Source organism: Novosphingobium sp. BL-S-34 (assembly GCF_056857015.1).
Genome location: NZ_CM166472.1, coordinates 115,343 through 171,615, shown reverse-complemented (window position 1 = coordinate 171,615; position 56,273 = coordinate 115,343). Strand labels below are relative to the sequence as shown.

General features: G+C 65.8%; 53 protein-coding genes and 2 tRNA genes (2 of these 55 running past the window's edge). 19 read left to right on the top strand and 36 right to left on the bottom strand.

Annotated elements, in window-relative coordinates; all coding sequences use genetic code 11:
• On the bottom strand, positions 1 to 1,233 hold the 5' portion of the coding sequence (locus AC1VV3_RS00770; protein ID WP_465128065.1) for an MFS transporter. It extends 159 nt beyond the left edge of the window; 1,233 of the gene's 1,392 nt are visible here — the first part of the coding sequence; the start codon lies at positions 1,231 to 1,233; its stop codon lies off the left edge, out of view.
• Between the two features lie 194 nt (positions 1,234 to 1,427).
• Here AC1VV3_RS00770 and AC1VV3_RS00765 point away from each other — a divergent pair, with 194 nt between their 5' ends.
• Positions 1,428 to 2,942 (top strand): hypothetical protein, encoded by a 1,515-nt coding sequence (locus AC1VV3_RS00765; RefSeq protein ID WP_431567991.1) that lies wholly within the window; start codon positions 1,428 to 1,430, stop codon positions 2,940 to 2,942.
• A gap of 39 nt (positions 2,943 to 2,981) precedes the next feature.
• On the opposite strand, the gene AC1VV3_RS00760 is transcribed toward AC1VV3_RS00765, so the two are convergent.
• The 4 genes from AC1VV3_RS00760 to plsY form a co-directional block, all read right to left on the bottom strand.
• A complete protein-coding gene (locus AC1VV3_RS00760) occupies positions 2,982 to 3,161 on the bottom strand; it encodes a hypothetical protein (RefSeq protein ID WP_132262204.1) in 180 nt (59 codons plus the stop codon).
• Complete coding sequence (gene topA / locus AC1VV3_RS00755) at positions 3,158 to 5,797, bottom strand: type I DNA topoisomerase (RefSeq protein ID WP_314463379.1); 2,640 nt, start codon at positions 5,795 to 5,797, stop codon at positions 3,158 to 3,160. Before topA ends, AC1VV3_RS00760 begins: the two co-directional genes overlap by 4 nt.
• Positions 5,798 to 5,993: 196 nt before the next feature.
• On the bottom strand, positions 5,994 to 7,148 hold the full coding sequence (gene dprA / locus AC1VV3_RS00750; RefSeq protein ID WP_431567990.1) for a DNA-processing protein DprA: 1,155 nt from the start codon (positions 7,146 to 7,148) through the stop codon (positions 5,994 to 5,996).
• Positions 7,145 to 7,732, bottom strand: a complete 588-nt coding sequence (gene plsY, locus AC1VV3_RS00745) for a glycerol-3-phosphate 1-O-acyltransferase PlsY (RefSeq protein ID WP_134092695.1) — start codon at positions 7,730 to 7,732, stop codon at positions 7,145 to 7,147. Before plsY ends, dprA begins: the two co-directional genes overlap by 4 nt.
• A gap of 182 nt (positions 7,733 to 7,914) precedes the next feature.
• Here plsY and murI point away from each other — a divergent pair, with 182 nt between their 5' ends.
• From murI to AC1VV3_RS00725, 4 genes are all read left to right on the top strand, one after another.
• Positions 7,915 to 8,790: a glutamate racemase gene (gene murI / locus AC1VV3_RS00740; RefSeq protein ID WP_431567989.1), complete on the top strand. Its 876-nt coding sequence runs from the start codon at positions 7,915 to 7,917 to the stop codon at positions 8,788 to 8,790.
• On the top strand, positions 8,787 to 9,671 hold the full coding sequence (locus tag AC1VV3_RS00735) for a hypothetical protein (protein ID WP_207912792.1): 885 nt from the start codon (positions 8,787 to 8,789) through the stop codon (positions 9,669 to 9,671). The genes murI and AC1VV3_RS00735 overlap by 4 nt, the downstream gene beginning before the upstream one ends.
• Before the next feature lie 49 nt (positions 9,672 to 9,720).
• Positions 9,721 to 10,935, top strand: a complete 1,215-nt coding sequence (hemA, locus tag AC1VV3_RS00730; protein WP_132262196.1) for a 5-aminolevulinate synthase — start codon at positions 9,721 to 9,723, stop codon at positions 10,933 to 10,935.
• A gap of 163 nt (positions 10,936 to 11,098) precedes the next feature.
• Entirely contained in the window at positions 11,099 to 12,199 is a 1,101-nt protein-coding gene (locus tag AC1VV3_RS00725; RefSeq protein WP_431568021.1) for an NADH:flavin oxidoreductase/NADH oxidase, read from the top strand.
• Between the two features lie 104 nt (positions 12,200 to 12,303).
• On the opposite strand, the gene AC1VV3_RS00720 is transcribed toward AC1VV3_RS00725, so the two are convergent.
• The 5 genes from AC1VV3_RS00720 to AC1VV3_RS00700 form a co-directional block, all read right to left on the bottom strand.
• Positions 12,304 to 13,527: a type III PLP-dependent enzyme gene (locus AC1VV3_RS00720; RefSeq protein WP_431567988.1), complete on the bottom strand. Its 1,224-nt coding sequence runs from the start codon at positions 13,525 to 13,527 to the stop codon at positions 12,304 to 12,306.
• A 382-nt stretch (positions 13,528 to 13,909) separates the two neighbouring features.
• Positions 13,910 to 15,088 carry a carboxynorspermidine decarboxylase gene (locus AC1VV3_RS00715; protein ID WP_132262190.1) on the bottom strand — a complete coding sequence of 393 codons (1,179 nt, stop codon included), beginning with the start codon at positions 15,086 to 15,088 and terminating at the stop codon, positions 13,910 to 13,912.
• A gap of 88 nt (positions 15,089 to 15,176) precedes the next feature.
• Entirely contained in the window at positions 15,177 to 15,527 is a 351-nt protein-coding gene (locus AC1VV3_RS00710) for a DMT family protein (RefSeq protein ID WP_132262188.1), read from the bottom strand.
• A 7-nt stretch (positions 15,528 to 15,534) separates the two neighbouring features.
• Positions 15,535 to 15,975 carry a hypothetical protein gene (locus AC1VV3_RS00705; protein ID WP_431567987.1) on the bottom strand — a complete coding sequence of 147 codons (441 nt, stop codon included), beginning with the start codon at positions 15,973 to 15,975 and terminating at the stop codon, positions 15,535 to 15,537.
• Entirely contained in the window at positions 15,975 to 17,186 is a 1,212-nt protein-coding gene (locus tag AC1VV3_RS00700; protein ID WP_431567986.1) for a saccharopine dehydrogenase family protein, read from the bottom strand. The genes AC1VV3_RS00705 and AC1VV3_RS00700 overlap by 1 nt, the downstream gene beginning before the upstream one ends.
• Before the next feature lie 232 nt (positions 17,187 to 17,418).
• On the opposite strand from AC1VV3_RS00700, the gene AC1VV3_RS00695 reads away from it, so the two are divergent.
• The 5 genes from AC1VV3_RS00695 to AC1VV3_RS00675 all read left to right on the top strand — a co-directional run bounded on the left by AC1VV3_RS00695 (position 17,419) and on the right by AC1VV3_RS00675 (position 20,953).
• Positions 17,419 to 18,642, top strand: a complete 1,224-nt coding sequence (locus tag AC1VV3_RS00695) for a BtaA family protein (RefSeq protein ID WP_431567985.1) — start codon at positions 17,419 to 17,421, stop codon at positions 18,640 to 18,642.
• A gap of 10 nt (positions 18,643 to 18,652) precedes the next feature.
• Positions 18,653 to 19,297 (top strand): class I SAM-dependent methyltransferase, encoded by a 645-nt coding sequence (locus AC1VV3_RS00690; protein WP_132262181.1) that lies wholly within the window; start codon positions 18,653 to 18,655, stop codon positions 19,295 to 19,297.
• 16 nt (positions 19,298 to 19,313) lie between these two features.
• A complete protein-coding gene (locus AC1VV3_RS00685; protein ID WP_431567984.1) occupies positions 19,314 to 20,291 on the top strand; it encodes a threonine ammonia-lyase in 978 nt (325 codons plus the stop codon).
• A 126-nt stretch (positions 20,292 to 20,417) separates the two neighbouring features.
• Positions 20,418 to 20,648, top strand: a complete 231-nt coding sequence (locus AC1VV3_RS00680; RefSeq protein ID WP_431567983.1) for a hypothetical protein — start codon at positions 20,418 to 20,420, stop codon at positions 20,646 to 20,648.
• Between the two features lie 41 nt (positions 20,649 to 20,689).
• Positions 20,690 to 20,953, top strand: a complete 264-nt coding sequence (locus AC1VV3_RS00675) for a hypothetical protein (protein ID WP_134092689.1) — start codon at positions 20,690 to 20,692, stop codon at positions 20,951 to 20,953.
• Positions 20,954 to 21,007: 54 nt separating this feature from the next.
• On the opposite strand, the gene AC1VV3_RS00670 is transcribed toward AC1VV3_RS00675, so the two are convergent.
• From AC1VV3_RS00670 to AC1VV3_RS00635, 8 genes are all read right to left on the bottom strand, one after another.
• Positions 21,008 to 22,270, bottom strand: a complete 1,263-nt coding sequence (locus tag AC1VV3_RS00670; protein ID WP_431567982.1) for a class I SAM-dependent RNA methyltransferase — start codon at positions 22,268 to 22,270, stop codon at positions 21,008 to 21,010.
• Positions 22,267 to 23,685 (bottom strand): NAD(P)H-hydrate epimerase, encoded by a 1,419-nt coding sequence (locus AC1VV3_RS00665; protein ID WP_431567981.1) that lies wholly within the window; start codon positions 23,683 to 23,685, stop codon positions 22,267 to 22,269. The genes AC1VV3_RS00670 and AC1VV3_RS00665 overlap by 4 nt, the downstream gene beginning before the upstream one ends.
• Positions 23,657 to 24,031, bottom strand: a complete 375-nt coding sequence (locus AC1VV3_RS00660) for a hypothetical protein (protein WP_243654038.1) — start codon at positions 24,029 to 24,031, stop codon at positions 23,657 to 23,659. Before AC1VV3_RS00660 ends, AC1VV3_RS00665 begins: the two co-directional genes overlap by 29 nt.
• Before the next feature lie 113 nt (positions 24,032 to 24,144).
• Positions 24,145 to 26,001 carry a dihydroxy-acid dehydratase gene (ilvD, locus tag AC1VV3_RS00655; protein WP_132262170.1) on the bottom strand — a complete coding sequence of 619 codons (1,857 nt, stop codon included), beginning with the start codon at positions 25,999 to 26,001 and terminating at the stop codon, positions 24,145 to 24,147.
• Positions 26,002 to 26,138: 137 nt separating this feature from the next.
• A complete protein-coding gene (locus AC1VV3_RS00650; protein ID WP_132262169.1) occupies positions 26,139 to 26,705 on the bottom strand; it encodes a DUF805 domain-containing protein in 567 nt (188 codons plus the stop codon).
• A 63-nt stretch (positions 26,706 to 26,768) separates the two neighbouring features.
• Entirely contained in the window at positions 26,769 to 27,521 is a 753-nt protein-coding gene (locus AC1VV3_RS00645) for an N-formylglutamate amidohydrolase (RefSeq protein WP_431567980.1), read from the bottom strand.
• Positions 27,518 to 28,351 (bottom strand): 4-(cytidine 5'-diphospho)-2-C-methyl-D-erythritol kinase, encoded by an 834-nt coding sequence (locus AC1VV3_RS00640; RefSeq protein WP_465128062.1) that lies wholly within the window; start codon positions 28,349 to 28,351, stop codon positions 27,518 to 27,520. The genes AC1VV3_RS00645 and AC1VV3_RS00640 overlap by 4 nt, the downstream gene beginning before the upstream one ends.
• A gap of 138 nt (positions 28,352 to 28,489) precedes the next feature.
• Entirely contained in the window at positions 28,490 to 30,139 is a 1,650-nt protein-coding gene (locus AC1VV3_RS00635; RefSeq protein ID WP_465128061.1) for an electron transfer flavoprotein-ubiquinone oxidoreductase, read from the bottom strand.
• Positions 30,140 to 30,231: 92 nt separating this feature from the next.
• On the opposite strand from AC1VV3_RS00635, the gene AC1VV3_RS00630 reads away from it, so the two are divergent.
• The 3 genes from AC1VV3_RS00630 (at position 30,232) to moaB (ending at position 33,422) form a co-directional block, all read left to right on the top strand.
• A complete protein-coding gene (locus AC1VV3_RS00630; RefSeq protein ID WP_134092684.1) occupies positions 30,232 to 31,032 on the top strand; it encodes a uracil-DNA glycosylase family protein in 801 nt (266 codons plus the stop codon).
• A gap of 64 nt (positions 31,033 to 31,096) precedes the next feature.
• A complete protein-coding gene (locus AC1VV3_RS00625; RefSeq protein WP_132262162.1) occupies positions 31,097 to 32,905 on the top strand; it encodes a lytic transglycosylase domain-containing protein in 1,809 nt (602 codons plus the stop codon).
• Complete coding sequence (gene moaB, locus AC1VV3_RS00620) at positions 32,895 to 33,422, top strand: molybdenum cofactor biosynthesis protein B (protein WP_134092682.1); 528 nt, start codon at positions 32,895 to 32,897, stop codon at positions 33,420 to 33,422. The genes AC1VV3_RS00625 and moaB overlap by 11 nt, the downstream gene beginning before the upstream one ends.
• Before the next feature lie 74 nt (positions 33,423 to 33,496).
• Here the strand turns inward: moaB and AC1VV3_RS00615 are convergent, their stop codons facing one another.
• Positions 33,497 to 34,339, bottom strand: a complete 843-nt coding sequence (locus tag AC1VV3_RS00615) for an arylamine N-acetyltransferase family protein (protein WP_431568437.1) — start codon at positions 34,337 to 34,339, stop codon at positions 33,497 to 33,499.
• A gap of 142 nt (positions 34,340 to 34,481) precedes the next feature.
• On the bottom strand, positions 34,482 to 35,117 hold the full coding sequence (thiE, locus tag AC1VV3_RS00610; protein WP_134092680.1) for a thiamine phosphate synthase: 636 nt from the start codon (positions 35,115 to 35,117) through the stop codon (positions 34,482 to 34,484).
• A gap of 325 nt (positions 35,118 to 35,442) precedes the next feature.
• On the opposite strand from thiE, the gene AC1VV3_RS00605 reads away from it, so the two are divergent.
• Entirely contained in the window at positions 35,443 to 35,847 is a 405-nt protein-coding gene (locus AC1VV3_RS00605) for a hypothetical protein (protein ID WP_207912790.1), read from the top strand.
• 99 nt (positions 35,848 to 35,946) lie between these two features.
• On the opposite strand, the gene AC1VV3_RS00600 is transcribed toward AC1VV3_RS00605, so the two are convergent.
• The 6 genes from AC1VV3_RS00600 to tkt all read right to left on the bottom strand — a co-directional run bounded on the left by AC1VV3_RS00600 (position 35,947) and on the right by tkt (position 42,894).
• Complete coding sequence (locus AC1VV3_RS00600; RefSeq protein ID WP_431568436.1) at positions 35,947 to 36,858, bottom strand: fructose bisphosphate aldolase; 912 nt, start codon at positions 36,856 to 36,858, stop codon at positions 35,947 to 35,949.
• Between the two features lie 79 nt (positions 36,859 to 36,937).
• Positions 36,938 to 38,029, bottom strand: coding sequence for an acyltransferase family protein (locus AC1VV3_RS00595; protein ID WP_431568435.1), 1,092 nt, complete (start codon positions 38,027 to 38,029; stop codon positions 36,938 to 36,940).
• A gap of 146 nt (positions 38,030 to 38,175) precedes the next feature.
• On the bottom strand, positions 38,176 to 39,375 hold the full coding sequence (locus AC1VV3_RS00590) for a phosphoglycerate kinase (protein ID WP_132262152.1): 1,200 nt from the start codon (positions 39,373 to 39,375) through the stop codon (positions 38,176 to 38,178).
• The gene (locus AC1VV3_RS00585; RefSeq protein WP_132264040.1) at positions 39,372 to 39,806 is read right to left on the bottom strand and encodes an MOSC domain-containing protein; all 435 of its coding nucleotides are present in this window, start codon (positions 39,804 to 39,806) and stop codon (positions 39,372 to 39,374) included. Before AC1VV3_RS00585 ends, AC1VV3_RS00590 begins: the two co-directional genes overlap by 4 nt.
• A 75-nt stretch (positions 39,807 to 39,881) precedes the next feature.
• The gene (gene gap / locus AC1VV3_RS00580; RefSeq protein ID WP_132262150.1) at positions 39,882 to 40,889 is read right to left on the bottom strand and encodes a type I glyceraldehyde-3-phosphate dehydrogenase; all 1,008 of its coding nucleotides are present in this window, start codon (positions 40,887 to 40,889) and stop codon (positions 39,882 to 39,884) included.
• 16 nt (positions 40,890 to 40,905) lie between these two features.
• Entirely contained in the window at positions 40,906 to 42,894 is a 1,989-nt protein-coding gene (gene tkt, locus AC1VV3_RS00575; protein ID WP_132262148.1) for a transketolase, read from the bottom strand.
• Between the two features lie 236 nt (positions 42,895 to 43,130).
• Between tkt and AC1VV3_RS00570 the strand changes: the two genes are divergently transcribed.
• The 4 genes from AC1VV3_RS00570 to AC1VV3_RS00555 all read left to right on the top strand — a co-directional run bounded on the left by AC1VV3_RS00570 (position 43,131) and on the right by AC1VV3_RS00555 (position 44,837).
• Entirely contained in the window at positions 43,131 to 43,346 is a 216-nt protein-coding gene (locus AC1VV3_RS00570) for a hypothetical protein (RefSeq protein WP_132262146.1), read from the top strand.
• Between the two features lie 4 nt (positions 43,347 to 43,350).
• Positions 43,351 to 43,701 carry a cell division protein ZapA gene (locus tag AC1VV3_RS00565; RefSeq protein WP_431568434.1) on the top strand — a complete coding sequence of 117 codons (351 nt, stop codon included), beginning with the start codon at positions 43,351 to 43,353 and terminating at the stop codon, positions 43,699 to 43,701.
• Positions 43,702 to 44,017: 316 nt separating this feature from the next.
• The gene (locus AC1VV3_RS00560) at positions 44,018 to 44,620 is read left to right on the top strand and encodes a 5-formyltetrahydrofolate cyclo-ligase (RefSeq protein WP_465128060.1); all 603 of its coding nucleotides are present in this window, start codon (positions 44,018 to 44,020) and stop codon (positions 44,618 to 44,620) included.
• Position 44,621: 1 nt separating this feature from the next.
• Positions 44,622 to 44,837, top strand: coding sequence for a DUF2842 domain-containing protein (locus AC1VV3_RS00555; RefSeq protein ID WP_132262141.1), 216 nt, complete (start codon positions 44,622 to 44,624; stop codon positions 44,835 to 44,837).
• Between the two features lie 119 nt (positions 44,838 to 44,956).
• Here AC1VV3_RS00555 and AC1VV3_RS00550 read toward each other — a convergent pair.
• The 7 genes from AC1VV3_RS00550 to thyA all read right to left on the bottom strand — a co-directional run bounded on the left by AC1VV3_RS00550 (position 44,957) and on the right by thyA (position 50,948).
• Positions 44,957 to 45,033 (bottom strand) — tRNA-Asp (locus AC1VV3_RS00550).
• 88 nt (positions 45,034 to 45,121) lie between these two features.
• Positions 45,122 to 45,198, bottom strand: a tRNA-Asp gene (locus tag AC1VV3_RS00545).
• 392 nt (positions 45,199 to 45,590) lie between these two features.
• Positions 45,591 to 46,175 (bottom strand): YdeI/OmpD-associated family protein, encoded by a 585-nt coding sequence (locus AC1VV3_RS00540; protein WP_431568432.1) that lies wholly within the window; start codon positions 46,173 to 46,175, stop codon positions 45,591 to 45,593.
• A gap of 23 nt (positions 46,176 to 46,198) precedes the next feature.
• Positions 46,199 to 47,542 carry a dihydrolipoamide acetyltransferase family protein gene (locus AC1VV3_RS00535; protein ID WP_482961930.1) on the bottom strand — a complete coding sequence of 448 codons (1,344 nt, stop codon included), beginning with the start codon at positions 47,540 to 47,542 and terminating at the stop codon, positions 46,199 to 46,201.
• Positions 47,543 to 47,546: 4 nt separating this feature from the next.
• On the bottom strand, positions 47,547 to 48,599 hold the full coding sequence (locus AC1VV3_RS00530) for an alpha-ketoacid dehydrogenase subunit beta (RefSeq protein WP_134094932.1): 1,053 nt from the start codon (positions 48,597 to 48,599) through the stop codon (positions 47,547 to 47,549).
• 5 nt (positions 48,600 to 48,604) lie between these two features.
• Positions 48,605 to 49,903 carry a thiamine pyrophosphate-dependent enzyme gene (locus tag AC1VV3_RS00525; protein WP_314463425.1) on the bottom strand — a complete coding sequence of 433 codons (1,299 nt, stop codon included), beginning with the start codon at positions 49,901 to 49,903 and terminating at the stop codon, positions 48,605 to 48,607.
• Between the two features lie 154 nt (positions 49,904 to 50,057).
• Entirely contained in the window at positions 50,058 to 50,948 is an 891-nt protein-coding gene (thyA, locus tag AC1VV3_RS00520) for a thymidylate synthase (protein ID WP_465128241.1), read from the bottom strand.
• 313 nt (positions 50,949 to 51,261) lie between these two features.
• Here thyA and AC1VV3_RS00515 point away from each other — a divergent pair, with 313 nt between their 5' ends.
• A complete protein-coding gene (locus AC1VV3_RS00515; protein WP_132262132.1) occupies positions 51,262 to 53,394 on the top strand; it encodes a TonB-dependent siderophore receptor in 2,133 nt (710 codons plus the stop codon).
• Positions 53,395 to 53,537: 143 nt separating this feature from the next.
• On the opposite strand, the gene AC1VV3_RS00510 is transcribed toward AC1VV3_RS00515, so the two are convergent.
• The 3 genes from AC1VV3_RS00510 to AC1VV3_RS00500 all read right to left on the bottom strand — a co-directional run.
• Complete coding sequence (locus AC1VV3_RS00510; RefSeq protein WP_431568429.1) at positions 53,538 to 54,425, bottom strand: OmpA family protein; 888 nt, start codon at positions 54,423 to 54,425, stop codon at positions 53,538 to 53,540.
• 591 nt (positions 54,426 to 55,016) lie between these two features.
• Positions 55,017 to 55,796, bottom strand: a complete 780-nt coding sequence (locus AC1VV3_RS00505) for a hypothetical protein (RefSeq protein ID WP_431568428.1) — start codon at positions 55,794 to 55,796, stop codon at positions 55,017 to 55,019.
• A gap of 97 nt (positions 55,797 to 55,893) precedes the next feature.
• Positions 55,894 to 56,273 carry the 3' portion of a TonB-dependent receptor gene (locus AC1VV3_RS00500; RefSeq protein ID WP_431568427.1) on the bottom strand. Its footprint extends 1,909 nt past the window's final position, so 380 of the gene's 2,289 nt are visible here — the last part of the coding sequence; its start codon lies beyond the right edge, outside the window; its stop codon occupies positions 55,894 to 55,896.

Sequence of the window (56,273 nt, the reverse complement as noted above, 5' to 3'; positions counted from 1 at the left end):
GGTGGCGAGCAATCCGCCTGCCGCTGCCGACCGCGCGCGCGGGGCGTTGCCCACGACCATGCGGGCATTGGGCGAGAAGAACAGACTGAACCCGAAAGCTGCGACGACCAGCCGCCAGGCGATCGCAAAGGCGCCCGGCTGCGCGGGCAGGAACGCCAGCAGCACCAGCCCGGCGACGGCAATGCCCATTCCGACCAGCCCCATGATCGAGGGCGAGACATGGTCCGAGAGCCACCCCGCCACGGGCGCCACCACCAGCATCGTCAACGGGAACGGCAGGACCAGCAGGCCCACTTGCTGGGCGCTATAGCCCATGCCCTGCTCCAGCCGGAACGGCAGTGCCACGATCAGCGCCGCCGAACCGATGAAGGCGGCCACGGCGGCGATCGTGGAGAGGCCGATGGCCGGCCGGGCCATGAGGTCTACCGGGAAAACCGGATTGGCTTTGCCCCGCTCCCGCCGTGCCAGCAGCAGGGCCGAGCCCAGACCGCCCAGCGCCACGACGATGCCCAGTTCCACCATGCCGCCATGTGCCGCGAGTTCCAGGCCGCCGATCAGCATAGCGAAGCTGGCCGCACTCCACAGCCCGGCGGCCCAGTCAAACGGGGTTTCTCCCCGCTGCGGCTCAGGCAGGAAACGCCCGATGACGAGCGAGATCAGCGCGAACGGCACTGCCGCCACGAAGACCCAGCGCCAGTCCGCATGGGCCACGATGAAGCCTCCCAGCACCGGCGCTAGCGCGTTCGACGACGCCACGATCACCGAGTTGATGCCCAGCCCGCTGCCGAGCTTTGCCTTGGGGTAGATCTGCCGGATCAACGCGGTGCCCACGCTCATGGCCATGCCGGCACCCAGCGCCTGGCCGGCACGGATCACCAGCAGCATCGGCAGCGAATTGGCGAGGAACGCCAGCGCCGAAGCGGCCATGAAGATCACCTGCCCGGTCTGGTAGACCCGTCGCAGCCCCAGGCGCTCGCCCAGGTTGGCGAAAGGCAGGAGCGCCATGACCATGACGAGCTGGTAGACCGTCACCACGTTGACGACGACGCCCTCTTCCACCGAAAGCTCGCCCGCAATCGTCGGCAGGGCGACATTGGCGATCGTCCCGTCCAGCACGAACAGCGCCGTGCCGAACGAGATGGCCACGATCGCCCATATGCGGCGCGGCATCGGCAGGCCGCTATCGCCCTCGTCCTTCAAGGCGGCCGGGGTCACGCCTTCATCGTCTCGCATTCGCAGCATGATCTTCCAACGCCTGAGTTCCGCTCCGGTCGCAAGGTGGCTCGGGTAAGAAATTGTCGCAAGCCATCCGAAGGGTGGGTGGCGCCGGTGTCTCCATACCGCAACCTTGCCCCGGCATGACACGGCCGCGCCATCGCCTGCCCGCCGTATCGGGGCACGAGGGCGGGTGAAAAAGGGTCGAAGCAATGATCGGAATCGCGCGGCTGACGGCGGCGAGGATCGCCCGCGCGGGCAATGTCGCACCGGCACGGCCGGCGGTCGCCTCGCCCCTGCTCTACCTGGGCGCGGGACTGATCCTCCGGCTGATGATGTTCGGCAAGCCGGCTTTCCAATCGGATGAGCAATTCTACCTGCTGGTCGGCCAGCGCATGGCGCAGGGCGCCTTGCCTTTCGTCGATATCTGGGACCGCAAGCCTTACGGCCTGTTCCTGTTCTATCGCAGCCTGTTCGCCCTGCCCATCGACCCGGTGCTGGCATATCAGCTCGCCGGCCTGGTCTTTTCGGTTCTCACGGCGCTGGTGATCGAACGCATGGCCCGCGCCATCGCGCCTGCCCGGGCAGCACAGGCCGCGGGCCTTGCCTACCTGCTCTACCAGCCGGTGTTCAACGTGGCACTGGGACAGGCGCCTGTATTCTACAATCTCCCCGTTGCGCTGGCCGCCCTGATCGTGCTTCGGGCCATGCCGCGAAACCGGGATGCAAGGCTGGTCCTGCGGGGATGCGCCGCCATGCTGCTGCTCGGCCTGGCCCTGCAGATCAAGTATAGCGTCGTTTTCGAGGGCATGGGTTTCGGCATGATGCTGCTGCTTCGCGGGCGGCGGGACGGCTGGGGCCTGCCGCGGCTGGCTCTGACCGGCACGGTCTGGGCCGGAACCGCCCTCGCCCCCACTCTCGCCGTCTGGGCCGGCTATGCCGCGGCAGGGCACGGCGCGGCATTCGTCCAGGCCAACTTCCTCTCGATATTCGGCCGCGCCGTCGATCAGGCAGACGCTTTCGCGCAACTGGCGAAAGAGGGCCTGGCGATGACGCCCTTCGCGCTCGCCATCCTGCTCGCGCCGCGACGTCATGCGCTTCCAGGCGGAACTTGTCCCGCCATGCTTCCGGCCATGCGCGTCTGGGCGCTCGTCGCCGTGCTGGGATTCCTGGCTTTCGGCACCTGGTACGACCATTATCTCGGGCCGGTCCTCGTGCCCCTTTGCCTGCTGTCGGCCCCTGCCCTCGCCCGCGAGGCTCGCGGCGAGCGTTGGTACGGACGGCTCCTGCTGGGCTTCGGCCTGCTGGGCGCTCTGGTGGTTCCCGCCCTGCAAGTGCGCGAACGCGGCACGGCGGCGGACTTTGCCGCCGCCAGCCAGGCGGTCGCCCGCGAACTGCGGGGCCGCTGCCTCTATGTCTACGAAGGCGACAGCGCCCTCTACCGCACCACCAATGCCTGCATTCCCACGCGCTTCGCCTACCCAAGCCATCTCAATGCGATGAACGAGGCCGGCGCTCTGGGAGTCGATCCCGAGGCGGAAGTCGGCCGAATCCTGCAGAGCCGCCCCGGCGTGATCGTGGTCTCGGAATCGAGCCGTCCCAACCTGCCCAATCTGCGGACCCGCGCGCAGATACGAAAAGCCCTCGCGCACTCATATGAGCGCTACGAGGGCGTCATCGTCGGCACCCGGAAATTCGGGCTCTACCGGCTGAAACCGGCCTTCTGAACCAGGCCCGCTGCTTCAACGGCGAGCCCGGCTGGCGGGTCAGCGCGCCTTGGCGACCGCAAAGCCGTGCTGGCGCGCGGCATCCTTGGTCGATTCCTCGGTGCGGTTGAGCGCCTTGGCGATTTCCTTCAGACCCTTGCCCTTACCGGCCAGGGTCTGAAGCTTCTGCAGTTCCTCCGGCTTCCAGGGCTGCTTGTGCTTGGCGATCTTGTCGCTCATTCGGCTGCTTCCTTCTTGGGCTTTGCCGGAGCCTTGGCGGTGGCTTTCTTTGCGGCAGGCTTCTTGGCTGCGGGCTTCTTGGCTGCAGCAGGCTTGTCCCCGGCGTCCTTTGCGGCCGCTTTCTTTGCAGGCGCTTTCTTGGCCGAGGCCTTCTTGGGCGCCGCCTTCTTCTTGCCCTTCGCCGGGCCCTTGGCAGCCTTCTCGTCGATCAGCGTGATCGCCTGCTCGGCCGTCAGGTCCTCCGGCTTCTGGTCGCGCGGCAGGGTGGCATTGGTCGCGCCGTCAGTGACGTAAGGCCCGTAGCGACCCGCCAGCACCTTGATCTCGCCGCCCGATGTCGGGTGAGCGCCCAGAACCTTGATCGGCTCGGCTGCCGCACGCGAACCACGCCCGCCCGCGCCCGCCGCCGCTTCGGCAAGCTTGGTCACGGCCATGTTCATGCCCGTCTCGAACACTTCGGCGGTCGAGCGCAGGCGGGCATATTTGCCGTTATGCGCAAGATAGGGGCCGTAACGGCCGATGCTCGCGGTGATGTCGTTGCCGGTTTCCGGGTGCGGCCCGATGGTGCGCGGCAGGCTGAGCAGCTTGATCCCCCATTCCAGCGTGAGTTCATCGATATCCTTGGGTATCGACGCGCGCTTGGCTTCCTTGCCTTCGCCGAGCTGGATGTAGGGACCGAAACGTCCCGAACGACGCATGATCTCAAGGCCGGTTTCGGGGTCCTTGCCCAGGCCTTCGTCATCGCCGCCATCCGCGGCGCCGCCGGGCTGTGCGAACTTGCGGGTGAACTTGCACTCCGGGTAGTTCGAGCAGGCAACGAAAGCGCCGTAGCGACCGCCGCGCAGCGACAGGCGGCCCTCGCCGCACTTCGGGCAAAGACGCGGATCGGTACCGTCCGCCTTGGGCGGGAACAGGTAGTCGGACAGGAATTCGTCCAGCGCCTCGGTCACTTCCGAGGGCTTCTTTTCCATGACTTCGTCCGACTTCGGCTTGAAGTCGCGCCAGAAGGCTTCGAGCAGCGCCTTCCATTCCTGGCGACCGCCCGAAACGTCGTCCAGCTCGTCTTCCATGCCCGCCGTGAATTCGTAGGCGACGTAGCGCTGGAAGAAGCGTTCGAGGAACGAGGTGAGAAGTCGGCCCGATTCCTCTGCGAAGAAACGGTTCTTCTCGGTGCGGACGTAGTTGCGATCCTTGATGACCTGGATCGTCGCCGCATATGTCGACGGACGGCCGATGCCGAGTTCTTCGAGGCGCTTGACCAGGCTGGCTTCCGAGAAACGCGGCGGCGGCTGGGTGAAGTGCTGCTCGGCCGTGACGCCCTTTTTCGCCGGCATGTCGCCCGACTTCATGAACGGCAGCAAGCCGCCGTCGTCATCTTCGGACTTGTTGTCCTGACCTTCCTCGTAGACGGCAAGGAAGCCCGGGAACTTCACCACCTGGCCCGAAGCGCGCAACTCGTGCTGGCCGGTGCCGTCCCGGAGAGTGACCGTGGTGCGTTCGAGCGCGGCCGAGGCCATCTGGCTGGCCATGGCGCGCTTGAAGATCAGGTCGTAGAGGCGCGCCTCGTCGCCCGAGCCGAAACGGTCGCGGGTGAACTCGGTCGGCCGGATCGCCTCGTGCGCTTCCTGCGCATTCTTCGCCTTGGTCTGGTAGATGCGCGGCTGCTCGGGCAGGTAATGGCCCGAAAACCGGTCCGTGATCGCGGCACGGGCGGCCGAGATGGCGCTGGGGTCCATCTGCACGCCATCGGTACGCATGTAAGTGATCGCGCCGGCTTCATAGAGCGTCTGCGCCACGCGCATGGTCTGGCTGGCCGAGAAGCCGAGCTTGCGCGCCGCCTCCTGCTGCAGGGTAGACGTGGTGAACGGCGGCTGCGGGTTGCGCTTGTGCGGCTTGGTCTCGACCGATTCGACGGTAAAGGCACCGTTTTCGACAGCGGCCTTGGCGCGCATCGCCGTGCCTTCTTCGCCGATGCTGAGGCGATCGAGCTTCTTGCCCTCGAAAGCGACCAGCTTGGCGGCGAACTCGGTGCCGTCATGCGCCATCTGTGCCGCTACGGACCAGTATTCCTGCGGCTTGAAAGCCTCGATCTCGCGCTCGCGGTCGACGATCAGGCGCAGGGCCACCGACTGCACGCGGCCGGCCGACTTCGCACCCGGCAGCTTGCGCCAGAGCACCGGCGAAAGCGTGAAGCCGAACAGATAGTCCAGCGCGCGTCGGGCGAGATAGGCGTCGATCAGATCCTGATCCAGCTCGCGCGGCTGGGTCATCGCCTTGGTGACGGTATCCTTGGTGATGGCGTTGAAGGTCACGCGCTGCACGTCCTTGGGCAGCGCCTTGCGCTTGGCCAGAAGCTCGCGCACGTGCCAGGAAATCGCTTCACCTTCGCGATCAGGGTCAGTCGCGAGGATCAGGCGGTCTGCCCCCTTCGCGGCGTCGGTGATCGCCTTCACCTGCTTCTGCTTGTCCCCGTAAAGCTCCCAGTCCATCTCGAAGCCCTCGTCGGGACGGACGGAGCCATCCTTCGGCGGAAGGTCGCGGACGTGGCCGTAGCTGGCGAGAACCTTGTAGTCCTTGCCGAGGTACTTCTCGATGGTTTTCGCCTTTGCCGGCGATTCTACGATGACTAGCTGCATTCTTTCAGACTCTGTGTGCCCCTGGGCGACATGCGCCTTACGTGCGCATATACGTGTACGCATAGGGTGGGAAGCGATTGGGGCACTCGTCAAGCGCCCAGATATGGCATCTTCATTTCAAACCAAAATTCAGGTCAGGTTTCTGCCCTGGCTGCGGGAAACCCGCCTTTCCCGCCGCTCACCGCGACCAGGACGCTCAGGACAGACTGACCCTGCCCCCCGCATGACGCTGCAGACGGCCACCGATTTCGAGTTCGAGCAGCGCCATCTGCACCGATGGCGCGCCCGCGCCCGACTGGCGAATCAATTCGTCGACCGCTACCGGCGCGCTCGTCAGCAGGTCCGCCACACAGATTTCGGGCGGCGCCACAAGCGGCCGATCCTCGTCCTGCCACTGCGACTGGGCTTCCTGTAAGCTGGCGGTCATCCGCGATCCGGGTATGCCATCGAAACCGGAAAGCAGTTCGATGACGTCCTCCACCGATTGCACCAGCACGGCCCCGTCGCGAATGAGCTGGTTGCAACCATGCGAGCGCGGATCGAGCGGCGAGCCCGGCACTGCCATGACCTCGCGCCCCATCTCTCCGGCGAGCCGCGCGGTAATGAGCGACCCGGACTTCGGCGCCGCCTCCACCACCAGGGTCCCCGTTGCCAGCCCGGCAATGATGCGGTTGCGAGTGGGAAAGTGACGGGCCAGCGGCTCCGTCCCCGGCGGCTGCTCTGCAAGCAGCAGGCCCTCGCTGGCGACACGTGCCTGCAAGTCGGCATGTTCGGGCGGATAGGCGATGTCGATCCCGCTGGCGATCACGCCTATGGTCGAGCCGCCCGCCAGAGCGCCGGCATGCGCCGCGCCGTCTATGCCCCGCGCCAGACCGGAAACTACTGTGAAACCCGCCTCGGCAAGGCCATGCGCGAAGTCCCGCGCCAGACGCACGGCACCTGCCGAAGCGTTGCGCGCGCCCACGACAGCCACGGCCGGGCGGCCCAGAACGGCAAGATCGCCGCGATAGGTCAGGATCGGCGGCGCGCCGTCGCTATGGGCGAGAAGCTGCGGATAATCCGGCGAATCGTGAAAAAGATAACGCGCACCGGCCTTTCGCGTCGCCGCGATTTCCGCCTGGACCCGGTGTTCGGACGCCGCTTCGTATGGCCGTCCTGCCCGTCCGGCGAGATCCGGAAGCGCGCCGAGCGCCGCGCGCGCCTCTCCAAACCGGCCGAGAAGCTGCCTGTACGTAATCGGGCCGATATTCGGCGAGCGCAGCAGGCGAATGCGGGCGAAGGCTTCCTCCTGCGAGAGCGCAGCGGCCTCCCCCGGCGGTACGCCCTGCTCCGCGCGCCCCGCCCCGGTCACGGCTTCTTGCCGCTCCCGATCCTGGGTTCCGTTCCGGCGCGCAGGCGGGCGAGGTTCTCGCGGTGCTGGAACACCACGATAGCGGCGATCACGGCGAGCACGCCGGCCGCCTCACCATGACCCAGCAACAGGGCCGCAATCGGCGCGACGACGGCGGCCGTCATTCCCGCAACAGAGGAAATCCGCAAGGTCAGCAGCAGTCCGATCCAGGTCACGGCATAGGCAAGCCCCACCGGCCAAGCGAGCCCGAAGGCGATGCCGGCGGTGGTGGCGACCCCCTTGCCGCCCTTGAAGCCCAGCCAGACCGGGAAACAGTGGCCGAGAAACGCGCCGAGCGCGGCCAGCCAGGTCCATTCCGGCAGGAAATGAGCAGCGATCAGGACCGCGGCCAGGCCCTTCAGCAGGTCCAGCAGCAGGGTGGCGGCCGCCAGCCCCTTGCGGCCCGTGCGCAGGACATTCGTGGCCCCGATGTTGCCCGAACCGATCGAGCGCAAGTCGCCGGCCCCGGCCATGCGCGTAATCAACAGGCCGAAGGGCACCGAACCGAGGGCATAACCCATAAAAAGGGCGAGAATCCAATCCATGAACGCCTCTTAAGAGCCTGCGTGAAAATCCGCCAGAGGTGCATTCGCCGCGCCGCTGTTCGATGGCTCCATTTCGGCGCAGTCTTACCCGGTTACGCGCAAATCGCGAGCGGACTTGCAGCTTTGAACATTGCTCTTTCCCGTGCCGAGCGATTAACAGGGTACAAGGTCCAGGAAAAACGATGTCCCCAATGCCCCATGCGCTGCCCGCGACGTCCGTCGCTCCCGCTTCCGCCGATCCCACTTCCGTCGAACCCATTTCCGTCGAACGGGGCGCGCCGATCCTGCTTTTCGATTCGGGCGTGGGCGGGCTCACCGTTCTGGGCGAATTGCGCAAGATCCTGCCGCAGGCGCCGGTGATCTATGCCGCCGACATGGCCGGCCTGCCCTATGGCACCAAGAGCGAGGCGCAAGTCACCGCGCGCGTCGCCGGGCTGCTCGGCCGCATGACGGAGCGCTTTGCGCCGCGTCTGGTCTGCATCGCCTGCAATACCGCCTCCACGATCGCGCTCGGCATGGTGCGCGAAGTGCTGGAAGTGCCGGTTGTCGGCACGGTCCCGGCCATCAAGCCTGCCGCCGCGATGACCCGAACCGGCGTCATCGGCCTCCTGGGCACCCAGGCAACCGTCCGGCAGGCCTATGTCGACAGGCTGGAGCAGGAATTTGCGCCGGGCAAGCGCCTGCTGCGCTATGGCGGCCCCGGCCTGGTCGAAGCCGCCGAAGCCAAGCTGCGCGGCGAGCCGGTCGACCTCTCCGCGATCGTCCGGGCCGCAGAGGCTCTGCGCGCCATGCCCGGCGGCGAGGATATCGACACGCTGGTGCTGGCCTGCACTCATTTCCCTCTGCTCGAAGAGGAACTGGCGCAGGCTTTCGGCTCCGGCGTCCGCTTCATCCACGGCGCCGCGGGTATCGCCCGGCGCATCGCCCAGCTTACCGAGGGCCAGGAATACGCTCGCCAGCAGCCGGACCGCGCGTTATTCACCGGATCGGGAGAATTTCCCGGAGCGTATGGCGATGCGCTGGCTCGCTACGGGTTGCCGGAGGGTGGACGGTTTTGACGCCGCGACTGAACCTGTTGCTGCTCATCCTGGTGCTCCTGCTGGGCGTGCCGCTCTACTGGTTCCAGTTCGACGCCAGCGCCCCCGGCGCCAAACCGCTGCCGATCACCATGTCGCGCCTGCGCGAACTGGCCGAGGGCATCCCCGGGCCTGCCCCTGTCGCCTTGCGGCAGGAAGTCCTGGGCTACCATTCCGAACTCTACAACCGCATCGCCGCCGGCAGCGGCCTGCGGCCGGTGAGGCTGGCCCTGCGCGCTTTCGAGCTGGTCGTTCCGGGCCGTGCCCCGATCCTGATCGATGCCGGCACCACGCCCGTCGATGCCAGGAAACGGGACGTGGAGGATTTCGACTTCTCCGCCCAGAGGCGCGTCGACGAAGCGGCCGAAATCGCCACGATGAAGCTGGTTCTGCTGGATCGGCCGCTCCACCGGGGCAATCCGGCGCTGGCCTCGCCCGATGCCGTGCCGCTTCCCGATCTCGGTGACGGGGAGCCGCGCGCGGTGGCGCCCGGCGTGGTCGCCATTCCGCTGAAGGGCCTGCCCGACCGCGCGATGATGGTCTACATCCGGCTTGAAGACGGCCGCGAATATCTCTTCACCGGCGATGTCGCCAAGATCGATGCCAACTGGATGGAGGGCCGCCCGCCGGCCCGCACTTTCGCGACGATGCGAAACGGCGATGAGCGCCGCCTGACCGTCTCCTGGCTCATGACCATCAAGGCCCTGAAGCGGGCCGCCCCGGCGATGATCGTGGTTTCCGGGCACGAACCGCGAGACGTGGCGGGGATTGCAAGCGGATTTGCAAAAGATCGATCACAGTCCGCAGGACAAGCTTCTGGCCATGTCCCGATCGATCATGTATTTGCCCGCAGCAACGGGTAATAGCCCTTGGGTAACAGCCCCTTCAAGGCGAACGCAGGATAGAGCCTAGGTGAACTACGAAAACATCTTCGATCAAGCGATCGAGCGCCTCCATTCGGAAGGCCGCTATCGCGTTTTCATCGACATCCTGCGCAACAAGGGTGCCTACCCGAATGCCCGCTGCTTCGCCGGTCACAATGGACCGAAGCCGATCACGGTCTGGTGCTCGAACGACTATCTCGCGATGGGCCAGCACCCCAAGGTGATCGAGGCCATGGAAGAGGCGCTGCACGATGTGGGCGCCGGTTCCGGCGGCACCCGCAATATCGGCGGCAACACGCACTATCACATCGAACTTGAAAGTGAGCTGGCCGACCTTCACGGCAAGGAAGGCGCGCTGCTGTTCACTTCGGGCTATGTCTCGAACGACGCGACGCTCTCCACCCTGGCGAAATTGCTGCCGGGTTGCGTGATCTTTTCGGACGAACTCAACCACGCCTCGATGATCGCCGGCATTCGCAATTCGGGTTGCGAAAAGAAGGTGTTCCGCCACAACGACCTTGAACATCTCGAGGAACTGCTGGCCGCCACCGACCCCGCGCTGCCCAAGCTGGTCGCTTTCGAGTCGGTCTATTCGATGGATGGAGACGTCGCCCCGATCCACGCGATCTGCGACCTGGCCGAGAAGTACAACGCCCTCACTTATATCGACGAAGTCCACGCGGTCGGCATGTACGGCCCGCGAGGCGGCGGGATCACCGATCGTGACGAAGCGGCCCACCGCATCGACATCATCGAAGGCACGCTGGGCAAGGCGTTCGGCGTGATGGGCGGCTATATCGCCACCAACCAGAAGATCATCGACTGCATCCGCTCCTACGCACCGGGCTTCATCTTCACCACCTCGCTTTCGCCGGTGCTCGTTGCGGGCGTGCTCGCCTCGGTGAAACACCTCAAGGGCTCCAGCGCCGAGCGCGAAGGGCAGCAGCGGTCGGCCGCCCTGATGAAGCAGATGTTCCGCGATGCGGGCCTGCCGGTCATGGATTCGACCACGCATATCGTGCCGCTGATGGTCGGGGATCCGGTGAAAGCCAAGAAGATCAGCGACATCCTGCTCGCGGAATATGGCGCCTATGTGCAGCCGATCAACTTCCCGACCGTGCCGCGCGGCACCGAACGCCTGCGCTTCACGCCCGGCCCGGCGCATACCGAGGCGATGATGCAGAGCCTCACCGAAGCCCTCGTCGAAATCTGGGAACGGCTGGAAATGCGCCTGGCGGCCTGACCGCCGCGCGCTTTCGCAGTCGCAACATTTTCTTTTGCAAAGGGCTCCCCGTTCCGACGGCGGAGCCCTTTTCATTTGCGCATCGGCCCCCAAGTTCCTCCCGTCGCCTCCGCGCGTCTCTCCCGACGCTTTCCCCCGCGACGACGTGACCAGAAGGACTTCCATGGCCAAGCTGTTCGAGCCGATCACCATCGGCAACCTCACTCTCGACAACCGCATCGTCATCGCGCCGATGTGCCAATATTCCGCCGAAAATGGCCGGGTGACGGACTGGCACACCATTCACCTCGGCAATCTGGCGCAGTCCGGCGCGGGCATCCTGACGATCGAGGCCAGCGCCGTCAGCCCCGAGGGCCGCATTTCCTACGCTGATGTCGGGCTGTGGGACGATGCCACCGAACAGGCGATGGGCCAGGTGCTGGAAAGCGTGCGCCGCTGGTCCGACATGCCGATTGCCATCCAGCTTGCCCATGCCGGACGCAAGGCCAGCACGGCCAAGCCCTGGGACGGCGGCGCGCAGATCGCGCCCGATCACGAGAACGGCTGGCAGACCGTCTCGGCGTCGGACCTGCCGTTCCTGCCCGACGAGAACCCGCCCGAAGCGCTCGACCGCGAAGGGCTGGCCCGCATTCGCGACGCCTTCGCCGACGCCGCCCGCCGCGCTGCCCGCCTCGGCATCGATGCCGTGCAGATCCACGGCGCTCACGGCTATCTGCTTCACCAGTTCCTCTCGCCGCTCTCCAACAAGCGCGAGGACGAATATGGCGGCAGCCTGGAAAACCGCATGCGCTTCCCCCTCGAAGTCTACGATGCCGTTCGCGCCGCTTTCCCGGCCGACAAGCCGGTGACGATGCGCGTTTCCGGTACCGACTGGGTCGAGGGTGGATGGGACGTGGAACAGTCCATCGCATTCGCCAAGGCGCTGGAAGCGCGCGGCTGCGCCGCCTACCACGTTTCCAGCGGCGGACTGGACGCGGCGCAGACGATCCCGGTCGGCCCGAACTATCAGGTTCCGCTTGCCCGCAAGGTCAAGGACGCGGTGTCGATGCCGGTGATCGCCGTCGGCCTCATCACCGAGCCCGAGCAGGCCGAAGCCATCATTGCGACGGGCGAGGCGGACATGATCGCGCTGGCCCGCACCGTGCTCTACGATCCGCGCTGGCCCTGGCATGCGGCTGCGGCCCTGGGCGCCAAGGTCAAGGCGGCCCCGCAGTTCATGCGCAGCCAGCCGCGCGCCTACAAGGACCTGTTCGTCCAGGCCTGAGGCAGCGCTGCCGTCCCGGACGCGATCCGGGACGGCAGCAGCACTCACGAAAAAGCCCGCCGGAATTGCTCCCGGCGGGCTTTTCTGTAATCGGATGGCTCAGATCAGCGCAGCGACACCACATTGTCGGAGACGCGCGGATCCTTGCGCTCGCCCGTGTAGAGGCTCGCCATCGGCTCGTCGGCGACGTTCAGCACTTCGCCCGTGCCGAAGCCGTTGAAGGCCGTGCGCATGGCCGCGCCGTAAGCGCCGAGCATGCCCACTTCGATCCAGTCGCCCGCCTTGATGTCGGCCGGGAGCATGAACGGGCCTTCCATGAAGTCCGCGTCGTCGCAGGTCGGGCCGTAGAACGAGAAGCCCTCGAGATCGTCCGAACGCTCGCCACCGACGGCGGCCTCACGCGAGATGCACTTCACCGGGAAGCGCCAGGCGACGTGGGCGGCATCGTAGAGCGCGCCATAGGCACCCTCGTTGATGTAAAGCTCATCACCGCGGCGCTTCTCGACCTTGACGATCATCGAGCTGTACTCGGCCGAGAGCGCACGACCGGGCTCGCACCACAGTTCCGCGTTGTAGGCGATCGGCAGGGCTTCGAAGTGACGGTGGATGACCTGGAAATAGTCTTCCAGCGGCGGCGGCTCCATGCCCGGATAGACCGAGGGGAAACCTCCACCAACGTCGATCATGTCGATGACGACACCGGCGTCGGCAATCGCGGCGCGTGCGCGCTCGAGGGCCTGGACGTAGGCGAAAGGCGTCATCGCCTGCGAACCGACGTGGAAGCATACGCCCAGCCAGTCAGCAACCTGACGGGTGGCCTGGAGCAGCTCTCCAGCATCGGCAAGATCGACACCGAACTTCGAGGCGAGGCTCAGTTCCGAATATTCGGAAGAGACGCGCAGACGCACGCAGAGGCGCAGGTCCGTCGCGCGGCTGCCTTCCGCGTCGGTGGTCGCTTCGAGGATCTTCTCGACTTCCTCGATCGTGTCGAGGCTGAAGGTGCGGACGCCGTGTTCGAAGTAGGCTTCGCGGATCGCGCTGGCCGTCTTCACCGGATGCATGAAGCACAGGGTCGCGTCGGGCAGTGCCCCGCGAACCATGCGCACTTCACCGATGGAAGCGACGTCGTAATGCGTGATGCCATTCGCCCAGAGGATCTTGATAAGATCCGGCGACGGGTTCGCCTTCACGGCATAGAGCGCCTTGCCCGGAAACTTCGTTGCGAAGAAACGGGCCGCGCGCGCAGCAGCATGCTGGCGGTTGAGAATAACGGGTTCGTCGGGCGCGATTGCGCGCGCTACAGCCGGTGCGTCAAGAAATTCGAGCAACTCAAGGGACCCCCAAACGGAATTGTTAATGACAAGAGCTGCCTTGCGGTTTGGAAGTCCCCATGGGGCAGCGAGGGGCGGGATATAGGGCTCTCAAGCTGAATCGCAAGTGAAAAAAGGTCCGTTTCACAGAAACGTCATAATCGGAAATCGGGCGTGAAATCATGCCGCCTCTCCACTTGGTTTTTCTGCGACTTTACAGAGCGTTAGCTCGCGCAACCCTAACCGGTCATCCGTCATGAAAGGGACACCTGGATATGCCGGTTTCACAGCTACAATGCAGGAGGGACCGGACGAGTTCTTTCGAGTCGACCAGGAGGGGACCGAGTGGGGGAATCGCGGGACGGATCGAGCCGTCCCGCGTTGATTTCAGGGGGTTCCCTTAGCTGAGACGGTCGCGGAAATCCTCGTAGCCGAAGCGGCGGATGCATTCGAGCGAGTCGGTCTCGGAATCCCAGAGCCAGATCGAGGGAAGCGGAACGCCGTTGAAGGTCGTGGTCTTCACCATCGAATAGTGCGCCTGATCGAGGAACGCGAAACGTGCTCCGGGCTCGGCGGCGACGGGCAGGACGTAATCGCCGATCACGTCGCCGGCCAGGCACGAAGGCCCGCCAAGCCGCACCGGCTCGCCTTCGCCCTCTTCCTTTTCCCCGAGCATCGCGGGCCGATAGGGCGCTTCGATCACGTCCGGCATGTGGCAGGTCGCGGAAATGTCGACGATCGCCACGGGCATGCCGTTATGCGCCACGTCGAGCACGGACCCCACCAGGATACCCGCATCGAGCGCAACGGCCTCACCCGGCTCGATATAGACTTCGGCGCCGGTGTCCTCCTGAAGGTCGATCAGGAATTCCACCAGCTCGTCGCGCTGATAGTCGGCGCGGGTGATGTGGTGGCCGCCGCCCAGGTTGATCCACTTGAACTGGCCGAAGAACGGTTCGAGGTAATCGAAGGCCTTGTCCCAGGTCCGCCGCAGCGGCTCGAAGTCCTGTTCGCACAAAGTGTGCATGTGGATGCCGTCGATCATCTCGACATGCTCTTCGGTGAGCTGGTCGATCGGGAAGCCCAGGCGCGAATGCGGTGCGCAGGGGTCGTACTTCGGCACTTCGCCTTCGGCATGCATCGGATTGACGCGCAGACCGATGTCGAAGTCCTCTCCGCGCGCGCGCGCCGCCTCGATCTGCGCCCAGAAGCGCTCGATCTGCATCGGTGAATTGAAGATCACATGGTCCGACAGGCGCAGGATCTCGTCGAGATCCTGTTCCTTGTAGGCCGCGCAATACGTCGCGATCTCACCATCGTAGAATTCCGAGGCGAGACGGGCTTCCCACAGGCCCGAGGTGCAGACACCGTCGAGATATTCGCCGACGATCTGCGAAGTCGACCACATCGAGAAGGCCTTGAGCGCGGACAGGACCTTGGCGCCCGATCGTTCGCCGACATCGGCCAGCACGCGCAGGTTGCTGCGCAGCCGGGCCGCATCGACCACGAAACTGGGGCTGTCGACGCGCGACAGGTCGAAATGGGCGAAAGCTCCCGGATCACCGGCGCGGGTTTCCATGTTCGTTCAGTCCTTTTCGGATGGCCCCCGCGAAGGGAGCCGAATTTGCAACCAGATGGCCCTGCCTGCGCACGGCTTCAAGAACACGTCAGCCGAACGGGCCCTTGAAGATGAACCAGGCCCCTGCCCCGACCAGCGCGAAGCCGACGATCTCGTTCAACCCCGGCTTCTGACCGAACAGCGCCCAGGCCACCAGGACGAAAGCCATGAGCGACATGGCCTCCTGCAGCACCTTGAGCTGGCCCAGCGAATAGACCTGGCTGCCGATCCGGTTGGCAGGCACGGCCAGGCAATATTCGAAGAAGGCAATGCCCCAGCTCATCGCCACGGCCACCCACAAGGCTTTGCCAGGCATCTTGAGATGGAGGTACCAGGCGGTGTTCATGAAGATATTGGAGCCCGCCAGCATGGCCACGGGCGCAACGAAGGTCCAGTTCACGGCCGCCTCAGTCGACGCAGATGGCGTTGACCGCCTTGCCCTGCTTGACCTCGGCATAGCAGCCATAGAGCTTGTCGTCGGCCTGGCAGGTCCCGCTCGCGGCCTTGTCCGGAGACACGGCGCCCGCACTGCCGACGCACTTGCCCTGGCACTGCGCGGAATCGGTGCAAGGCTTGCCCGCATCGGCGTAGGGATGGACGCATTGCTCCATGCCCAGCATGCCGCGGCGCTGCACGGTGCCGCCTGCGGACTGGCAGGCTGCGCGATCGTCCGCGCTCATGTCGCGGTTATAGTCCTGCCCCTCGCCCTTGTGTCCGGCCGGCTGGGTCGGCGGTGTCGGGCTGGCGGGTGCCGGGGTGGAAGGCGGCTGCGGACCGTCCTGCGGCGCGCAGCCGACCAGCGCGAGAGCGCCGAAGGCAGCGACGAGGACGGTCCGCAGCCCTGCCATCAGAACGCCAGCGGTCCGTCGAGTTCCTCGACCGTCCACGGCAGGCCATGCTGGTTGAGCATGTCCATGTAGGGATCGGGATCGAACTGCTCCATGTTGAACACGCCTGCACCGCTCCACTTGCCGGTCAGCAGCATGGCCGCGCCGATCATCGCCGGAACGCCGGTGGTGTAGCTGACGGCCTGGTTGCCGGTTTCGGCATAGGCGTCTTCATGGTCGCAGATGTTCTTGATGTAGAACGTCTTCTCGCCCGAACCATCGAGCGCTTCGCCGGTCGCGATGTCGCCGATATTGGTCTTGCCCTTGGTCGTGGGGCCGAGCGAGGCCGGCTCGGGCAGCACGGCCTTGAGGAACTGGAGCGGGATGATCTCGACGCCGTTGTAGATCACCGGGTCGATGCGGGTCATGCCCACGTTCTGCAGTACGGTAAGGTGCTGGATATAGGCATCGCCGAAGGTCATCCAGAAGCGCGCGCGCTCCATCTCGGGGATGAACTTCGCGAGGCTTTCCAGTTCCTCGTGATACATCATGTACATGTTCTTGGGACCGACGGCCTCGAAGTCGAAGCTCTGCTTCACGCCCATCGCCGGGGTCTCGACGAATTCGCCGTTCTCCCAGTGGCGGGCCGGCGCGGTCACTTCGCGGATGTTGATTTCCGGGTTGAAGTTGGTCGCGAAAGCCTGGCCGTGGTCGCCGCCGTTGCAATCGAGAATGTCGAGCGTGCGGATGGTCTTGAGCTTGTGCTTCTTCAGCCACATGGCGAAGACCGAGGTCACGCCCGGATCGAAGCCCGAGCCGAGCAGCGCGGTGAGGCCCGCTTCCTTGAACTTGTCCTGGTAGGCCCACTGCCAGTGATATTCGAACTTGGCCACGTCCTTGGGCTCGTAGTTCGCGGTATCCATGTAGTTCACGCCGGTCGCCAGGCAGGCGTCCATGATCGCGAGATCCTGATAAGGCAGCGCGAGGTTGACGACGAGTTCCGGCCCGATCGAGCGGATCAGCGCGCTCGTCGCGGCCACGTCATCAGCGTCGATCGCATAAGTGCTGATCGAGACGCCGGTGCGCGCCTTGACCGACTCGGCAATCGCCTCGCACTTGGAGACCGTGCGGCTCGCGAGGTGAATGTCCGAGAAGATGTCGGGATTCATCGCCATCTTGTGGACCGCGACCGAACCGACGCCGCCTGCGCCGATCACCAGAACCTTGCTCACCAATCTGTCTCCTTAACGCGATGCTCGCGAACAGCCGCATATAGAGGCCCTGTGTGACAACTCAACTGTGAGAGTTTTTGCCCGACCTGACGGGCGGGGCAAAAACGACGGAGGTCGAAGGCGTACCAAACAAAAGACTGTCATAATCCGCCATCGTCCCGTCATCGCGCGGTCACGCCGCGGAGGCATTGGAGCCGCACAAGCTTCTTACGGCCCGGGGGTCCGCCGAACGATGTCCAATGCCCATCCCGCATCCAACCTCATCGAAGGCGCCGTTGTCCGCCAGGAAACCAGGCGCGGTGCGCGCCTGCTCGACAAGGCCTTCGCGCTCGCCTTCAAGGGCCTGGTCTACGCGCAGATCTGGGAAGACCCGGTCGCCGACATGGAAGCCCTGCAGATCGGGCCGGATAGCCGGGTCATCACGATCTCCAGCGGCAGCTGCAACGCACTGTCCTATCTCACGGCAGACCCGGCCGCGATCACCAGCGTGGACCTCAACACCGCGCACATCGCGCTCGGCCGCCTCAAGATCGCTGCGATCCGCAACCTAACGGACTATGCGGACTTGCGCCGCTTCATCGGCGAGGCCGACCATCCCGGCAATTTCGCGACTTATCGCGAGCGTCTTGCGCCCCATCTCGACGAGGCCACCCGCCGCTACTGGGAAGGCCGCGACCTGGTGGGCCGCCGGCGCATCAAGGGCTTTACGCGCGGCATCTACAAGCAGGGCCTACTCGGCCACTTCATCGGCGCCGCCCACGTCCTTGCCAAGCTCTACAAGATCGACCCGAGCGAGATCCTCGGCGCGGAAACGCTGGAGGAACAGCGCCGGGTGTTCGACGAACGCTTCGCGCCGATTTTCGAACGCAAGCTCGTGCGCTGGCTGACCGACCAGCCCGCCTCGCTCTTCGGCCTCGGCATTCCCCCTGCGCAATACGACGCGCTGGCCGGCGGCAACCGCATGGCCGACGTGCTGCGCGCGCGGCTGGAGAAGCTGGCCTGCCACTTCCCGCTCGACGACAACTACTTCGCCTGGCAAGCCTTCGGCCGCGGCTATGGCCGTGAGGCCAAGGCGCCGCTGCCCCCCTATCTGCAGGAAGCCAATGTCGAGCTGGTACGCGAACGGCTGGGCCGGCTCACCTTGCGCCACGCAAACTTCACCCAGGTGCTGAAGGAAAGCGCCGAAGCCTCGCTCGACCGCTATATCCTGCTCGACGCGCAGGACTGGATGAGCGACGCGCAGCTGACCGAACTCTGGAGCGAAATCACCCGCACCGCCCGCCCCGGCTCGCGCGTGCTGTTCCGCACGGCCGCGGAGCCGACGCTCCTGCCGGGCCGAGTGCCCGAGGAAATCCTATCGCGCTGGGACTATCGCGAGGAGGAATCGCGGGCGGCAACCCAGGCGGATCGCTCGTCGATCTATGGCGGCGTCCACCTCTACGTGCTGCGCGGCTGAGCGCCGGACGATGACCGGAACCGCCGTTTCGCAGGATCATGCGGCCCTGATGGACAAAGTCTATCGCGGCCAGCGCCACATCTACGACTTCACGCGCAAATACTACCTGTTCGGCCGGGATCGCCTGATCCGCGAACTCGATGCGCGGCCCGGAATGGCCGTGCTCGAAGTGGGTTGCGGCACGGGCCGCAATCTCGAACTGATCGCAGCGGCATGGCCGGACGTGCAGTGCCACGGCTTCGACATCTCCAGCGAGATGCTGAAAAGCGCGAGCGCCCGGCTCGGCCCGCAGGCGCAGCTGGCGCTGGGCGATGCAACGCGGTTCGATTCGCAGGCCCTCTTCGGCCGAACCGGCTTCGACCGGGTCGTGCTCTCCTACACCCTCTCGATGATCCCCGGCTGGCAGGCGGCGCTGACGCAGGCCGCCGCAGCGCTGGCGCCCGGCGGTGTCCTCCATGCGGTCGATTTCGGCGATCTTTCCGGCCTGCCCTCTCCCTTGCGCGCGGCGCTCAGGGCCTGGCTGGGGAAATTCCACGTATCCCCGCGCCTGGACCTGCCGATGGTCGCTGCGCGCCTCGCGGGGGAGCATGGCCTGCGGATCGAGGTCCAGCGCGGACCGCTTGGCTATTATCAGATGGTGCGCCTGATCCGCTGAGGCTATGCCCCCGGGCATGACGCACTCGCCCGACTATCGCCCCACTGCCGCAGGCGTGGCCCTGGCTGCCCGCAAAGTCGCGGAAATCCTGCCGCGCACGCCCCTGCTTCCGCTAGAGTTCGAGGGCCGCACCATCTGGTGCAAGGCCGAGAGCCTCCAACCCGTAGGCGCCTTCAAGATCCGCGGCGCCTGGCACCGGCTCACCGCATTGAGCGAAACGGAGCGGGCGCGCGGCGTCGTCGGCGTCTCCAGCGGCAACCATGCGCAAGGCGTGGCCTGGGCCGCGCGCCGCCTGGGCATTGCCGCTGCCATCGTCATGCCCATCGACGCGCCCGCCGTGAAGCTGGACAACACCCGCGCCCTGGGCGCCGAAGTAATCCTCTACGATCGCCCCGGCGGCGAGGACCGCGATGCGGTGGCCGGTCGGATCTGCGCCGCCCGCGGCGCCACGCTCGTCCATGCTTTCGGCGACCCCTGGGTGATCGAGGGACAGGGCAGCACCGGCACTGAAATCGCCGCGCAAATGGCGGAACTGGGCCTTGAAGCCCCCGATCAGGTGGTGGCGCCCTGCGGCGGCGGTGGCCTCACGGCCGGCCTCGCCCTCGCCTTGCCGGACGCCCGGATCGTCCCGGTCGAGCCGGAAGGCTGGGACGATGTCTGCCGCAGTCTGGCGGCAGGAGAGATCCAGCGCGTGGCCGCCGATGCCCCTCCCACCGCCTGCGACGCTCTGCAGACGCCGGCGACATGGCCCGTCAATTTCGAGATCATGAAAGCCCGCTGTCCCTTCGGCCTCGTGGCGACACCGGCAGAAATCCGCGCTGCCCAGCGCCTGGCCTTCGCCAAACTGCGTCTCGTGATCGAACCGGGCGGCGCCGCGGCGCTGGCGGCCGTGCTGGCAGGCAAAGTCGACCTGACCGATCGCACCGCCGTGATCCTCTCGGGCGGCAATACCGATGCCGAAGCCTTCGCACGCGTCCTTCGGGAAGACGCCTGAACCCAGCGCTCCGCTTTTGGCGAAATCCCGTTTCGAGATGCTTTCATCTGAACGTATTTTCTGGACGAGGCCCCTGCTCCGTATTATTCTTGCCTCAAAGGGATAACTTTGGGTTGGGAGACGGGCGTGAGCACACGCAGCGAGTCATATTCGGTCGTCTCCATCCGCTGGGGTTTCGCAACTCTGGAAACGCTTCTGGTGCTGGTCACGCTGGCTGCGCTCACCAATAATCTGCTGGACGCGGACTGGGGCCTTAGCTGGTCGACTTTCTTCGTGGGCATGATCGGCAGCACCTGGGCTCTGGTGATCTACCAGCTCGTCGCAGCCCAGATGGCCGAAAAGGACGGCGATTCCTGACGGGTCTTCGCGATCCGATCTTCCGGTGCTAGGGCCGGGGCATGGATTTCGACGATCAGCTCCGCCGCTATTTCGGCACCGACGACCTTTCGACCATCGCACCCACCACGCTGGAAACCGGCATCGATCGCATGCGCGTCGATCTGGGCATGGAGAAGGACCGGAGCCGCCGGTTCGCGCTGTGGTCCCTGCTCTATCTGTTCAACGCCTCGCCGGACCTCGACGTCGCTTTCGACAATGATGAGGACCGCAACGCCGCGCGGGATTTCATGGACATGATGGCGAAAGCGCAACAGGCTGACTGATCCGGCGCCGCCGGTTCAGTCAGCACACATCCGCGCTTCAGGTAACCCGCAGCTTCAGGCGCGCTCGAAATAGCTCGCGAGTTCGACGTGGGTGGACCAGCGGAACTGGCCCACGGGGCGCAGTTCCACCAATCTGAAGCCCGCCTCGATCAGCCGCGCGGCATCGCGCGACCAGCTCGACGGATTGCACGAGATATAGACGACGCGGTTCACCGTGGACCCGGCGATGCACTCCACCTGCTCGCGCGCGCCGGCGCGCGGCGGGTCGAGCAGCACGGCCTCGAACTTGCTCAGTTCGTCGGGCTGGAGCGGGTTGCGGAACAAGTCGCGGTGCGCGCTGAACACCGGCAGTTGGGCGCTGTCCGCGGCGGACTTGCAGGCCAGATGCGCATCGCGCGCGGCTTCGGCTGCCAGCACTTTAGTCTGCGGTCCGGCCAATGCCAGCGCGAAAGTGCCAAGCCCGGAAAAGAGATCGGCAACCGTCGCCGCGCCCTGAAGCCAGCCACGCGCCGCTTCGACCAGCGCTTCCTCGCCGTCCACCGTCGCCTGCAGGAACGAGCCCGGCGGAAACGGCACATGCACGCCGCCGAGTTTCACGGTGACCGGCACCGGCTCCCACACGGTTTCGAAGCCGTAGCCGCCGTCCATGGTAAGGCGCGCGAGGCCATGTTCGCGCGAGAAGTCGAGCATCGCTTCGGTCGCGGCCAACCCCTCGGCAGTGAGTCCCTTCACGCCAAGGTCCACGCCCTGGTCAGTCAGGGTCATCTCGATATCGGCGGCCATGCGCGCCTGCTGGTGCCGGGCCGACTTTCCGGGCTTGCCGCCCTTCTTCGCCGGTGCCGCCTTGCCCATCATGATGAGCAGCTTGCGCAGCGGACCGAGCACCGCAAAAAGCTCCGGCGCCATGACCGGGCACTCGTCGAGCTCTACCAGCCGGTGGGACTTTGCCTCGCGGAAGCCGATGACGATGCGCCCGCCCGAGCTTTCGGCGCGCAGCGACACGCGGCGGCGCGCGCCCGGCGGGGACAAGTACGGAGCGGAGATCGTCTCCGCGCCCAGTTCCTGCGAGGCCGAGGCATTGGCGACGCGCCCTTCGACGAAGGCGGCCAGGCTTTCCTCGTCCAGCTGCTGGAGCTGGCAGCCGCCGCAGCGGCCGAAATGGGTGCACGCGGCCTGGATATGGTGCGGCCCCCATTCCAGGGTGCCGTCTTCGCGCAGCAGGTCGCCCGGCGCGGCGCCCCAGGCGAAGCGCCCGCTCGCGGTTACGCCGTCGCCCTTGGAGGCGATTCTCAGGATTTCTTCGGTTTCGGTAGTCACAGGCAGGCCGCTAGCGCAGCCGGGACCATTTGTCCAAGCTGACCGGCAGTAAAGGCAGGCGGACACCGCCGCGCGGCCTCTCCGTGGAGCCAGACGCCCTCGCAAGCGGCGGCAAAGCCATCCGCTCCGGCGGCGAGGCGGCTGGCGATGCAGCCGGCCAGCACATCGCCGGTTCCGGCCGTGGAGAGCCACGACGTCGCGCGGGGGGCGCAGGCCAGTCGGCCATCGGGCGCGGCGATCACCGTATCCGGCCCCTTGGCGACGACGATCAGCCCCGCCGCTTCCGCCAGCGCCAGCGCCCGGCGCGGCTTGCTGCCCGTGCCGTCGAGACCGAAAGCACGTTCGAGCGCCAGCAGTTCACCCTCGTGCGGCGTCGCCACGGTCGCCGCCTTGCGCTCGGCCAGATGGCGCGGGCCCAGCAGCACCAGTGCATCGGCATCCACCAGGGCCGCAGCCGAATCGGCCAGGGCGATCGCCAGTCGCTCGCGCGCGGCAGTGTCGCGGCCGAGGCCCGGTCCCACGAGAATGGCCGTGTTGCGATCATCGGCCAGTACGTCGATCAACTTGCCCTGGTCGACCACGAGGTCCGCGGGAACATTGCGCTTGCTGTTTGCGAACAGCTTCACATAGCCCGCTCCTGCTCCCTGCGCGGCCAGGCTCGCCAGTACCGCCGCGCCGGGCATTGCGCCGCCGACCACGGCCAGCAAGCCGCGCCGATATTTGTGCGCGTCAGGCCCGGGCGCCGAAATCCGCGGCTTGCTCACGGCCGTTGCCGCGCCCGACACCGGTTCCACACCGATCGGCACCAGGCGCAAAGCCCCCATTCTGGCGGTCGCCGGCATCAGGAAATGGGCGAACTTCCATGCCCCAAGCGCCAGGGTGAGGTCATAGCGCGGCAGCACTTCGTTCAGCACCATGCCGGTATCGGATTGTACGCCGCTGGGCAGATCGACGGCGATCCGGTGGTGATGCGCCTCGGCCAGACGGTTCAGCAGCGTGAATTGTTCCGCCGAGAGCGGCCGCGTCAGCCCGCTACCGTAGAGGCAGTCGACGAAGACATCGCCTTCGGCTGCGCCCGCCTGTCCGGCGTCCAGCACCCGGCCCTGATAGAGCGCGCGCGCATGCCGCGCGGCATCGGACTTCGGCTCGCCCGCGGCCACCACGGCGACCTGGCCCCCGCGCTCGCGGATGGCCTCGGCCATGACATATCCGTCGCCGCCGTTGTTCCCCGGGCCGCACAGCACCGTGACCCGCCGCCCGGCGCATATCCGCCAGATCCACTCGGCCGCGCCGCGCCCCGCCAGTTGCATCAGCGCATCGACGGAAGAACCCGCCGCCATCAGCGCCTCCTCCGCGCCGCGCATCTGCGACACGGTGAGGATCTGGCTATCGTGCGGGCTTGGACTCTGCGGCATGGGGCTTCCTCGTGACCGGAAACAGGTAACGGTCCGCCCCGAGGCTGACGTCGAGCCGATCACCGTCCAGCCTTGTTACCGCCACTTGCGCCCCATCGGCAACCGCCAGCCCGCTGCCGTCGGTCATGACCGTGAAGCGCCGGAACCCGCCGTCCGGATGATGGACCACCAGCACCAACCGGTCCTGCTCGCGCACGCGCTCTACCGCGCAGACCGGTTTAAGTTCCGCCGAACCGGCGACGGCGCAGGGAATGCGCTCTCCGCCTTCGGCCTGCTCCGGCACCTCATGCCCGGCAGAGCATGCCGCAAGAGCAAGGGAAAGCGGCAGGACGGTGAGGAATTTCATGGCCATGCGCCTTGCTACAGGCGCGAGCAGCGCGGCGCCAACGCCATGTGCAAGGCAGACCAAAATGGGACACCGCCTCCCCGGATCGCATCCGGGGAGGCGGCATGCATGCCTTAGCGACGCTTGAGCTGGGTCACGTCGCGCACCGCGCCCTTGGCGGCGCTGGTGGTCATCGCGGCATAGGCCTGGAGCGCGGCCGAAACCTTGCGCGGGCGCGGATGCACCGGCGACCAGGCATCGGCCCCGCGTGCTTCCTGCTGGGCGCGGCGATGGGCCAGAATCTCGTCCGAAACCATCAGGTTGATGGTGCGGCCGGGGATGTCGATCTCGATCGTGTCGCCGTTCTCGACCAGCCCGATAGCCCCGCCCTCGGCGGCTTCCGGCGAAGCATGTCCGATCGACAGGCCCGAGGTGCCGCCCGAGAAACGGCCGTCAGTCAGCAGCGCGCAGGCTTTGCCCAGGCCCTTCGACTTCAGGTAGCTGGTGGGATAGAGCATTTCCTGCATGCCCGGCCCGCCGCGCGGCCCTTCGTAGCGGATGACGACCACGTCGCCCGCGCCGACTTGCGCGCCAAGGATGCCCGCGACCGCCGCATCCTGCGATTCGTAGACGCGCGCGGTGCCGGTGAACTTCAGGATGCTGTCATCCACGCCCGCCGTCTTCACGATGCAGCCGTCCTGCGCGATATTGCCGTAGAGCACCGCAAGACCGCCGTCCTGGCTGAACGCGTGCTCCTTGCTGCGGATCACGCCGTTCTCGCGGTCGAGATCGAGTTCTTCCCAGCGGCGGCTCTGGCTGAACGCGGTCTGCGTCGGCACGCCGCCCGGCGCCGCCTTGAAGAATTCCTGCACCGAAGGCGCATTGGTGCGCGAGATGTCCCAGTGGTTCAGCGCATCGCCCAGGGTGCGCGCATGAACGGTCGGCAGGTCGGTGTGCAGCAGGCCCGCGCGGTCAAGCTGACCGAGGATCGCCATGATGCCGCCGGCGCGGTGGACGTCTTCCATGTGGACGTCGTTCTTCGCCGGCGCGACCTTGGACAGGCACGGCACCTTGCGGCTGAGGCGGTCGATGTCCTCCATCGTGAAGTCCACGCCCGCCTCCACGGCGGCGGCGAGCAGGTGGAGCACGGTGTTGGTCGATCCGCCCATGGCGATGTCCAGGCTCATGGCGTTCTCGAACGCGCCGAAGCTGGCGATATTGCGCGGCAGGGCGGTCTCGTCGTCCTGCTCGTAATAGCGGCGGCACAAGTCCACGGCGAGGCGACCGGCCTCCAGGAACAGGCGCTGGCGATCGGAGTGGGTGGCCAGGGTGGAGCCATTGCCCGGCAGCGAGAGACCCAGCGCTTCGGTCAGGCAGTTCATCGAATTGGCGGTGAACATGCCCGAGCACGAACCGCAGGTCGGGCACGCCGAACGCTCGATCGCCTGGACTTCCTCGTCGGTATAGCTCTCGTCGGCGGCGGCGACCATGGCGTCGACCAGGTCGAGCGCCTGCTCCTTGCCGCGCAGCACGACCTTGCCCGCTTCCATCGGTCCGCCGGAAACGAAGACCACCGGAATGTTGATGCGCAGCGCCGCCATCAGCATGCCCGGCGTGATCTTGTCGCAGTTGGAGATGCAGACCATGGCGTCCGCGCAGTGGGCGTTGACCATGTATTCCACGCTGTCGGCGATCAGGTCGCGGCTGGGCAGCGAATAGAGCATGCCGTCGTGGCCCATGGCGATGCCGTCATCCACCGCGATGGTGTTGAATTCCTTGGCGACGCCGCCGGCCGCCTCGATCTCGCGCGCGACCATCTGGCCCAGGTCCTTCAGGTGGACGTGGCCGGGCACGAACTGCGTGAACGAGTTCACCACCGCGATGATCGGCTTGCCGAAGTCCCCATCCTTCATCCCCGTCGCGCGCCAGAGGCCACGCGCGCCCGCCATGTTGCGGCCGTGAGTGGAAGTGCGTGAACGATAGGCGGGCATTGTGCGAACTCCGGGATTTTTCATGGGCACGGCGCGGGACAGCTACCGTCTCGACCGCGCCCCTACGACAAGTGCCTGGCTTTTGCGAGGCATAAAATTTCCAAAAACGCGCTTTTCGCTTTTCGGATCGTGCGGAACTAGCCTCGGGGCTCCGGGCCGAAACGGTTTTCACCGGGCTTGCCGGACCGGGCGAGCAGCAGGATTAGCGCGCCAAGGGCTGCAAGATAGCAGAGATTGTTGAGGAACAGCAGTCCGAACAGCCGGGTGTCGAACACCGGATCGGCAAAGAGCACGGGCATCCTGGAGAAACCGAAAAACAGGAACGGCAAGGGCAGCAGCGCCCAGGCGCCCGAACGCCCCGTGTCATGCAGGCGGCGCACCGCAGCGGCGGCGATCAGCACGATCAACACGGCCATCGTACCCTCCAGCGCCAGCACGAACGGGCCCATGTCCGGCATCAGTTCCGGATGATGGCCTTCTATGCTGATCTCATAATGGCCCGGCCCCGAAGTGATCGTCGCCTGATCGGGATGCTCCAGCGCGAACTTGCGCATCTTCGCCATGGACGCGAGCACTTGCGGCGTCATCGCGGCAACGCCGCCGAGCAGGACCAGCCCGACCACCACGGCCGCCCATGGCCAGAATGCCGCGCGGGTTTCACGACCGGAGAATTTCGCCAGTCGTACAAGGTGATAGCCGATCATGTTGCCCCCGGATCAATCTCCGGCAGCCTATCCGCGCCGCGCCTTCGCGACAACCCGGACGAATCAGCGAAGCCCGTCGGCGACCGCGCTGCAGATACGGGTCATCCGTTCCGCCCAGACCGCCTGTCCTGCCGCATCGGCGATCTGGTCCTGCCGGATCTCGATGGAGAGGTAGGGGCGGCCATGCCTTTCGGCGTGACGGTTCATCGAGGCGTTGAGCACTCGGCCCGAGTAAGGCTCCTGGTCGCCCACTGTCAGGCCTTCGGCTTCCAGCAGCGGAATGGCGAGACGGGCGGCGCGATCGTCCTCGTTGTAGAGAATGCCGATTTCCCAAGGGCGCGGCTTGTCGCAAGTCGCCAGGCCGGGAGTGAAGCTGTGAAGCGAGACGATCAAGGCGGGAGCGGCTTGCTCCAGCGCCTGTTCGAGCGCCGTGTGATAGGGATCGAAATAGGCCGCGACGCGCGCTGCCCGGCCTTCATCGCCGATCATGTTGCCGGGGATCGCATAGCCGTCCGAAACCTCGGGAAACATGCCGGGCATGCCGATATCGCGGTTGAGGTCGCAGACCAGGCGGCTGATCCCGGCGAGCCAGCCCCACACGCCCGGAGCCACCATGCGCTGCGCCACCCCCGCCACGCCGATGTCGATGGCGATGTGCTGGTTCATCAACTCGGCGGGAATACCTAGGTCGATCCCCTCCGGCACATGGTTCGAAGCATGATCCGCCACGACGAGAATGCCGCCCGCGGCCGGCGTGCCGAGCACCCGGTAGACTTTACCCGCCGCTTCGGGGTCTGAAATATCGGAAGTTTTCAACGCAGCTTCCCGGATAATTGCCACCAATCGGCATGGTCTGCCGCGATCCTTGCCGCGGCCTGGCTTAAGGCTTCCTGACTCTCGTAGAGGGCGAAGCACGTCGCGCCGGAGCCGGACATGCGCGCCAGGAACGGCGCGGTGTCCCGCAAGGCCGCGAGCACTTCGGCTATCACCGGGCATAGGGCGATCGCCGGGTCTTCCAGGTCGTTACGACCGGCCAGGGCGATCTGCCGCAAGGTTCCGCTCGGCATCGGCCCGCGGTCGCGCTGGTCCCAGGCCTTGAACACCGGCCCGGTCGGCACGGGCGCGCGCGGGTTGACCAGAAGGACAGAGCAGCCTTCGAGGTCGTTCTCCGCCACTTCGGCAAGATCGGTGCCCGTGCCGGTGCCGATGCAGGGCCGCGACAGCACGCAGGCGGGCACGTCCGCGCCCAGTCTTGCCGCCCGCGCATGCCAGTCCTCGGGCAGGCCATGGGCACGCTCGACCATGCGGAACACCGCGCCGGCATCGGCCGATCCGCCGCCCAGCCCCGCCGCAACCGGCAAGCGCTTTTCGAGATCGACCGCCCAGCCCTGCTTCCCCTCGCCATGCGGCAGCGCCAGCAGCGCCTTGGCGACGATATTGCCGAAAGGATCGTCGATCTTCCCGGCAAATTCGCCGTGCGTGGTCAGCCGGTCCGCCTCTGCTGGAGTCGCAGCCAAGGCGTCCCCCGCATCGACGAACGCGAACAGGGTTTCCAGCTCGTGATAGCCGTCCTCGCGTCGCCTGCGGACATGAAGCGCGAGGTTGATCTTGGCGTAGGCGATTTCGGTCAGCATCGCACCGTCCATGCCGCGCCGCGCGCGGAGAGGCAAGTTGAGCTTCGCCGGCCCGGTACTCCGCCGCTATTCGTCCGTACGCACTTAGAGACTGCTTCCGTCACCCGACCGGCAACGAAAAAGGGGAAGGCCTGGCCCTCCCCTTCTCGATCACATATTCGGATAGTTCGGGCCGCCGCCGCCTTCCGGCGTCACCCATTCGATGTTCTGGGTGGGGTCCTTGATGTCGCAGGTCTTGCAGTGGACGCAGTTCTGCGCGTTGATCTGGAGCTTGGCGCCCGCACCGTCCGGATCGACGAATTCGTAGACGCCGGCCGGGCAATAGCGCGCTTCCGGCCCGGCATAGAGCGGTAGGTTGATCGCGGTCGGGACGCTGGCATCCTTGAGCTTCAGGTGGACCGGCTGGTCTTCCTCGTGATTGGTGAACGAGTAGGACACGCTGGTCAGGCGGTCGAAGCTGATGACACCGTCGGGCTTGGGATAGGCGATCGGCTGGTAGAGATCGGCGCGCTGGAGCGTCGAGGCGTCGGTGTGATGCTTCATCGGCTTGGCCAGGCCGAAGCCGAACAGCGTGCGCAGCCACATGTCCGCGCCGGCCAGCACCGTGCCGATCTCGCCGCCCCACTTGGCGACCATCGGCTCGGCATTCTGGACGAGCTTCAGTTCCTTGGCGATCCAGCTTTCGCGCACCGCCGTATCGTATTCGCCCAGCGTGTCCTGCGCGCGGCCCGCGTTGATCGCCGCGGCCATCGCCTCGGCCGCCAGCATGCCGCTCTTCATCGCGGTATGCGTGCCCTTGATGCGCGGCACGTTGACGAAACCGGCCGAGCAACCCGCCAGCACGCCGCCCGGGAAGGCCAGCATCGGCACCGACTGCCAGCCGCCCTCGTTGATCGCGCGCGCGCCGTAGGCAACGCGCTTGCCGCCTTCCAGGATCGCGCGGATTTCCGGGTGCTGCTTCCAGCGCTGGAATTCCTCGAACGGGTAGACGTAGGGATTCTTGTAATCGAGCGCGGTCACGAAGCCGAGCGCCACCTGGTTGTTGGCCTGGTGGTAGAGGAACCCGCCGCCCCAAGAATCGGTCTCGCTCATCGGCCAGCCCTGGGTGTGGATGACTCGGCCGGGAACGTGCTTGTCGGCCGGAATGTCCCAGAGTTCCTTGATGCCGATGCCGTAGATCTGCGGCTGGCAATCCGCTTCAAGGTCGTACCTGGCCTTGAGCCGCTTGGTCAGGTGGCCGCGCGCGCCTTCGCAGAACACGGTGTACTTGCCCAGCAGGTTCATGCCCGGCTGGAAGTCGGCCTTGGGATTGCCCTCGCGGTCGACGCCCATGTCGCCGGTCTGCACGCCGATCACGGCGCCGCTCTCGTCATAGAGGATCTCGGCGGCCGGGAAGCCCGGGAAGATCTCGATCTCCAGCGCCTCGGCCTGTTCGGCCAGCCAGCGGCAGAGATTGCCCAGCGAGCCGGTGTAATTGCCCTCGTTCGACATGAACGGCGGCATGACCAGGTGCGGCAGACCGAACTTCTTCTTCTTCGTGAGATGCCAGTGCCAGTTGTCGGTCACCGGCGTTTCCGCCAGCGGGCAGCCGTCCTCGCGCCAGGTGGGCAGCAGTTCGTCGAGCGCCCTGGGATCGATCGTCGCGCCCGAAAGAATGTGCGCGCCGATCTCCGAGCCCTTCTCCAGCACGCAGACCGACAGCGCCGGATCGACCTGCTTCAGCCGGATCGCCGTGGCAAGGCCGGCAGGCCCACCGCCGACGATGACGACGTCATACGGCATCTCTTCGCGTTCAATCATTGCGTCCACTGAGCCTGCCCCTAATTTAGTCGCTCGATTAATTTTCTCGAAATGCCTTGATTGGTGGAAGCCAAGAGGTCAAGACCCAGCCGATGGATCAGGCCTCAAATCGGCAATTTCTGGACGATATCACAGGTGCGCTGGACTGGTGGCGCGAGGCCGGGGTCGATTTCGACTTCCTGGACACGCCGCGCCAGTGGATCGTGCCCGAGGAAGAACGCGACGAAAACGGCGGCCGGATTCCCCCGCGGCGGCGCCCCCCGGTGCAAGTCGACGCGCCGCCGGCCCTGCCTTCGCGGATCGATCCGGCGCTGCTGCCGGCCGACCTTCCGGCCTTCCGCGACTGGTGGATGCGCGAATCGCTGCTGGACGACGGCGGATCCGCCGGGCGCATCCTGCCCTCGGGGCAAAGCGGCGCGCCGCTCATGATCGTCGTCGAGACTCCCGAGCCGCAGGACCGCGAAACGCTGCTGACCGGCCCCCAGGGCAAGCTGCTGGACGCGATGCTGGCCGCCTTCGGCACCCGGCGCGAGGAAGTTTACCTCGCCAGCGCCCTGCCCCGCCACGACGCCCTGCCCGACTGGCGCGCCGCGGAGACTCGCGGCCTTGGCGATGCGCTGGCGCGGCACGTTAACCTTGTGGCCCCGCAGCGACTCATGGTGCTGGGCGGAAACGTCCTGTCGCTCATTGGCCACGAATCGCCGCAACGCGCTGCCGTTTTAAGACAATTTCATCATGAAGGATGTGTTATACCGCTTCTGGCCGGGTGGGGGCTCGCCGCGCTGATGCAACAACCGCGCGCGAAGGCGAGCTTCTGGAGCGCCTGGCTAGAGTGGTCAAAGTCTGAAACTGACAAGTCGGTATCAACCGCGCCGGAGGATCAGAAGTCCTGAAAGGACCGATTTCCGCCGGCGATTAGGTCGCACGATGCGGGGAATGAATTTGAAAAGATCCGGCATGGAGAGAAACCGCAAGGGACCCTGGCGCGCCAGCGCAGCCACAGGCGTCACTTTTGCCGTTCTCACCGTCATGTCCGCCCTGGGCGCAAGCCCGGCCATCGCCAACAGCGCGGCCGTGGAATATTTTCGCTCGCGCGCGGACAATACCGCGGTTCCCTCGCTGCTGAGCCAGGATGACCGCGCCTATTACAAGCAGGCTTTCGACGCCGTGGACTCGAAGGATTGGTCCACTGTCCAGCGCTTGCTGGCAGACCGTCCCGAGGGCCCGCTCCACCAGCAGCTTCGCGCCGCTTACTATCTTGCGTCCGGCTCTCCCAAGATCGAGCTTCCCGCGCTGCAATCGTGGCTGGCCGAAGGCACCGACCTGCCCGGCGCAGACCAGATCAGCCGCCTGGCCCTCAAGCGCGGCGCGCTCAACGTGCCCTCGCTTCCCGCCGAGCAGCAGTTCGCCCGCCTGCCGACCATGGTGAAGCGCGTGCGGCCCTCCTCGATCGACGACGGCACGATGCCCGCCATGATCGCAAGCGGCATCAACGACCGCATCAAGGCCGACGATCCCACCGGCGCCCGCATGCTGCTGGACGGCATCGACGCTGGCCTCAGCCCCTCGACCCGGGCCGAATGGCGCCAGAAAGTGGCCTGGAGCTTTTATATCGAGAATCAGGATGCGCAGGCCTATCAGCTAGCACAGCTTGCCGCGATGGGCACCGGCCCCTGGGTCGGCGAAGCGTGGTGGACCGCCGGTCTGGCCGCCTGGCGTCTGGGTGACTGCGACGGCGCGGCCGACGCTTTCGACAAGACCGCCAAGTCGTCCGAGAACGCCGAACTCACCAGCGCGGCGCACTATTGGCGCGGCCGCGCCCTCGTGCGTTGCCGCAAGCCGGAACAGGCTTCGGCAGCCCTGCGCCTCGCCGCCGCCCGCGACGAGACGCTTTACGGCATGCTGGCCGCCGAGCAGTTGGGCATGAAGCTGCCGGAACAGCATGCCGCGGCGGACTTCACCCAGAACGACTGGCAAGTGCTGCGCACCAACACCAACATCCGCACGGCCGTGGAACTCGCCGAGATCGGCGAGGACAGCCTGGCCGACGAAGTGCTGCGCCACCAGGCCCGCATCGGCACCCCGGACCAATATGCCTCGATCACGCGCCTTGCCCGCGATCTCGGCCTGCCCTCCACCCAGCTCTGGATGGCCTATAACGCGCCCTTCGGCGGCAAGCCCGAGCCGGCAAGCCGGTTCCCCACCCCCAAGTGGAACCCGGTCGGCGGCTGGAAGGTCGATCCGGCACTGGTCTATGCCCATGCCCTTCAGGAATCGATCTTCCAGACCAGCGTCGTCAGCCCGGCGGGCGCGCGCGGCCTGATGCAGATCATGCCCGCTGCCGCGCGCGATCATGCCAATTCGCTCGGCTACACCGGCAACGCTTCCGATCTCAACAAGCCGGAAGTGAACCTTGCCTTCGGCCAACGCCATCTTGAGATGCTGCGCAACGATCCGGGTACGCAGGGCCTGCTGCCCAAGGTCATGGCCGCCTACAATGCCGGTCCGCTGCCGGTGCGCCGCTGGAACTCCGAAGTGAACTGCCAGGGCGATCCGCTGCTCTGGATCGAATCCTTGCCGTACTGGGAGACGCGCGGTTACGTGAACATCGTGCTGCGCAATTACTGGATGTACGAGCGTCAGGCCGGAGGCCAGTCCGAAAGCCGCATGGCGCTGGCGCAGGATATGTGGCCGACGTTCCCCGGCCTCTCGGGCTCGCAGGCCGTCCGCATGACGGCGAACGGGGCAATCGTGCGTGGCCATTGATCCCGAGCGTGTCTTCAAGCCCATCAATATCGCCGTCCTGACCGTCTCCGACACGCGCGGCCCCGAAAACGACACTTCGGGCGACATCCTCGTCCAGCGCATTCGCGACGCCGGCCATGCCCTGGCCGACCGCGCGATCGAGCGCGACGATGCCGACGTGATCGCCGCAAGGTTGAACGCCTGGATCGACGATCCGAACGTGGACGCCATCGTCTCCACCGGCGGGACCGGCCTCACCGGGCGCGACGTCACGCCCGAGGCCATCGACCGGGTGAAGGAGCGCGACATTCCGGGGTTTGGAGAGCTGTTTCGCTGGCTTTCGTACAAGACCATCGGCACGTCCACCGTCCAGTCCCGCGCCTGCGCCGCCGTTTCGCGCGGCACTTACCTCTTCGCCCTCCCCGGCTCGAACGGCGCAGTGAAGGACGGTTGGGACGGCATTCTGGCCGAGCAGCTCGACAGCCGGAACCGTCCCTGCAACTTCGTGGAACTGATGCCGAGGCTGCGAGAGAAGTAAGCTCGGCGGCCCTCAGCCGCCCGGCCCGTCACCGCTTGGCGGACAAACTGAGCGTCTCGTAAGGGACTGCTTGCTCAGGCGAAAATCGGCAGTTTTGCAGCGTCTTCCTCGCTGAGCGTGATGCCGAACGTCTCGCCCAGAAGGCGGGCATATTCGGCGGCGGTTTCGATCTGGCGAACTTCGCTCTTGCCGTGACGGCCGATCGTGAACTGCCGGTCGCTCAAGGACGCGAAGCCGCCTTCCAGCACCACGCTGGCGACGCAGAGCGTGGTGAAGCGCGTGCCGGGCCGGGTCGAGGTCCAGTGGTTGCTCATCTCCAGGTCGTCCTGCGCGACATCATCGAGATCGAACACATATTGCGGCTGCCAGTCGCCGTGGGGAGCGCCGCGTCCATCGGTGGCGCCTGCGGGACCGGCGCGTTCGAGCCGCCATTCACCGCCCAGCGATCCGCGTTCTCCGCCGCGCAGAAGCCTGTGCCAGGCGCCGTCGCCGGTCTGCACTTGCGCGCCGTCTTCAAGCGGGAGCGGCGGAACGTAGCTGCCGCCGAAGCCGGCATCGGCAATCCAGGCCTCGCCGTCCAGATTGACCAGCAGCAGGGTATGGGTACGGGGCGGAACCACGCCCTCGCCCAGCCCCAGCAGCACGCGGGCCAGCAGGGGCCGGTTGACCAGCCCCATGGCCGAAAGCGCGTCGGCGTAGAGGCGGTTCTGTTCGAAGCAATAGCCCCCGCGACCGCGCGTCACGAGCTTTTCGAAGACGCTGGCACTGTCGATGCGGATGCCCTGTCCCAGCGGTATCGCGAGGTTTTCGAAACCGATCGACCGGCGATGCGCCGTCTGCACCGCGCCCAGCCCTTCCGAAGAGCGGGCCGGCATCTCGGAAAGGCCGATACGGGCGAAGTAACGATCGATGTCCATGTGCCGTTTCTGCACCGCTCGCCCCCGCGGGGCAAGCCTGTGGATAAGCTGTGCAAAGCCTGGGGACTGGCCGTGGAAAGCCGGTGGAGCGACAGTGGAAACCCTGTGGGTTTCCCGCTTCGCCCCGCCCCCTCCGGCAGGATCAGTTCGCTGCGGTCAGCGCTTCGTGGAAAGCCTTGATCGCGGCGGCTTCGTCGCCGTTCCAGACCGCCCCCGATACGGCCAGGAAGTCCGCGCCGGCCTTCACCAGAGGAGCACAGTTTTCAGGCGTGATCCCGCCGATGGCCACGCAAGGGATCTCGAAGATCGCCTGCCACCATTCGAGCAGGTCGACGCCCGCCATGTGCTTCACCTGCTTGGTCGTCGTAGGGAAGAAGGCCCCGAACGCCACGTAGTCCGCGCCGGCCTCCCCCGCATCCATGGCCAGGTGGCGGCTGTCGTGGCAAGTCACGCCGACTTGCGCATCGCGGCCGAGCGCATTGCGCGCCTCTTCCACCGTGCCGTCTTCCTGGCCGATGTGCACGCCATCGGCGCCGAGACGCTTGGCCAGGCTGATCGAATCGTTGACGATGAACGCCACGTCCCGTTCCCCGCAGATCTTCTGCAGCGGTTCCGCAAGCCGCGCGGCCTCGTGCTGGTCGAGGTCCTTGACCCGGAACTGGAACGCCGCGACCGGCGCCGCATCCAGCGCACGCGCCAGGCGATCGGGAAAGCCGCCGCCCACTTCGAGCGGCGAGATAAGATAAAGCTGCGTCGGTTCGCGTTCGTTTTCGTCCATGCCGCGGCCCTAGCGCGTCCTCGGGCTCAGGAAAAGGCTTCCTCGTCCGATGAGGCATTGGCGCAAGGGCTTCAGTTCGGGCAAGGTTCAGGCGCGATGCGGTTTCTCGGCGAGGAGCCGCCCCAAGTCCCTCTCCCCCTACCGTGTGAGGATCATGAGAAGCCGCGCCCTGACGACTGCCCTTTCGCTCGCGACCGCGTTGGTCGCGCTGTCTGCCTGCCGGATCATTCCAGCCTCCCCTGTGCGGCCCCATGCGCCCGCCTCGACTCCGGCACCAGCATCGGCCCCTGCCCCGCTCCCGCCGCCAACCGCCCCGGACCCGGAAGTGCTGGCCCCCGAACCGGATGTCCATGCAGGCGGTCCACCGGCCACCGATTTCTACACCCCGCAATCCCCCCCGCCGCGCGCGCCCTACGAGGGACCACCGCTCGCTTATACCCGCATCGGCGAGACGGTCTTCGTCGACGGCCCCAAGGTGACCCCGCTCGCGCTGCTGGAGGACAGCCGCTGCGCCGAAGGCACCCAATGCGTCTGGGCCGGCCGCCTGAGAGTTCGCGTTCGCGTGGACCTGGGTTCGGGGCCGCGCGAAGTGGAGATGACGCTGGGACAGCCCGTGCAGATCGCGGATGGACAGCTCGACTTGCTGGATGCCCTGCCTCGGCCCACTGCCGGCAGGAAACCGGCGCCTTTCGCCTACCAGTTCGGCTTCCGCTTCATGGGCGGCCTCTGACCGCTGCCAAGCAGCCAAGGACCTGACGAAAGGCCGTAACGGAAAAAGGCGGCGCCTTGCGGCACCGCCCTTCCTTCAAGCGAAAATCCCCGGGCAGGATCAGGCGGCGGTGGTCGCGCCGACCTTTTCGGTAGAACCCGCGAAGATTTCGTCGATCGCCTCGCTCAGCGCGGCGTCGAATTCCGCGTCGCTCATCTGCGAGCGCAGGTCTTCCAGCAGCGCGCGGCTGAAGCTGGCGATGATGCCCTTGTTCTTTGCCAGTTCGGCGCAGGCTTCGGTGCGCTTGTAGCCGCCCGAAAGCGCCACCACGCGCAGAACCTTGGGGTGCGAAACCAGCGGGTCGAACGTGCCCGGCACGATCGGCAGCGAAAGCTTGAGCATGACGCGCGTGCCTTCCGGCAGGGCATCGAGGTTCTTGAGGATCTCGGCCAGGAGCAGCGAATCGCACTCGGCGCGAGTCTCGCTCTTGATGTTCACTTCCGGCTCGATGATCGGCATCATGCCGTGCGAGAGCACTTGGCTGCCGATCTCGAACTGCTGCTTCACCACGGCGGCGATGCCTTTGGCATTGGCCGAATTGATCACCGAACGCTCTTTGGTGCCGAACACGCCGAGCGCCTTGGAACGCTCCAGCAGGGCATCGAGGGTCGGCATCGGCTTCATCAGCTGTACGCCGTTGGCTTCGTCTTCCAGGCCCTTGTCGACCTTGATGAAGGGAACCACGCCCTTGGCGATCAGCGCCTGCGGAGTGGGCACGCCGGCGACTTCGCCATCCATGGTCCGCTCGAACAGGATCGCGCCGATCACCTTGTCACCGGTGAAGGCTGGCGAGGCGATGATGCGGGCGCGCATCTGGTGGATCAGGCCGAACATCTCCTCTTCGCTCGACCAGGCGCCTTCCTCGATGCCGTAGCCCTTCAGGGCCTTGGGCGTGGAGCCGCCGCTTTGGTCGAGCGCGGCGATAAAGCCGTTCCCGCCGGCCATTTTGGCCGCCATTTCCGAATATTGCATGGTTTTCTCCTCCTAGTTGTATCGACAACCTGAAACGGGCTTATTCCCCGAGCCACCGTTTCGCAACTGCGGCAAAAGGCTATCCGTCGGTTGGGTGATCCGTTCCGGCGAAGACGCGCGCGCGCTTGCGGCGGCGCAGCATGTCGGACAGCAGCATGCGCGCGGGAACGTCGATCCAGCGCACGCAGAACCACGCGACGAGGAGGCACGCGCCCAGGAACGCGAAGGCCATCAGCACTTCGTTGTAGTGGAGGTCGTCCTTGAAGTAACGCATCGGCTCTATCAGCGCCCAGTGCACGGCATAGAGCGCGAACGACACCTCGCCAACGAACCAGGCCGCGGGCGCCAGCTTTCGCGAGGGTTCGACGCGCGATCCCAGCCAGACCAGCAAGGGGGACAGCAACAGCGTGCAGGCAAGGTCGTAGTGGCTGGCCGATAGCCAGTGGGGATCGGCCAGCAGCATTGCAGCGATCGCGGCGAGGCAGGCCAGCCCGCCGAGCGTCGCCGGCCGGTGCGCGGGCTGGCGCAGGCGCGCGATCAGCATGCCGGCGCAGAAGGAGTAGAGCGTGCGGGCCAGCGCCACCGACCACTCGTTCCAGATCGCACCGATATTGCCCGAGCCGTTCTCCAATACCGCCGGGGCGAACCACCATGCCGAAGCCGCGCAGACCGCCAGCAGGGCGAACCGCGGCAGGCGGAACAGCAGCAGGATCATCACCAGATTGGCGACAAGCTCGTAGAACAGCGACCAGGCCGGGACGTTGAGCGGAAACAGGGTGTTCGTCAGCGGGGACGGCAGCATCAGCGCATTGATGGCGGTGCTGATCACGATCGTCGGCACGCGCAGCGAAGTGTCACCGCCGGTATAGTGGCGTACCAGGCCCACCGTGGTCGTCAGCAGCACGCCGACGAGAAACAACGGATAGAGCCGGACCAGGCGCTTGGTCATGAAGTCGCCCGCGCCCATGCCTCCCTGCCAGCGCGGCAGGTAGCTGGTGCAGAGCACGAAGCCCGAGAGCGCGAAGAAGAAATCCACCGCGACGTAGCCGTGCGGTGCCTGGGAGATGTTGAAGTGGAACAGCGCCACCGCCAGCGCGGCAATCCCGCGCATGCCGTCCAACGTGACGTAACGCCCGTGCCACGGCGGCGCGACTTGGTCACGGTGGCTCATTCCTGCGGCATCCCCCTCTCGACGTCCCGGACCTGATCCGGGACCGCCGGCCCTGAACGGCCCCTTCGCGGCGGCGCGCTTCGCATCCCCGCCCAAAGACCTGTCATCGGTCCCGGATCAGGTCCGGGACCGATGGTGTAATCGACTCAGGCCGAAAGCGCGGCCACGCCCGGAAGTTCCTTGCCTTCCATCCATTCGAGGAAGGCGCCGCCTGCCGTCGAGATGTACGAGAAGTCGTCCGCCACGCCGGCGTGGTGAAGCGCCGCAACCGTATCGCCGCCGCCGGCAACCGAGACCAGCGAGCCCTCGCGGGTCAGCGCGGCAGCGGTTTTTGCCAGGGCCACGGTGGCCGCATCGAAGGGAACCGTCTCGAACGCACCCAGCGGCCCGTTCCACACGAGCGTGCGGCAGGTCTTGAGCACGTCGCCCAGGGCTTCGACGGCCAGCGGGCCGACGTCGAGGATCATCTCGTCAGCGGCCACTTCATGAACGTTGCAGGTGCGCAAGCTGGGCGGATTGGCGGCGAATTCCTTCGAGACGACCACTTCGTAAGGGAGGTGGACGGTGCAGCCCGACTGGTCGGCCACGTCGAGGATCTCGTTGGCCGTGCCGGTAAGGTCGTGCTCGCAAAGCGACTTGCCCACGTCCACGCCCTTGGCGGCCAGGAACGTGTTGGCCATGCCGCCGCCGATGATGAGGTGATCGACCTGGGTGACGAGGTGCTTGAGCACGTCGAGCTTGGAGGAAACCTTCGCGCCGCCGACGACGGCCGCGACGGGCTTTTCGGGCTTGCCGAGCGCCTTGTCGAGCGCCTCGAGTTCGGCCTGCATCGAGCGGCCGGCATAAGCGGGCAGCACATGGGCAAGACCCTCGGTCGTGGCATGGGCGCGGTGGGCGGCGGAGAAGGCGTCGTTCACGTAGAAGTCGGCATTGGCGGCAATGGCCTTGACCAGCTCGGGGTCGTTCTTTTCCTCGCCCTTCCAGAAGCGCGTGTTCTCCAGGATGGCGATGTCGCCCGCGCGCAGGATGCCGACCGTCTGCTTGACGACGTCGCCGGCGATCTCCGGCACGAACATCACTTCCTTGCCGAACACCTTTTCGACCGCGCCCACCACCATCGACAGCGACATGGTCGAGACGCGCTCACCCTTGGGGCGGCCGAAGTGGGCCAGCAGCAGCACCTTGGCGCCCTTTTCGGCCAGTTCCAGCACTGTCGGCGCCGCGGCGCGGATGCGGGTGTCATCCGTGACCTGCCCGTCGTTCATCGGCAGGTTGAGGTCGACGCGCACGAGCGCGACCTTGCCCGTCACATCACCAAGGTCGTCAAGGGTCTTGAAAGCGCTCATTGCTCGATCCTTATCTCGTCACCGACGGCGATCGTGCCGTCTGTCAGCACCGTGCCCAGCACGCCGCCCCGCCAATCCGGCAGGAGCGCGGCCATGAGCCCCGGCACCACGTCTTCCATGCGGCTGCATGGGTCGCATTCCATGGTCACTGCGATGCGCAGGCTTTCGCCGATGGCGATGACGCAGCCTTTCTCGCGCGGAAGGTGCATCCCGTTCACCCGCAGGCCTTCGACCAGCAAGTTGGCGCGCCGTGCATGCCAGGGCGGACAATCGCCCTCCGCCAATCCCAGGTCGCGCAGCGCGGCCAGCCAGTCTTCGGCTGCCAGCAGCGAGACCTGTCGGCGCGGCACCCGGCCCGGACGCACCGCGCCGCGAAAGTCCCCCTGGACTCCCGCGGCGGCAGTTACGGCGGCGGACCGCAATTCCTCCATCGGCGCGCGCGGCCGTTTGCGCCGCGCGATACCGATGAGGCGGCCCGCCTCCATCAACGCCTCAGAGCAGGCGCATCAGAGGAACTTGGCCATTACGCCGGCCGTGTCGACCATGCGGTTGGAGAAGCCCCACTCGTTGTCGTACCACGACAGGACGCGGACCAGCTTGCCTTCGAGGACCGAAGTCTCGAGGCTGTCGATGGTCGACGAATGGGCGTCGTGGTTGAAGTCGATCGAGACCAGCGGTTCTTCGGTGAAGGCGAGCACGCCCTTGAGTTCGCCCTCGGCCGCTTCCTTGAGCAGCGCGTTGACTTCTTCGGTGGTGGTGTCGCGCTTCGGCACGAAGGTCAGGTCGACGACCGAGACGTTCGGGGTCGGCACGCGGATCGACGAACCGTCGAGCTTGCCCTTCAGGTCCGGAAGAACGAGGCCCACGGCAACGGCGGCGCCGGTGCTGGTGGGGATCATGTTCATCGCGGCAGCGCGGGCGCGGCGCGGATCGCTGTGGATCTGGTCGAGGATCTTCTGGTCGTTGGTGTACGAGTGGATCGTGGTCATCAGACCGCGCTCGATACCGATCTTCTCGTGCAGAACCTTGGCGAAGGGCGCCAGGCAGTTGGTGGTGCACGAGGCGTTCGACACGACGACGTGATCGGCGGTCAGTTCCTTGTGGTTCACGCCGTAAACGACGGTGAGGTCCACGCCCTTGGCAGGCGCCGAGACGAGCACGCGCTTGGCGCCTGCGTCGATGTGCTTGGAGGCCGATTCCTTGTTGGTGAAGAAACCGGTGCATTCCAGAACGATGTCCACGCCCTGCGCGGCGTGCGGCAGGTTGGCGGGATCGCGCTCGGCCGTCACATGAATGCGCTTGCCGTTGATGACGAGATCGGTGCCGTCAACTTCCACGGTACCTTCGAAAGTACCGTGGACGCTGTCGCGCTTGAACAGGAGAGCATTGGCCTTGGCGTCCGCCAGGTCGTTGATCGAAACCAGCTCGAGGTCATGGTCCGTGCGTTCGAGAATGGCGCGAGCGACATTGCGCCCGATACGTCCGAAACCGTTGATCGCAACCTTGGTCGCCATTGCAATAATCTCCTCTTTAAACGCTGAGCTTGTTGAGAATCTTCGGAACGATCGCCTCGACGGTGAAGCCGAAGCGCGCGAACAGGTCCTTGGCCGGGGCCGAGGCGCCGAAGCGGTCGAGACCGATGTTCAGGCCGCCGTTGCGGCTCTGTGCGGTATAGCGTTCCCAGCCCATGGTCGTTCCGGCCTCGATCGAGACCTTCAGGATCGACGCATCATGGGGAAGGATCTCGTGCTGGTAGGCTTCGTCCTGCGCGGCGAAGAGTTCCATGCACGGCATCGAGACGACATCGGCGCCGATGCCCTGCGATTCCAGTGCGTCCTTCACCTTCACGGCCAGTTCGACTTCCGAACCGGTGGCGATCAGGATCACCTTGCGGTCGGCGCCGGCATGGCGGAGCGTGTAGGCGCCGCGGGCCGAGAGCATGTCGCCGCTGCTGCGAAGCTGCGGCAGGTTCTGGCGGGTAAGGGCCAGGACCGAAGGCGTTTCCTCGGATTCGAGCGCGATGTTCCAGCACTCCGCCGTCTCGATCACGTCGGCCGGGCGGAACACGTAGAGGTTCGGAATCAGGCGCATGGACATGACATGCTCGACCGGCTGGTGAGTCGGACCGTCTTCGCCGAGACCGATCGAATCGTGCGTCAGCACGTAGATCACGCGGGTCTGCTGCAGCGCCGAGAGGCGGATCGCATTGCGGCAGTAGTCCGAGAAGATCAGGAACGTGCCGCCGTAGGGGATCACGCCGCCGTGCAGGGCCATGCCGTTCATGGCCGCGGCCATGCCGAATTCACGGATGCCGTAATAGACGTAGCGGCCGCCGTAGTTCTCGGGATTGAACGGATCCTGGCACTTGGCCTTGGTGTTGTTCGAGCCGGTGAGGTCGGCCGAGCCGCCGATCATCTCGGGGATGGCCGGGGCCAGCACGTTCAGCCAGTTTTCCGACGCCTTGCGGGTGGCGACGGTGGATTCGCCTTCCAGCCATTCGGCCAGCTTGGCGCGGATCGCATCGGCTTCCGGCAGTTCGCCGGCCATGCGGCGGCTGAATTCCTCGCCCTTGTCGGAAGCGGCCAGGCGGCCGAACCATTCCACATGGGCAGCCGCGCCGGCTTCGCCCGTGGCGCGCCAGTCGGCCAGGATCTCTGCCGGGATCTCGAAGGGAGCCGAGGTCCAGCCAAGGTATTCGCGGGCCGCGGCGACTTCGGCATCGCCCAGAGCGGCGCCGTGAACGTCATGACCGCCCTGCTTGTTGGGCGCGCCTTTGCCGATCACCGTGCGGCAGGCGACGAGCGTGGGCTTGTCCGAAGCGGCGGCAGCGGCCAGCGCGCGTTCGATGTCCGCGAAGTCGTGGCCGTCGCAGTCCAGCGTTTCCCAGCCGGCGGCGCGGAAGCGCGCGGGGATGTCTTCGCTGGTGGAGAGCGCGGTATCGCCGTCGATGGTGATGTGGTTATCGTCCCACAGCACCTTGAGGCGGCCCAGCTTGAGATTTCCGGCGAGGCCGATGGCCTCGTGGTTGATGCCTTCCATGAGGCAGCCGTCACCCGCGATGACCCAGGTCTTGTGGTCCACAAGATCGTCGCCGAACGTGGCATTGAGATGACGTTCCGCCATCGCCATGCCCACGGCCATGGCCAGACCCTGGCCGAGCGGGCCGGTGGTGCATTCCACGCCTTCGATCAGGAAGTTTTCCGGATGACCGGCGCAGACCGAGCCGAGCTGGCGGAAGTTCCGGATGTCGTCCATCGTCGGGCTGGCATAGCCGGTCAGGTGGAGCAGCGAGTAGACCAGCATCGAGCCATGGCCGGCCGACAGCACGAAGCGGTCGCGGTCGGCCCACTTGGGCTGTGCGGGGTCGAACTTGAGGAACTTCGAGAACAGGACGGTCGCGACGTCGGCCATGCCCATGGGCATACCAGGGTGGCCGCTGTTGGCCGCCTGGACCGCGTCCATCGACAGCGCCCGGATGGCATTGGCCATCGGCGCGAGACGGTCAGCAGCAAGGGTCATCGTGAAGGCTCCGGAAACGGAAAGAATGGGACGATTCGAACTTGCCGACCCCCTTTAGGGCGAGGCCGTCTCCCGTCAAGTTCACCTAAGGAGGATTGGCCTGCCGCCTACATGAGGACTTGTACAGGGATGCGCCAATCATATGGTGGCACATTCGTCTCGTCTGATCGAATGCACTGTGAACAAGGCGGGGCAATTGATTGCCTTTTGGCGTTTTCACGGTAGCGCAGGCGGCAATGGAAAAGGTGACGAACGAGGCCGCTACAGAGCAGGCAATCGACAGGATCCGGGCCGCACTCGCACGGCTGGAAAGCGCGGTATCGCATAGCCGCGACTTGCAGGACCGCCACGGCCGCCTGCGCGGCACGGTCGAGGACACGCTGGGCGAGATCGACGCGCTGCTGGCGCAGCACCGCCAGCCCCAGCATCTCCCCCCGCAGCAGAAGCCCTGAGCCAATGGCAAACATCTCCCTGATGATCGGCGGACGCGAATTCATGCTCGCCTGCGCGGACGGCGAAGAGGCTCACCTCACCCGCCTGGCCGAGATGATCGACGAAAAGCTGGCCCAGGCCGGCGCAGTGGGACAGACCGAGCCGCGTATGCTGCTCTTCGCCTCGCTGATGCTGGCCGACGAACTGCACGAGCTGCGCCAGCGCGCCCAGCAACCCGCGGCGGCGCCGGTCGCCACCCCGCCGCCCGCGCCGGTACCGGAAATTCCCGAGGTGCTGGTCGAGGAACTGGCGCGGATCGCCGATCATGTCGAAAAACTTGCGGACCTCCTTGAGCAGAGCGCTCCGAACGCCTAACTAGGGGATGACGGGATCTGCCCGGCACGAGCCGTTCGAACATCCCTGAGGCTATAAGCAATCCAATGGGGTCTGTCCCTGCCCGGACCGTGGTCCGACGCACATGGTCCCCACCTGACGTCGAGGCGTCAGAGGATTTCTAGGCAACGACCCAAGGTGGACCCGTCACCCACTCCGCACAGGCCCCGAAGGCCCGCTTTCGGCCTTATCCTTTCGGCACGCGAGATGCCCGAATTCCGACATGCCGCGAAGGCGCTTCGGTGGTATTGTCGCGGTTCCGAACTTTCTGGCCTGATATTCTAGAATGGGACTCACGGTGGATTCGTCGCCTCCTCTCTCCCCCACGATCGAGAAAAGCGCCTTGCGCAAGGCGCATCGCGCCGCGCGTACGGAGCATGTCGCCTCGCTGCCGCAGGGCATGCGGGCGCTCGTCCTCAATCGCCCGCCCGCGCCTGTCGCGGAAATGATGCCCGAGGGGCTGACGATCGGCCTCTACGCCCCCGTGCGTGACGAAGCTCCGGCTTTCGGCTGGGCGCGATGGCTGTCCGAACACGACCGGCGCATCGCCCTGCCCTGGTTCTCGGAGCGCGAAAGCGCGATGGAGTTTCGGGAGTGGGCCAATCCCTTCGACGAGGAACAGCTGACGATCGGCCCCTGGGGCGCTCTTCAGCCCCTGCCCGACGCACGGCCGGTGGTCCCGGCCATCGTCGTGGTGCCGCTGCTCGCTTTCACGGCCCAGGGGCATCGCCTCGGCCAGGGCGGCGGCCATTACGACCGCTGGCTCGAAGCCAATCCCGACGTTCCCGCGATCGGCCTTGCCTGGGACTGCCAGTTGGCCGAAACTCTCCCCCTGGAGCCGCACGACCGCATTCTCGACGCGATCGTGACGCCGACCAGAATCTACGAGGGAGAGATCTGACTTGCGCGAAACCCCGACCTGGCGAATCCCCATCGGGGTGCTCGCGCTGTTTGCGGCGCTCTGCGTCTACGGCCTGCTGCTGGCGCGCTACCTGCCGCCGGTGATCGGCAACTGGCATGTGCTGCTGCAGACGCCGGTCTACCTAGCCCTCGGCATCGTATGGATATTGCCGCTGAAGCGGTTTCTGATCTGGATGGAGACCGGGCGCTGGGGATGATTCCCCGGCGCTTTTTTCTTGCCCCGCGCACGGCCCTGAAACGGAGCAGGCAAAAGAAAAGGCCGGGTGTTAACCCGGCCTGTTTCGTATCATTGCTTTACCACTTCCCGGGAAGGAAATGGCGCGAGTGACGGGGCTCGAACCCGCGACCTCCGGCGTGACAGGCCGGCACTCTAACCAACTGAGCTACACCCGCGCAGCAATGTATGTGAGGTTTTTAGACTACCTCAAGTCGCTGGTTTACCAGCATTTCCCCTGCCTGTCACAGGCAGGAAATTCCCAAGTGGCGCGAGTGACGGGGCTCGAACCCGCGACCTCCGGCGTGACAGGCCGGCACTCTAACCAACTGAGCTACACCCGCGTTCTTGCGGTTGCGTCCGCTTGGGAGGCCGCCCTCTATGTCAGCACCGGGTGCCTGTCAACGCACTATTCCAGGCCAGGGAAGATTTTTGCGACGACGCCGCGACTAGCCTGTGGACAGTTTCGACAGCCCGCGGATTTTCGTGAGGTTTAGGCCGGTTTCATGGCCCGAAGGCAAAGTCCGGTGCCTTCGCGCGAACAAAATGGCAGGAAAAAACTTTCCGGTAACGCCGGATCAGGCACGACAGGAGCGGAAGGCCGAGTTGGTCGAGGGGCGATTCTGCATCCTTGAGCCACGCACATCGGCAATCGGGCCCATCAACTCTGTCGGACTTGATATGGCACCGCCGCCTGGAGAGGCACGCCCGCCGATGCACCCCCCGCCCTGAGGCCTCACGCGCCCTTGCGCGGCTTCTCGTACTTCCAGTTGCGCGTCTTGCCTTCGGCGATCCATTCGGCCGCCTGGGCCATGCGCTTGTCCCGCGTTGCCGCCGTCTTCGCCTCGGTGATCCATTCGAGATAGTCGCGCCTGTGCGAGGGCGCGAATCGTTCGAACGCCGCCTGCGCCTGCGGCACCGCCGCGAGCAAGGCGGCGAATTCTGCGGGCATGGGGATTTCCGGACGCGGCTTTCGTTCGGCTCGCGCCCTGGCAGGAGGACGGCCGCCAAGAATACGATCCGCCGCTTCGTGCAGCAGTGCCGACAATTCGGCTTCGCGGGGCATGTCCGCCTCGGATGCCACACGGATGAAACGGCGCGACATGGCATCGCCGTGGATACCGAAAGCGCAATGCGCCTTGAACGCGCTCATCCCGGCGACGTTCTTGCCCCGCACGGTAAAGTGGGGGACGCTCCACTTGATGGCCTCCTCGGCCTCAGGGAGCGCGCTGTGCGCCATGTCGCGCAGCTGTTCGAGCAAGGGGCGCAGCGGCTCAGCAGACCGGGCGATATAGTCATCGACACGCGGATCCCTGCCCATATGCGCTGCTCCAGCCCCTCAGCCTAACCCGCCAGAATAAGCGCCGGCGCCTCGATCAGCTTCTTGAGGTTCTGCGCGAAGCTGGCTGCATCCCACCCGTCTACCACGCGGTGATCGCAGGACATCGAGATATTCATGATCTTGCGCTTTTCGATGCGCTCCGCGCCGTCCGCGCCCTTCACGAACATCGGCCGCTCGACGATGCGGTTCGGACCGATGATCGCCACTTCGGGGCGATTGATGACCGGCGTGGTCGCCACGCCGCCCATCGGCCCGAGCGAGGTAACGGTGATGGTCGATCCCGAAAGCTCGGAAGACTTCGCAGACCCGTCTCGCGCCGCATTGGCGAGACGGCCGATCTCGGCGGCGAGTTGCCAGAGGTTGCGATCCTGCGCGTCGCGGATCACCGGGACCATCAGGCCCGCGGGAGTCTGCGCCGCCATGCCGAGATGCACGGAGCCATAGCGCGTCACCACGCCCGCCTCGTCATCGTAATGGGCGTTGAGCATCGGATACTTCGGCAGCAGCTTGCAGATCGCGGCGATGAGGAACGGCAGCATCGTCAGCTTGGGGCGACCGTCCACATTGGCTCCCCTCCCCGCATTGAGCTGTGCGCGCGTTTCCTCCAGCGCCGTCACGTCGAATTCCTCGACATAGGCGAAATGCGGGATCTGGCGCTTGGACGCCGCCATGTTCTCGGCGATGCGGCGGCGCAACCCGATCACGCGGACCTGTTCGTCCTGACCCTTTCGCCCGGCCGGCTGGAAACCGCCCGCGGCGTTATAGGACAGGAAGGCGTCGAGATCCGCATGACGCAGGCGGCCGTCTTCGGCGGGGCGCACTTCGCCAAGGTCGATGCCGAGATCGGCCGCCCGCTTGCGGACCGCCGGGCTGGCCATGACTTTCGAATGAGCGGCCGGGCGCGGCTGCGGGGCCTTGGCACCAGCGGCAGAAGGAGCAGGTTCCGGAGCGGGCGCCGGAGCCGGTTCGCGCTTCGGCTCGGGAGCCGGTGCCGCCGCCTGCTCGACGCGCGCGACATCATCGGCATCGGGCGTTTCCGCCGCGATCCGCTGCTCGACCACAGCAGCCTTCGGCGCAGGCGCACGGTCGACCTCGTTGCCGGCGCCTTCGACCTCGATCACCACCAGCGGCGAGCCGATGGCGATCACGTCGCCCGCCTCGCCCGCCACTTCGATCACGGTACCCGAAACCGGGCTTTCCATCTCGACCGTGGCCTTGTCAGTCATCATGTCGGCCAGACGGCCGTCTTCCTCGACCGTGTCGCCGACCTTGACGTGCCAGGCGACGATCTCGGCTTCTGCGATGCCCTCGCCGATGTCCGGCAGGCGGAATGTGAAACGACCCATCGGATCAATCCTTCATGAGCCGATCGACCGCCTCGCCAATGCGGACGGGACCGGGGAAATAGGCCCACTCGAGGCTATGCGGATAAGGCGTGTCGAAACCCGTCACGCGCTCCACCGGCGCCTCGAGATGATAGAAGCAGCGTTCCTGCACGAGCGTCACCAGTTCCGCGCCGAAGCCGGACGTGCGGGTGGCCTCGTGTATCACCAGACATTTGCCCGTCTTCTCCACCGACTTTTCCACAGTGTCGATGTCGAGCGGGACAAGGCTGCGCAAGTCGATGATCTCGGCATCGATGCCCTTCTCGGCCAGGACTGCCTCGGCCACATGGACCATGGTGCCATAAGTCACGACGGTCAGCGCCGCGCCCTCACGAACCACGCGCGCCTTGCCGAGCGGAATGCGGTAGTAGCCCTCCGGCACCTGGCTTCCCGGCAGACCCTTCCACGGCCGCGAAGGGCGGTCGTAATAGCCGTCGAACGGGCCGTTGTAGATCCGCTTCGGCTCGAAGAAGATGACCGGGTCGTTGTCCTCGATCGCCGCGATCAGCAGGCCCTTGGCGTCATGGGGGGTTGCCGGGATCACCGTCTTGAGACCGGCGACATGCGTGAACAGCGCCTCCGGGCTCTGGCTGTGGGTCTGGCCGCCGAAGATGCCGCCGCCGAACGGAGAGCGCACGGTGATCGGCGCGACGAATTCGCCGGCGGAGCGATAGCGCAGGCGCGCCGCTTCGGAGACGAGCTGGTCCAGGCCCGGATAGATATAGTCCGCGAACTGGATTTCCGGCACCGGGCGCAGGCCATAGGCGGCCATGCCCACGGCAGCGCCGATGATGCCGCATTCGTTGATCGGCGTATCGAACACGCGGTTCCTGCCAAACTTCTTCTGCAGCCCTGCCGTCGCGCGGAACACGCCGCCGAAGTAGCCGACATCCTCGCCCATGACGACGACATCGGGATCGCGCGCCATCATGATGTCGAGCGCGTCGTTGATCGCCTCGATCATGTTCATCGAACGGCTCGGCGCGTCGTGGAGGCTGACGGGGTTTTCCTCGATCATGGTCCTCACTCCTTCCACTCCGGCCATTTGATCTGTCGCTCGCGAATGGCCTGCTCGGCCTGTTCCTGGAGATGCCATGGCAAATCCTCGAACACGTCTTCGAACATGGTGTGGAACGGATGGTGCAGACCGTGGCCGAGGATGCCGTTCTTCTCGGCCTCCTTGGTGGCCGCCTTGACCTGCTCGGCCAATTCGCGGTCCATCGCCTGGTGCTGATCCTCAGACCATTCGCCCAGCGCGATCAGATGGCGCTTGAGGCGCATGATCGGATCGCCCAGCGGCCAGTCCTCCGCCTCGCGCGCGGAGCGGTAGGCGCTGGGATCGTCCGAAGTGGAGTGGCCTTCCGCGCGGTACGTGAAGTGCTCGATCAGCGTCGGGCCCTTGTTCGCGCGGGCCCTGTTGGCAGCCCATTCCATCGCCGCGTAGACCGCCAGGATGTCGTTGCCGTCCACGCGCAGCCCGGCGATGCCATAGCCCGCCGCCCGTGCCGCGAAGGTCGTGCGCTCCGCGCCGGCGAAGCCGGAGAAGCTGGAGATCGCCCACTGGTTGTTGACCACGTTGAGCACGACCGGCGCGTTGTAGACCGCCGCGAAGGTCATCGCCGCGTGGAAGTCGCCTTCCGCGCTGGAGCCTTCGCCCACGAAGCTGGTGGCGATGCGGGTGTCGCCCTTGATCGCGCTGGCCATGGCCCAGCCCACCGCCTGCGGGAACTGCGTGGCGAGATTGCCGGAGATCGTGAAGAAGCCGTAGTCCTTGGCCGAATACATGATCGGCAACTGGCGGCCTTTCAGGGGATCGGCGCGGTTGGAGTAGATCTGGTTGATCATCTCCACCAGCGGATAGCCGCGGGCGATGAGGATGCCCTGCTGGCGATAGCTGGGAAACACCATGTCATCCGCCGCAAGCGCATGGGCGCAGGCGATCGAGATCGCCTCCTCTCCAGTGCACTTCATGTAGAAGCTGGTCTTGCCCTGCCGCTGGCCGCGATACATGCGATCGTCGAAGGCGCGGGTAAGCGCCATCGTCGCGAGCATGCGGCGCAATGTCTCGGCATCGAGACCGGGATTCCACGGACCGACCGCGCGGTCGTCGTCGCCCAGCACGCGGATCATGTCCAGCGTCAGGGGCCAGGTATCCTGCGCCTCGCAGGCCTCGTCCGGCCGGGCCAGAAGGCCCGGTTCGGGGATTTCCAGGTGCGTATAATCTACCGTATCGCCGGGCCGATACTTCGGCTCGGGGACATAGAGATCGAGTGGCGGCAAATTGCCGCGTGGCTTGCCTGTGCGAACCGGGCCTTCGGCCATTCTGGTTATCCTCTCCCGATGTTACGGGCCGCGAAAACCTGAACTGCGCAAGGAAAAAGGGACGAACCTGGCGCGTTTCAAAATTCCACGGTCAGGTCATATTATTTCAACCTCCAGCAATGTCAATCCATAGTGAGAGGCATCGAAACCAGCCTCAAACCGCCACGGGAGCGGCGATATGGGCCTGCGGCGCGTAGCCCGAGACCACGAAATCCTCGATGCGGTAATCGAAGATCGAATCGGGCTTGCGGGCGATATCCAGATGGGCCTCTCCTTGCGGGACCCGCGAAAGCTGCTCTTCGACCAGCGCCGCGTGATTGAGGTAGAGATGGACATCGCCGCCCATCCAAACGGCCTCGCCCGGCTCAAGGTTGCATTGCTGTGCGAACATCCGCGTCAGGAGCGCCAGGGACCACATGTTGAAGGCGAAGCCCAGGCCCAGGTCGCAGCTTCGCTGGTAGAGCGCGCAGGAGAGCCGGCCATTGGCGACGTGGAACTGGTAGGTCTTGTGGCAAGGCGGCAGGGCCATGGCATCGAGTTCGGCGACGTTCCAGCCTTCGATGATGTGGCGGCGGCTGCCGGGATTGGCCTTCAGGCTTTCCACCACTTGCGCCACCTGGTTCACGCCGTCCGCACGCTTGCGGAACAGGCCCTCGCCCGCATCCTCGTAGACCGGCCAGTCGACCCATTGCTTGCCATAGACCGGGCCGAGATCGCCCCATTCCGCGGCAAAGGCCGCATCCTCGACGATGCGGCGCGAGAAATCGGCGCGCGCGATCGCCTCGCCGGTTTCGCGGCGATAGCGGTCCAGGGGCCAGTCGGTCCAGATTTCGACGCCTTGTGCGCAGAGAGGGCGGATATTGGTCTCTCCGGTCAGGAACCAGAGCAGTTCGCGGGTGGCCGTCTTCCAGTAGACCCGCTTGGTGGTGAGCAGCGGCATCGCCCCGCCGGACAAGTCGAACCGCACGGTCGCGCCGAAAACCGAGCGCGTGCCGACGCCGGTGCGATCCACGCGCTCGTCGCCCTCCTCCCAGATGCGGCGCATGAGATCGAGGTATTGCCACTCCCAGTGGCGCGCGGCCTTCGGGGCGGCGCCAGTATCGGGGCCGGAGTCAGGGCCGGAGTGAGAGGCAGAATCGGCGGTCAGTGTCTCGGTCATGCCGGGGAGCCTAGCCCAATGCCGACGCCAAGGAAAATAGCGGCGAGGCTTGCGGAGAGAAGGAAAGGAAAAAGGCGGCCTTCCCTCCACTGTTGCACCCAGGACACAGTTTCCGGCGAATGATCCTCGCGCATTGATAGTCATTCCTATTAGCGTTAACGGCGCAGTTATTGAGAATGACTTGCATGAGGGAAAGTCTATGAAATCCGCCCGCTCGCTCGCCCTTTGTGGCGTTGCGCTCCTTGCCGTATCGACCGCCGCCACTGCCCGTGCAGAGGATCAGGCCCCGAGCGTTGCTGGCGAAACCGGCGTGGAAGATGGCAGCATCGTCGTCACGGCCGGCGTTACCGGTACCAAGACGGAAACGCCGCTGATCCAGGTCCCGCAGCCGCTCACCGTCATCACCTCCGATACGTTCACCTCGCAGGGCGCCATCTCGATCAGCGACACGGTGAAATATGCCGCCGGCGTCCTGGCCAATCCCTACGGCCGCGATACCCGCGTGGACGGCTTCAACATCCGCGGCATCGATGCGCTGCAGTTCCGCGACGGCATGCGCGACATCTTCAGCTATTACGCCAGCATCACGGCCGATCCCTACAACTTCTCCCGCGTGGAAATCGTGCGCGGCCCGGCATCGGTGCTGTTCGGCCAGGGCTCGATCGGCGGCCTCGTGAACCTGGTCTCCAAGACCCCGGAGTTCAAGACCGGCGGTGAAGTGAACCTCGTCTACGGCAGCTTCGACCGCAAGGAAGCCATGGGCGACGTCAACCTGGCCCTGGCGGACAACCTGGCGATCCGCGCTGTCGGCCGCGTGCGCGATGCCGATACTTACGTCGATCACGTCCCCGACGACCGCGTGATGTTCGCCCCGTCGATCCGCTGGCAGCCCACCCCCGACACCGACATCGTGCTGACCGGCCTCTACCAGGAGGACGATACCGGATCGACTTCGCAGTTCCTGCCCATCGTCGGCACGTTCAGCCCCAACCCGGCGAACCCCACCGGCCGCCTGGGTCGATATACTTTTGTGGGCAAGGCGGGCTGGGATCGCTACGCTGGTCGCACGCTGCAGGGCGGCGGCGCGATCACGCACAAGTTTTCCGACGCTGTCCGCCTCAGCGTCAAGGCCCGCTACATCGACAGCGACCTCGAATACAAGACGCACTACGCCGACAGCTATTCCTATCCGCTCGATCCGTACTCGGTCTATGGCACCGATGGCCGCACCATCGGCCTGACCGCCGATGCCAGCGACGCGCGGATGAACGTCTTCTCGACCGACAACAACCTGCAGTTCACCTTCAACACCGGCGCCAACATCGAACACAAGCTGCTGGTCGGCCTCGACTACAGCTGGAACAAGGTCGGCAAGCGCAATGCCAGCGGCAACGAAGTGGTTGATCTCTACGACATCGACTACGATGCCTTGCTGACCTACGAGCCCACCGGGCCCTTCGCCAATGTCAGCCAGAAGCAGCTTGGCGTCTACGTTCAGGATCAGATCCGCTTCTACGACCGCGTCTCCGTCGTGGTGGGCGCCCGCCGCGACCACGTGACGTCGTCCGCAGGAACCGAGGACAACGCCACGACATTCCGCGCCGGGATCATTGGCGAGATCGGCGCCGGCTTCTCACCCTTCTTCAGCTATACGGAAAGCTTCCTGCCGCTGGCCGGCACGCTGGCCGACAGCACGGGCACGCCCGGCGCGCCCTTCAAGCCCCAGACCGGCAAGCAGTTCGAAGCGGGCGTGAAATGGCAGCCGGAGCCGAGCACGCTCGTGACGATCACGGCCTTCCACATCAAGCAGCGCAACCGCGTCATCTATGGCCCCGGCTCGGCCATCGACCAGTCCGGCGAACTGACCACGAAGGGCGTGGAATTCGAAGCCAGCCATACCCTGCCGGGCAACTTCGAACTGCTGGTGAACTACGGTTACAACCAGCTCAAATCCGAAGTGAACAGCAGCCTCGACTATATGCCCCGCCACACGGCATCGGTATGGTCGACCAAGACCTTCGGCGTCACCGACGACGCCCAGCTGCGCCTCGGCGCCGGCGTGGTCTACAGCGGCAAGAGCATTTCGACCGGACTGATGGACCCTTACGGCCTGAACCCCAGCGTCATTCCTGCCGGTTCGCTCTATTCGGTCGTCACGCCTTCGCGCACCACCGTCGACGCCCTGGCGGAGATCAACTGGGATAGCTGGCGCCTCGCACTCAACGCGACGAACCTGCTCAACAACAAGTACTTCGCCTCCTGCCTGGCGCGTGGCGACTGCTTCGTGGGCGCGCCGCGCAACGTCATGGCGACCCTGGGCTATCGTTTCTGATAGCCTGAGCGCAAAAAACCCGTGCTTCCGCATGATCGGAAGCACGGGGCTTGCAGGATCTGGCGAGTGGCTGCGACTTGAGAGTCGAACATGCCGTTCGCCGAACCTGGACAGCGGGGCGGGCCATGCCCGCCCCGTTTTCCTTACAGGCCGTCGAGGCCCTTGCTGACCAGGATGTTCACCGCAACGCGGCGGTTCTGGGCCTTGCCTTCGGCAGTGTTGTTGTCCGCCAGGGGATCGGCTTCGGACATGCCGGTCGGCGTCAGCATGCGATAGGGCTTCCAGCCGCAAGCCTGCTGCAGGTAGTTGACGACCTTGCCCGCGCGCTTCTCGCTGAGAGCCTGGTTGAAATCGGGGCTGCCCGTGGAGTCGGTGTAGCCGACGACCAGCAGCAGCGCGTTATCCATGCCCTCGGCCGAGCTGGCGGCCGCGCAAAGCTCCTGCTGTGCCTGGGGCGACAGGACGGCCTTGCCGGTGTCGAAGTTCACGTTGGTCGTGCTCTTGACGTTGTACTGGTCGATATCGCCCATGCGGCCGCGCAGGGCTTCGGTGGCAGCCGTCTGCTCGGCAAAGCGCTGGTCGGTGCCGTTATGGATCATCGAGGCGGTCTTCAGATCCTTGTTCTGAAGATTGATCTGGCTGGCGACCAGACCCGCGCCCGACTGCATCGTCTTCACCGTCACCGGCAGGCCGTTGAGCAGCTGGGTGGCGGGCAGCTTGTTGCTCGCCATGCCGAGGAAGCCGCCGCTGGCCTTGATCTTGGTGGCATCGTTGATGGTGATGACCGAATTGGCGCCATCCGCGCTGGTCACCTGCATGCGGGCGCCGCTGCGCGCGGAAATGATGCCCTTTACTTCGGGGCCTTCGGTCATTTCGCCCGCGTCAACCGGGCGATCGCCGTAAACGGTTGCCGAAACGTCGGCCGCAGGCGGTTCCTGTTCCTGCGCCTGGACAGACAGGCTGACCGAGGCAGCGCCGGTCAGCGTGGCGAGCAGCAAGAGAACTTTGGGGCTTTTGGACATGATAGACATCGCGCTACTCCTTCAAACTCGACCAATCGGGCCTGCGTACAGCAGCTTTTCGTCCGACTGCCGGCGGGGCCAAAATGCGCCCTCGGCTGTCGAAGCCCGTCCCTTTAGCTTCGTATGATATGCGGCACGGAGCCTCACCTGAACGCTATGGATCTTCTGGGTGTTCAGATTAACCTTGCGGGCGCATGAACACCCCCGGCATGCCGGGTGGTTGTGCAGGTAATTCGGGCGCGCCGTGCGACGAACCGTTGTCTACAGGGTCGCTCGGGGCATCATGTCTTGTTGAAGGCGCGCAATATAGAACCCGGCGCAGTGGTGATCCCTCGCCGTCAATACACAAAGCAATCGTCTGAGTTCACGGGCAAATTTGCCGCAGCGCTGCGACGGAGCGGCCTTAGCTGTTCGTCCGGGCCTGCGAATCTGTTGCGGCGCTGCCTGCGACAACTTCGAGCCCGAGCGGCCTCCTCTGCCGTCGGCTTTCAGACATGGCGCACATGTCCTTGGATAGGCGTGGTTTTTCGAGCGACCAACGACCGACGACCGGAGCAGCGAAAATGCTGCCGGTCATCGGGTGCGTTCGGTAGCGGGAGTTCAGGCCGAGGCTTCGGTGATGAGCCGGGCCTGCGCCATCGTCAGCTGGGCGATCACGTCGCTCAGCAGATAGACTTCGCGGCCGCGCGTCCAGGGCTGCGCGGAGCGGGGATCGTAGTGCACGGGCAGCGGCACTTCGCGCGCGGCGGCGGCGGTCATGCCGTGCTTGCGCGACACCAGGATGCAGCGCTTCACATGGTCGCGGTGGCCCACGACGGCCACTTTGCCCAGAGCCTGCGCCGTACCCGCCCGGGCGACGGCGGCTTGGGCCACTCCGTCCGTGCTGAGGTAGGTCTTGCGCCCATCCGCGCCCTTCACCGGAAAGATCGCGAAGACATCCTTCATCCGGTACTTCTCGGCCAGGATCTGCGCGATTTCCCACTGCGCGTAGACAGGCACGTCCCGCACTTGCCTGATGGCATGAACGGCATCGGCCAGCATGGCGTTGATCGGACCCGCCTCGGGCGTTTCCTCGCCGTCCGAAAGGCCGGTCCTGGGATCGACCTTGCCCGTGGCCGAGCGGTAGCCGAAGCTGTACGCGACGACACTCTCTGCCTCGCGCACGGGAAAGCTCGGATATTCCCAGCGAAATCCGGCGTCGGCAATATGCGATGCGAGCTGGCGCGCGGTGGCCTCGTCGCCCAGTTCGCCCTGCAGGGTCTGCGCCATCAGCTGTTCGAGGGAGCCGAGATCCGCCCCCCGTGCCCTGCCGGGATCGAGCGCCTGCGCCAATGCGGATGGTGCGGCCAGGAGAGTCGTCGGCGCACCGACAAGAAGCATTCGCCGTGTGGTCATGGCATGGTCCGTGATGGAAGGTGCAAGGAATTCCCGCCGCCATGTCGGTGGCGGCGGGACAGGTCTGCTTGCCGGGTTGGCGTCAGAATTCGAAGTTGACGAAGCCGCCCACCGTGCGCCGGGCATTGGGCGAGGTGTAGTGGAGCAGGCCCAGCACGCCGTACTGCTGCCAGCCAGTGGAGAAGTACTTGTCGAAGAGGTTGCGGGCATAGACGCCCACTTCCACGCGGCTGTTCGGCAAGGTGACGCTGACCCGGCCATTGACGAGGCCATATCCCGGCACGTTCGAATAGGCTGGCTGGCCGACGACGGTCCAGTACTCGCTGCGATAGGCATAGTCCGCGTGAGCGCGCAGTCCCATGCCCGAGCCGAATTCGTGGTCGTAGTCGATCGAAGCGGTGCCCGACCATTCGGGCGAGTTGGTCAGGCGCGTGCCGGTGTAGTTGGTCGTCGCGTTGTAGA

Coding starts and splice junctions, on each gene's coding strand:
- AC1VV3_RS00765 (WP_431567991.1), top strand. CDS start 1,428: ATGATCGGAATCGCGCGGCTGACGGCGGCGAGGATCGCCCGCGCGGGC.
- AC1VV3_RS00760 (WP_132262204.1), bottom strand. CDS start 3,161: ATGAGCGACAAGATCGCCAAGCACAAGCAGCCCTGGAAGCCGGAGGAA.
- topA (WP_314463379.1), bottom strand. CDS start 5,797: ATGCAGCTAGTCATCGTAGAATCGCCGGCAAAGGCGAAAACCATCGAG.
- plsY (WP_134092695.1), bottom strand. CDS start 7,732: ATGGATTGGATTCTCGCCCTTTTTATGGGTTATGCCCTCGGTTCGGTG.
- murI (WP_431567989.1), top strand. CDS start 7,915: ATGTCCCCAATGCCCCATGCGCTGCCCGCGACGTCCGTCGCTCCCGCT.
- AC1VV3_RS00725 (WP_431568021.1), top strand. CDS start 11,099: ATGGCCAAGCTGTTCGAGCCGATCACCATCGGCAACCTCACTCTCGAC.
- AC1VV3_RS00715 (WP_132262190.1), bottom strand. CDS start 15,088: ATGGAAACCCGCGCCGGTGATCCGGGAGCTTTCGCCCATTTCGACCTG.
- AC1VV3_RS00705 (WP_431567987.1), bottom strand. CDS start 15,975: ATGGCAGGGCTGCGGACCGTCCTCGTCGCTGCCTTCGGCGCTCTCGCG.
- AC1VV3_RS00695 (WP_431567985.1), top strand. CDS start 17,419: ATGTCCAATGCCCATCCCGCATCCAACCTCATCGAAGGCGCCGTTGTC.
- AC1VV3_RS00690 (WP_132262181.1), top strand. CDS start 18,653: ATGACCGGAACCGCCGTTTCGCAGGATCATGCGGCCCTGATGGACAAA.
- AC1VV3_RS00685 (WP_431567984.1), top strand. CDS start 19,314: ATGACGCACTCGCCCGACTATCGCCCCACTGCCGCAGGCGTGGCCCTG.
- AC1VV3_RS00675 (WP_134092689.1), top strand. CDS start 20,690: ATGGATTTCGACGATCAGCTCCGCCGCTATTTCGGCACCGACGACCTT.
- AC1VV3_RS00665 (WP_431567981.1), bottom strand. CDS start 23,685: ATGCCGCAGAGTCCAAGCCCGCACGATAGCCAGATCCTCACCGTGTCG.
- AC1VV3_RS00660 (WP_243654038.1), bottom strand. CDS start 24,031: ATGAAATTCCTCACCGTCCTGCCGCTTTCCCTTGCTCTTGCGGCATGC.
- ilvD (WP_132262170.1), bottom strand. CDS start 26,001: ATGCCCGCCTATCGTTCACGCACTTCCACTCACGGCCGCAACATGGCG.
- AC1VV3_RS00650 (WP_132262169.1), bottom strand. CDS start 26,705: ATGATCGGCTATCACCTTGTACGACTGGCGAAATTCTCCGGTCGTGAA.
- AC1VV3_RS00640 (WP_465128062.1), bottom strand. CDS start 28,351: ATGGACGGTGCGATGCTGACCGAAATCGCCTACGCCAAGATCAACCTC.
- AC1VV3_RS00635 (WP_465128061.1), bottom strand. CDS start 30,139: ATGATTGAACGCGAAGAGATGCCGTATGACGTCGTCATCGTCGGCGGT.
- AC1VV3_RS00630 (WP_134092684.1), top strand. CDS start 30,232: ATGGATCAGGCCTCAAATCGGCAATTTCTGGACGATATCACAGGTGCG.
- AC1VV3_RS00625 (WP_132262162.1), top strand. CDS start 31,097: ATGGAGAGAAACCGCAAGGGACCCTGGCGCGCCAGCGCAGCCACAGGC.
- AC1VV3_RS00615 (WP_431568437.1), bottom strand. CDS start 34,339: ATGGACATCGATCGTTACTTCGCCCGTATCGGCCTTTCCGAGATGCCG.
- thiE (WP_134092680.1), bottom strand. CDS start 35,117: ATGGACGAAAACGAACGCGAACCGACGCAGCTTTATCTTATCTCGCCG.
- AC1VV3_RS00600 (WP_431568436.1), bottom strand. CDS start 36,858: ATGCAATATTCGGAAATGGCGGCCAAAATGGCCGGCGGGAACGGCTTT.
- AC1VV3_RS00595 (WP_431568435.1), bottom strand. CDS start 38,029: ATGAGCCACCGTGACCAAGTCGCGCCGCCGTGGCACGGGCGTTACGTC.
- AC1VV3_RS00590 (WP_132262152.1), bottom strand. CDS start 39,375: ATGAGCGCTTTCAAGACCCTTGACGACCTTGGTGATGTGACGGGCAAG.
- AC1VV3_RS00585 (WP_132264040.1), bottom strand. CDS start 39,806: ATGGAGGAATTGCGGTCCGCCGCCGTAACTGCCGCCGCGGGAGTCCAG.
- gap (WP_132262150.1), bottom strand. CDS start 40,889: ATGGCGACCAAGGTTGCGATCAACGGTTTCGGACGTATCGGGCGCAAT.
- tkt (WP_132262148.1), bottom strand. CDS start 42,894: ATGACCCTTGCTGCTGACCGTCTCGCGCCGATGGCCAATGCCATCCGG.
- AC1VV3_RS00570 (WP_132262146.1), top strand. CDS start 43,131: ATGGAAAAGGTGACGAACGAGGCCGCTACAGAGCAGGCAATCGACAGG.
- AC1VV3_RS00565 (WP_431568434.1), top strand. CDS start 43,351: ATGGCAAACATCTCCCTGATGATCGGCGGACGCGAATTCATGCTCGCC.
- AC1VV3_RS00540 (WP_431568432.1), bottom strand. CDS start 46,175: ATGGGCAGGGATCCGCGTGTCGATGACTATATCGCCCGGTCTGCTGAG.
- AC1VV3_RS00535 (WP_482961930.1), bottom strand. CDS start 47,542: ATGGGTCGTTTCACATTCCGCCTGCCGGACATCGGCGAGGGCATCGCA.
- AC1VV3_RS00530 (WP_134094932.1), bottom strand. CDS start 48,599: ATGATCGAGGAAAACCCCGTCAGCCTCCACGACGCGCCGAGCCGTTCG.
- AC1VV3_RS00525 (WP_314463425.1), bottom strand. CDS start 49,903: ATGGCCGAAGGCCCGGTTCGCACAGGCAAGCCACGCGGCAATTTGCCG.
- thyA (WP_465128241.1), bottom strand. CDS start 50,948: ATGCGCCGCATCTGGGAGGAGGGCGACGAGCGCGTGGATCGCACCGGC.
- AC1VV3_RS00515 (WP_132262132.1), top strand. CDS start 51,262: ATGAAATCCGCCCGCTCGCTCGCCCTTTGTGGCGTTGCGCTCCTTGCC.
- AC1VV3_RS00510 (WP_431568429.1), bottom strand. CDS start 54,425: ATGTCTATCATGTCCAAAAGCCCCAAAGTTCTCTTGCTGCTCGCCACG.
- AC1VV3_RS00505 (WP_431568428.1), bottom strand. CDS start 55,796: ATGCTTCTTGTCGGTGCGCCGACGACTCTCCTGGCCGCACCATCCGCA.